This window comes from Ectopseudomonas toyotomiensis (genome assembly GCF_900115695.1).
Classification (GTDB): domain Bacteria; phylum Pseudomonadota; class Gammaproteobacteria; order Pseudomonadales; family Pseudomonadaceae; genus Aquipseudomonas; species Aquipseudomonas toyotomiensis.
The window spans coordinates 396,639-444,280 of the sequence record NZ_FOXK01000005.1 but is presented as its reverse complement, the minus strand read 5'-3'; the positions used below and the strand labels follow the sequence as shown (position 1 = coordinate 444,280).

At 61.8% G+C, this 47,642-nt stretch carries 41 protein-coding genes and 2 pseudogenes (1 of these 43 only partly in view); 27 read left to right on the top strand and 16 right to left on the bottom strand.

Annotation, left to right across the window (positions count from 1 at the left end; genetic code table 11):
- Positions 1 to 356: pseudogene (locus tag BM186_RS26300) on the bottom strand (hypothetical protein); the annotation flags it as partial.
- A 288-nt stretch (positions 357 to 644) separates the two neighbouring features.
- Positions 645 to 2,246 (bottom strand): recombinase family protein, encoded by a 1,602-nt coding sequence (locus tag BM186_RS13030; RefSeq protein WP_074915767.1) that lies wholly within the window; start codon positions 2,244 to 2,246, stop codon positions 645 to 647.
- 38 nt (positions 2,247 to 2,284) lie between these two features.
- On the opposite strand from BM186_RS13030, the pseudogene BM186_RS13025 reads away from it, so the two are divergent.
- The 10 genes and pseudogenes from BM186_RS13025 to BM186_RS12980 all read left to right on the top strand — a co-directional run.
- A pseudogene (locus BM186_RS13025) lies at positions 2,285 to 3,121 on the top strand (PA0069 family radical SAM protein); the annotation flags it as partial.
- 61 nt (positions 3,122 to 3,182) lie between these two features.
- The gene (locus tag BM186_RS13020; RefSeq protein ID WP_072425267.1) at positions 3,183 to 4,088 is read left to right on the top strand and encodes an AraC family transcriptional regulator; all 906 of its coding nucleotides are present in this window, start codon (positions 3,183 to 3,185) and stop codon (positions 4,086 to 4,088) included.
- A 227-nt stretch (positions 4,089 to 4,315) separates the two neighbouring features.
- The gene (locus BM186_RS13015; RefSeq protein ID WP_074915765.1) at positions 4,316 to 5,626 is read left to right on the top strand and encodes an ABC transporter substrate-binding protein; all 1,311 of its coding nucleotides are present in this window, start codon (positions 4,316 to 4,318) and stop codon (positions 5,624 to 5,626) included.
- A 169-nt stretch (positions 5,627 to 5,795) separates the two neighbouring features.
- The gene (locus BM186_RS13010; RefSeq protein ID WP_074915764.1) at positions 5,796 to 6,728 is read left to right on the top strand and encodes a carbohydrate ABC transporter permease; all 933 of its coding nucleotides are present in this window, start codon (positions 5,796 to 5,798) and stop codon (positions 6,726 to 6,728) included.
- A 10-nt stretch (positions 6,729 to 6,738) separates the two neighbouring features.
- Complete coding sequence (locus tag BM186_RS13005) at positions 6,739 to 7,572, top strand: carbohydrate ABC transporter permease (protein WP_017676150.1); 834 nt, start codon at positions 6,739 to 6,741, stop codon at positions 7,570 to 7,572.
- Between the two features lie 15 nt (positions 7,573 to 7,587).
- On the top strand, positions 7,588 to 8,691 hold the full coding sequence (locus BM186_RS13000; protein WP_072425264.1) for an ABC transporter ATP-binding protein: 1,104 nt from the start codon (positions 7,588 to 7,590) through the stop codon (positions 8,689 to 8,691).
- A 26-nt stretch (positions 8,692 to 8,717) separates the two neighbouring features.
- Positions 8,718 to 10,193, top strand: a complete 1,476-nt coding sequence (locus BM186_RS12995) for a mannitol dehydrogenase family protein (RefSeq protein WP_074915762.1) — start codon at positions 8,718 to 8,720, stop codon at positions 10,191 to 10,193.
- 3 nt (positions 10,194 to 10,196) lie between these two features.
- Positions 10,197 to 11,699 carry a xylulokinase gene (gene xylB / locus BM186_RS12990; RefSeq protein ID WP_074915760.1) on the top strand — a complete coding sequence of 501 codons (1,503 nt, stop codon included), beginning with the start codon at positions 10,197 to 10,199 and terminating at the stop codon, positions 11,697 to 11,699.
- A gap of 172 nt (positions 11,700 to 11,871) precedes the next feature.
- The gene (locus tag BM186_RS12985; RefSeq protein WP_074915758.1) at positions 11,872 to 12,819 is read left to right on the top strand and encodes a carbohydrate kinase family protein; all 948 of its coding nucleotides are present in this window, start codon (positions 11,872 to 11,874) and stop codon (positions 12,817 to 12,819) included.
- A gap of 160 nt (positions 12,820 to 12,979) precedes the next feature.
- On the top strand, positions 12,980 to 13,708 hold the full coding sequence (locus BM186_RS12980; protein ID WP_003464702.1) for a carbonic anhydrase: 729 nt from the start codon (positions 12,980 to 12,982) through the stop codon (positions 13,706 to 13,708).
- Positions 13,709 to 13,827: 119 nt separating this feature from the next.
- Here the strand turns inward: BM186_RS12980 and BM186_RS12975 are convergent, their stop codons facing one another.
- From BM186_RS12975 to BM186_RS12960, 4 genes are all read right to left on the bottom strand, one after another.
- On the bottom strand, positions 13,828 to 14,130 hold the full coding sequence (locus tag BM186_RS12975) for a P-II family nitrogen regulator (protein ID WP_072425261.1): 303 nt from the start codon (positions 14,128 to 14,130) through the stop codon (positions 13,828 to 13,830).
- 1 nt (position 14,131) lies between these two features.
- Positions 14,132 to 15,073: a sodium-dependent bicarbonate transport family permease gene (locus BM186_RS12970; protein ID WP_074915756.1), complete on the bottom strand. Its 942-nt coding sequence runs from the start codon at positions 15,071 to 15,073 to the stop codon at positions 14,132 to 14,134.
- A gap of 406 nt (positions 15,074 to 15,479) precedes the next feature.
- On the bottom strand, positions 15,480 to 17,291 hold the full coding sequence (gene oadA / locus BM186_RS12965; protein WP_074915754.1) for a sodium-extruding oxaloacetate decarboxylase subunit alpha: 1,812 nt from the start codon (positions 17,289 to 17,291) through the stop codon (positions 15,480 to 15,482).
- A gap of 8 nt (positions 17,292 to 17,299) precedes the next feature.
- On the bottom strand, positions 17,300 to 18,715 hold the full coding sequence (locus tag BM186_RS12960; RefSeq protein WP_072425310.1) for an acetyl-CoA carboxylase biotin carboxylase subunit: 1,416 nt from the start codon (positions 18,713 to 18,715) through the stop codon (positions 17,300 to 17,302).
- Positions 18,716 to 18,869: 154 nt separating this feature from the next.
- On the opposite strand from BM186_RS12960, the gene BM186_RS12955 reads away from it, so the two are divergent.
- Positions 18,870 to 19,844: a LysR family transcriptional regulator gene (locus BM186_RS12955; protein WP_074915752.1), complete on the top strand. Its 975-nt coding sequence runs from the start codon at positions 18,870 to 18,872 to the stop codon at positions 19,842 to 19,844.
- A gap of 71 nt (positions 19,845 to 19,915) precedes the next feature.
- Positions 19,916 to 21,103, top strand: coding sequence for an XdhC family protein (locus tag BM186_RS12950; RefSeq protein WP_074915750.1), 1,188 nt, complete (start codon positions 19,916 to 19,918; stop codon positions 21,101 to 21,103).
- Positions 21,104 to 21,373: 270 nt separating this feature from the next.
- Here BM186_RS12950 and BM186_RS12945 read toward each other — a convergent pair whose 3' ends face one another.
- The 4 genes from BM186_RS12945 to hexR form a co-directional block, all read right to left on the bottom strand.
- Positions 21,374 to 23,611 carry a xanthine dehydrogenase family protein molybdopterin-binding subunit gene (locus tag BM186_RS12945; RefSeq protein WP_074915749.1) on the bottom strand — a complete coding sequence of 746 codons (2,238 nt, stop codon included), beginning with the start codon at positions 23,609 to 23,611 and terminating at the stop codon, positions 21,374 to 21,376.
- 14 nt (positions 23,612 to 23,625) lie between these two features.
- Positions 23,626 to 24,084 (bottom strand): (2Fe-2S)-binding protein, encoded by a 459-nt coding sequence (locus BM186_RS12940; protein WP_017676163.1) that lies wholly within the window; start codon positions 24,082 to 24,084, stop codon positions 23,626 to 23,628.
- Positions 24,085 to 24,295: 211 nt separating this feature from the next.
- Entirely contained in the window at positions 24,296 to 24,508 is a 213-nt protein-coding gene (locus BM186_RS12935) for a PA3496 family putative envelope integrity protein (protein WP_074915747.1), read from the bottom strand.
- A 96-nt stretch (positions 24,509 to 24,604) separates the two neighbouring features.
- Positions 24,605 to 25,471 carry a transcriptional regulator HexR gene (gene hexR / locus BM186_RS12930; protein WP_017676165.1) on the bottom strand — a complete coding sequence of 289 codons (867 nt, stop codon included), beginning with the start codon at positions 25,469 to 25,471 and terminating at the stop codon, positions 24,605 to 24,607.
- A 250-nt stretch (positions 25,472 to 25,721) separates the two neighbouring features.
- Between hexR and zwf the strand changes: the two genes are divergently transcribed.
- From zwf to BM186_RS12905, 5 genes are all read left to right on the top strand, one after another.
- Positions 25,722 to 27,164 carry a glucose-6-phosphate dehydrogenase gene (zwf, locus tag BM186_RS12925; protein ID WP_074915745.1) on the top strand — a complete coding sequence of 481 codons (1,443 nt, stop codon included), beginning with the start codon at positions 25,722 to 25,724 and terminating at the stop codon, positions 27,162 to 27,164.
- A gap of 283 nt (positions 27,165 to 27,447) precedes the next feature.
- Positions 27,448 to 27,966 (top strand): Hcp family type VI secretion system effector, encoded by a 519-nt coding sequence (locus tag BM186_RS12920; RefSeq protein WP_003241180.1) that lies wholly within the window; start codon positions 27,448 to 27,450, stop codon positions 27,964 to 27,966.
- A 186-nt stretch (positions 27,967 to 28,152) separates the two neighbouring features.
- Positions 28,153 to 30,261, top strand: a complete 2,109-nt coding sequence (tssI, locus tag BM186_RS12915) for a type VI secretion system Vgr family protein (RefSeq protein WP_074915743.1) — start codon at positions 28,153 to 28,155, stop codon at positions 30,259 to 30,261.
- Between the two features lie 5 nt (positions 30,262 to 30,266).
- Positions 30,267 to 31,103, top strand: coding sequence for a DUF4123 domain-containing protein (locus tag BM186_RS12910; RefSeq protein WP_241519853.1), 837 nt, complete (start codon positions 30,267 to 30,269; stop codon positions 31,101 to 31,103).
- An 11-nt stretch (positions 31,104 to 31,114) separates the two neighbouring features.
- Positions 31,115 to 33,670: a LysM peptidoglycan-binding domain-containing protein gene (locus BM186_RS12905; RefSeq protein WP_074915739.1), complete on the top strand. Its 2,556-nt coding sequence runs from the start codon at positions 31,115 to 31,117 to the stop codon at positions 33,668 to 33,670.
- Between the two features lie 33 nt (positions 33,671 to 33,703).
- Here the strand turns inward: BM186_RS12905 and BM186_RS12900 are convergent, their stop codons facing one another.
- The 4 genes from BM186_RS12900 to znuA form a co-directional block, all read right to left on the bottom strand.
- Complete coding sequence (locus BM186_RS12900; protein ID WP_074915737.1) at positions 33,704 to 34,699, bottom strand: formylglycine-generating enzyme family protein; 996 nt, start codon at positions 34,697 to 34,699, stop codon at positions 33,704 to 33,706.
- Between the two features lie 28 nt (positions 34,700 to 34,727).
- Complete coding sequence (locus BM186_RS12895; RefSeq protein ID WP_074915736.1) at positions 34,728 to 35,720, bottom strand: formylglycine-generating enzyme family protein; 993 nt, start codon at positions 35,718 to 35,720, stop codon at positions 34,728 to 34,730.
- Positions 35,721 to 35,899: 179 nt separating this feature from the next.
- Positions 35,900 to 37,153, bottom strand: a complete 1,254-nt coding sequence (locus BM186_RS12890) for an MFS transporter (RefSeq protein WP_074915734.1) — start codon at positions 37,151 to 37,153, stop codon at positions 35,900 to 35,902.
- 173 nt (positions 37,154 to 37,326) lie between these two features.
- The gene (znuA, locus tag BM186_RS12885; RefSeq protein WP_072425249.1) at positions 37,327 to 38,271 is read right to left on the bottom strand and encodes a zinc ABC transporter substrate-binding protein ZnuA; all 945 of its coding nucleotides are present in this window, start codon (positions 38,269 to 38,271) and stop codon (positions 37,327 to 37,329) included.
- Positions 38,272 to 38,337: 66 nt separating this feature from the next.
- Between znuA and zur the strand changes: the two genes are divergently transcribed.
- The 7 genes from zur (at position 38,338) to BM186_RS12850 (ending at position 44,125) form a co-directional block, all read left to right on the top strand.
- Positions 38,338 to 38,823 (top strand): zinc uptake transcriptional repressor Zur, encoded by a 486-nt coding sequence (zur, locus tag BM186_RS12880; RefSeq protein WP_072425248.1) that lies wholly within the window; start codon positions 38,338 to 38,340, stop codon positions 38,821 to 38,823.
- Positions 38,820 to 39,608 (top strand): zinc ABC transporter ATP-binding protein ZnuC, encoded by a 789-nt coding sequence (gene znuC / locus BM186_RS12875; protein WP_074915732.1) that lies wholly within the window; start codon positions 38,820 to 38,822, stop codon positions 39,606 to 39,608. The genes zur and znuC overlap by 4 nt, the downstream gene beginning before the upstream one ends.
- Complete coding sequence (gene znuB, locus BM186_RS12870) at positions 39,608 to 40,396, top strand: zinc ABC transporter permease subunit ZnuB (RefSeq protein WP_021487357.1); 789 nt, start codon at positions 39,608 to 39,610, stop codon at positions 40,394 to 40,396. The genes znuC and znuB overlap by 1 nt, the downstream gene beginning before the upstream one ends.
- Before the next feature lie 200 nt (positions 40,397 to 40,596).
- Complete coding sequence (locus BM186_RS12865; protein ID WP_074915722.1) at positions 40,597 to 41,442, top strand: PA5502 family lipoprotein; 846 nt, start codon at positions 40,597 to 40,599, stop codon at positions 41,440 to 41,442.
- A gap of 172 nt (positions 41,443 to 41,614) precedes the next feature.
- Complete coding sequence (locus tag BM186_RS12860; RefSeq protein ID WP_074915720.1) at positions 41,615 to 42,622, top strand: methionine ABC transporter ATP-binding protein; 1,008 nt, start codon at positions 41,615 to 41,617, stop codon at positions 42,620 to 42,622.
- Positions 42,622 to 43,290, top strand: a complete 669-nt coding sequence (locus BM186_RS12855; RefSeq protein ID WP_012020239.1) for a methionine ABC transporter permease — start codon at positions 42,622 to 42,624, stop codon at positions 43,288 to 43,290. Before BM186_RS12860 ends, BM186_RS12855 begins: the two co-directional genes overlap by 1 nt.
- A 64-nt stretch (positions 43,291 to 43,354) precedes the next feature.
- On the top strand, positions 43,355 to 44,125 hold the full coding sequence (locus tag BM186_RS12850; RefSeq protein ID WP_074915718.1) for a MetQ/NlpA family ABC transporter substrate-binding protein: 771 nt from the start codon (positions 43,355 to 43,357) through the stop codon (positions 44,123 to 44,125).
- 177 nt (positions 44,126 to 44,302) lie between these two features.
- Here BM186_RS12850 and BM186_RS12845 read toward each other — a convergent pair whose 3' ends face one another.
- Positions 44,303 to 44,701 (bottom strand): YbaN family protein, encoded by a 399-nt coding sequence (locus BM186_RS12845; protein WP_074915716.1) that lies wholly within the window; start codon positions 44,699 to 44,701, stop codon positions 44,303 to 44,305.
- Positions 44,694 to 45,284 (bottom strand): biliverdin-producing heme oxygenase, encoded by a 591-nt coding sequence (locus BM186_RS12840; protein ID WP_074915715.1) that lies wholly within the window; start codon positions 45,282 to 45,284, stop codon positions 44,694 to 44,696. Before BM186_RS12840 ends, BM186_RS12845 begins: the two co-directional genes overlap by 8 nt.
- A gap of 236 nt (positions 45,285 to 45,520) precedes the next feature.
- Here BM186_RS12840 and BM186_RS12835 point away from each other — a divergent pair, with 236 nt between their 5' ends.
- The 3 genes from BM186_RS12835 to BM186_RS12825 all read left to right on the top strand — a co-directional run.
- Positions 45,521 to 46,042, top strand: coding sequence for an RNA polymerase sigma factor (locus tag BM186_RS12835; protein ID WP_074915714.1), 522 nt, complete (start codon positions 45,521 to 45,523; stop codon positions 46,040 to 46,042).
- A gap of 62 nt (positions 46,043 to 46,104) precedes the next feature.
- The gene (locus tag BM186_RS12830; RefSeq protein ID WP_074915712.1) at positions 46,105 to 47,055 is read left to right on the top strand and encodes a FecR family protein; all 951 of its coding nucleotides are present in this window, start codon (positions 46,105 to 46,107) and stop codon (positions 47,053 to 47,055) included.
- Between the two features lie 105 nt (positions 47,056 to 47,160).
- Positions 47,161 to 47,642, top strand: the 5' portion of a protein-coding gene (locus tag BM186_RS12825; RefSeq protein ID WP_074915711.1) for a TonB-dependent receptor. The gene runs 2,122 nt beyond the window's last position; only the first 482 of its 2,604 coding nucleotides appear in the window; the start codon lies at positions 47,161 to 47,163; the stop codon falls past the right edge of the window.

Sequence of the window (47,642 nt, the reverse complement as noted above, 5' to 3'; positions counted from 1 at the left end):
TATGTATTTATTTTTTTGAATGTTGTGTCAATCGACTCTAATGTTTGCCAATTTTTTTCTGGGATGGATTCATTGCTATTAAGATGCTTGGCTATTTGATTAAGATTATTGTATGGCTCTGATATTTTCTTTTCGAATGCCTCATATATCTTTTTTAAAGATTCGCTATTGATTTCAATAATCAAACCAAATCCATCTGTAATTATTTTTTCAATCAACTGCTCATAGGTTAAGCCGGTTTTAATTTTTAATTCTTGAAATGCAAGTGCAGTCTTTTCTGTTGTTCTAATTGTTATGGTAGAACCTTTACTTCTGTTTGCTTTTTTCTTCTCCTTATCTGGAAATATATCACTCATGTAATCACCTTAAATTGTTATCTTAATTGTGGCAGTCTTTCCGCTTTTCCATTTTCTAAACGAAGTGAAGAAAATCGAGCAACAATGGAAGTCCACGAAGTGGCACTCCATTGTTATTGCTCGCATATAGTTAGAATGCCATATAAATGTTGTACCATATATTTTAATGTTTTCAAGTGGCGTGGACTGCCATTTAAATTGATAACAAAATAATGGAAACAAAAGGCGTATATCAGGGAACAAAAAGGCCACTATTTAGTGGCCTTGGATAACTGAAATTAAAACTGGTTAATTAGTTTTTTGGGCAATAGATTTGACTACGCTAGCCCAAGAATTTTCAATTTCATCTTTGTTGTATTCATTTGCCAATTCATCATTGAGGATGTGGCGATTAACACCATTGGAAAACTCTACATGTAAAATGTCATTCAAGTAATCAATCTGGATTTTCTTGATGATGTTTTTTAGTTCATTGTTATATTGAACTCGTTTTTCAATTGCTTCTTGTGATTTGTCATAGATGATTTTTTCAATATCAATTCCTTGTAAATCATAGAATGACCTAAATGAAGAAATAATCTTGTCGAGTTCTTTGTTTTTGATTTCAATTTCAGCATCATATTTTATGATGCTATTTTCTAAATCAACAATAATCTCATTGTATGTTTCTGGAATGGTTTCACCTTCCATAACCATCTTTTTGATTTGAGATTTAAAATCATCAAGACGATTAGAAATTTTGTTTTTTTGGTTCTCCAATTTCATCAATTCATTTTTGATTTCATCGGCATTGGTATTTTCTTCTAATAGAGTTCCAATATTGATGCCGTTAGTGAATTTAAAGAAACGGCCAAATACTTTTTTACCGCGAATTGATTGCTGTCCTTTTAACCCGCATTTGCCTGTCATCGAGTTTGTACAAATAAAATAATCTCTTTCGCCTTTGTTCATATAGCGAATAGTTCCGCCACAAAAACGGCAAAAAATTAAATCACGGAAAACATTATATCTTTGGGCTGAATATCTACCTGAAAATGGTTTTCTTGATGTGATGACTGATTGAACCTTTAAAAACAAATCTTCATCTATTACCTGTGGGTAATAATTTGGAATCGGATTTCCTTCATCTTTTCTAATGAGCCGACCATTTTCGTTGTAATGAATTTTTTGGGGCTGATGCTCACCGATTAACTTTCTATTACCTAATAGGTATTGGGCTTGATGAATAGCCAATTTTTCACCGTATAAGGTGTTATATTCCTTGGTTGCTTCTTGTAGACCTTTGGAAAGTGAAAGTCTGAAAAGTGTTCTTATTCTGTCAATTTTCACTTCATCAATGATGAATGTGTTGTTTTCTACTTTTAGCCAAGTAGGAACTTTTTTAGTGACGATTTCACCATTGTGCATCTTATCTCTATTGAGTTTCCAAGCCTTGCTTGAAAAATCACTTTTACGCTGACTTTCTGCGTTAGCCCTTTCAAATTCAACAAGAGCAGTAATCCAATCACCAAAATCTAAATTATCGGCATCATAAATTTTATTCTTATCAAGAATGACTATCTTGATGCCTGAAAATAAAAGGTCAGTAAAAATCTTATTACTACGAACAATTTTATCCCGTGATAATCGGTCAAAGTTCTCTATAAGTAGATAAGAACCTTTTTCAATTTCTCCTTTCCTTACCTCTTTGAGAAACTGACCAAGCACACCATCGGAACCAGCGTGTTTACCGTGAAAAGCAGACGTTCCGGCGTCTTCAAGGTGTCGATCTACCTCCAAGCCGTGCTTGGCCACAAACGCCTCTATAAGCTCATTTTGGCGTGTTCTCGTTGATCCATCTTCCTGGCGGGTAGATGAGAAACGAACATAAGGAAAGCACTTTTTGGTCATTTTTTAACCAATCTTGGAGAGTGGAACCAATAACATAGCACGTCTGCATCTACTGCTTCGCCCGGCCGACTCACGCTTACTGGGATATGTCGCCGGGCATCGACTTCGAAACCCGCCTGATCGCCAAGACCAACCTGGCCGAACGCCTCGAAGAGCAACTGCAGAAGCCCGGCTACGTGCCGCAACCGATCGCCCTGGGCATCAACACCGACGCCTACCAGCCCATCGAGCGCGAACAGCGCCTGACCCGCCAGGCCCTGGAAATCCTGCTGCGCTACAAGCACCCGCTGCACATCATCACCAAGGGTTCGCTGATCCTGCGTGACCTTGATCTGCTCAGCGAGCTGGCCAGACACAACCTGGTCAGCGTGGCCTTCAGCCTGACCACCCTGGATGACGAACTCAAACGCATCATGGAGCCGCGTACCGCCGCCCCAGCGGCGCGCCTGCGCGCCATGCGAACCTTGCACGAAGCGGGTGTCCCGGTCAGCGCCATCTGCGCGCCGATGATTCCGCAGATCAACGACATGGAGCTGGAGGCACTGCTCGAAGCCGCCCGTGATGCCGGCGCTCGCTCGGCCGGCTACGTGCTGCTGCGCCTGCCGCTGGAGATCGCCGGGTTGTTCGAGGAATGGCTGCAGGTGCACTTTCCGGATCGCGCCACCCACGTGATGAGCCTGATTCGCCAGAGCCGTGGCGGCAAGAATTACGACAGCCGCTTCGGCAGCCGCATGCGTGGTGAGGGCCAGTTTGCCGATCTGCTGGAGCAGCGTTTTCGCCTGGCACGGCGCAAGCTCGGCCTGGATCGGCGCGGCAGCGTGGTGCTGGACTGTTCGCAGTTCTGCCCGCCGGGTGCGCAATTGAGCCTGCTCTGACTTGGCAGCCCACCTCGATATGTTAAAACGTGGTGACTCGAGGTATTGACCGACGACGACCATGACCCGCACATCCCGCGTAGCCGACCCGTCCTACGAACTGATGGACGACCATGAAGGCCATTCGCTGATCTACCGCCAGCACGGCTTTCCCTCGCCACTGGTGCGCTGGCACTTCCACAAGGAATACGAGCTACACCTGATCATCGCCAGCTCTGGCAAGGTGTTCATCGGCGACTACATCGGCAATTTCTCCCCCTATACCCTGTTCCTCACCGGCCCCGGCCTGCCGCACAACTGGATCAGCCAGGTCGAGGAAGGCGAGGTGGTGGAAACCCGCGACATGCTGGTCAACTTCACCGATGAAGTGCTGGAGAGCGGTACTGCGGTGTTTGCCGAGTTGAAGACCCTGCAGCCGTTGCTCGCCCGTGCGCAGTTCGGTATCGAGTTCCGCGACCCGCAGTTGATACGCGAAGCCGGCGTACTGATGGGCAAGATCGCCAACAGCCGCGGCATTACCCGCCTGGGGTACTTCTTCATCCTCATGGAGCTGCTCGCCGGCAGCGAGGATTACCAGTTGCTCTCGGCCGTGACCTCTTCGGAGCTGGGCGACGAGCAGCACGTCGAGCGCATCAACCGGGCGGTGGACTACATCTTCCAGCACTACGCCCAGGGCATCAGCCAGGAGGAGGTCGCCGAGCACCTGGGCATGACCACCACCTACTTTTCGCGCTTCTTCAAGCAGGCCACCGGGCGTGGCTTCGTCGAATTCGTCAATCGCCTGCGAGTGAGCAAATCCTGCGAACTGCTGAGCAAGAGCGACAAACCAGTGACCGACGTGTGCTTCGAGTCCGGCTTCAGCAACATTTCCAACTTCAACCGCCGTTTCCAGCAGCTCAAGGGCATGACCCCCTCGGGTTATCGCAAGCTGGCGGTGCAGCGCCTGACCGAGCAAAACCTGTACTGAATCTGCAGTCGTCCTCTACCCCGACCTTCTCTACACCCCTCATGCCAGACAGTTACCCCCCTTACCGTGGCGGTTTCTCACTGCCCCAGCAGTGCAAAAAAGTATCGATCACTGTGCGCTCAAGGATTTGTTCGTGCAGGCCTGCGGGGGTGTAATCCGGGCCGAGCCAAACAAAAACAATAACGTTCTTCCGTAGCCGCACCGGCGCGGGAGAGGAGTTCACAAGCATGAACAACTCGATCAAAGCCCTCGTTGCAGCCTCTTGCCTGTCCCTCACTCTGGTCGCCCAGGGCGCCGAGACCCTGACCATCGCCACGGTCAACAACAGCGACATGATCCGCATGCAGCGGCTGGCCAAGACCTTCGAAGAACAGAATCCTGACATCCGCCTGAAGTGGGTGGTGCTCGAGGAGAACGTGCTGCGCCAGCGCCTGACCACCGATATCGCCACCCAGGGTGGCCAGTTCGACGTGCTCACCATCGGCATGTACGAAGCGGCGCTGTGGGGCGAGAAAGGCTGGCTGGAGCCGATGACCGAACTGCCGGCCGACTACGACCTCGACGACGTCTTCCCCTCGGTGCGCGAAGGCCTGTCCGCCAAGGGCACGCTGTACGCCCTGCCGTTCTATGCCGAAGCCTCGATCACCTATTACCGCAAGGACCTGTTCGAGCAGGCCGGCCTGGTAATGCCCGAGCAACCGACCTGGGAGCAGATGGCCGAATTCGCCGGCAAGCTGCACCAGCCGGACAAGGGCCAGTACGGCCTGTGCCTGCGCGGCAAGGCCGGCTGGGGCGAGAACATGGCGCTGATCACCACTCTGGCCAACGCCTTCGGCGCACGCTGGTTCGACGAGCAGTGGCAGCCGGAATTCACCGGCAGCGAGTGGCAGAACGCCCTCAATTTCTACGTCGACAACATGAAGAAGTACGGCCCGCCCGGCGCCTCCAGCAACGGCTTCAACGAGAACCTGGCGCTGTTCAACAGCGGCAAGTGCGCGTTGTGGGTCGATGCCAGCGTTGCCGGTTCCTTCGTTACCGACACCTCGCAGAGCAAGGTCGCCGATGCCGTCGGCTTCACCTTCGCGCCGACCCAGGTCACCGACAAGGGCGCCTCCTGGCTGTATTCCTGGGCGCTGGCGATTCCTACCAGTTCCAAGTCCAAGGACGCCGCCAAGACCTTCAGCGCCTGGGCCACCTCCAAGGCCTATGCCAAACTGGTCGCCGAGCGCGATGGCGTGGCCAACGTGCCGCCGGGCACTCGCGCCTCGACCTACAGCGATGCCTACATGCAGGCCGCGCCGTTCGCCAAGGTCACCCTGGACTCGCTGCAGAAGGCCGACCCAGCCAACCCCAGCGCCAAACCGGTGCCCTACGTGGGTATCCAGCTGGTGACCATCCCCGAGTTCCAGGCCATCGGCACCAGCGTCGGCAAGCTGTTCACCGCCGCCATGACCGGGCAGATGCAACCGCAGCAGGCACTGCAGGCCGCCCAGCAGAGCACCGAGCGGGAAATGAAGCGCGCTGGCTATCCGAAATAGCCATCTTGCGGTCCCGTAGGGTGGGCCGGGCGGCATTCCGCTTTAGACCACCACGAACTCACGGTGAACCGGTGGGCTGAAGCCCACCCAACGGGGCGAAACGCCGCCCGACCCACCCTACCGGCCGCACACTTGCGTTACGCCCCCCAATTCCGCCCTCGGAGGCATGATGAATTCTCCGGCCATCGATACCCCCGCCACGCAGGCCAGTACGCCGGCGGCGCGCAAGCCCCGGCGCCTGGCGCCCGGCTGGTTTCTGGTCAGCCCCTCGGTGGCCCTGCTGCTGATCTGGATGATCGTGCCGCTGGGCATGACCGTCTATTTCTCGCTGATCCGCTACAACCTGCTGTACCCCGGCGAAAACGATTTCGTCGGCCTGGAGAACTTCGAGTACTTCGTCACCGACGCCGCTTTCCTCTCCGGCGCCGGCAATACCGTATTGCTGGTGGGCAGCGTGCTGCTGATCAGCGTGGTGTTCGGCGTACTGATCTCGGCGCTGCTGGAGGCCAGCGAGTTCTTCGGCCGCGGCATCGTTCGGGTGCTGCTGATCTCGCCGTTCTTCATCATGCCCACGGTCAGTGCGCTGCTGTGGAAGAACCTGATCTTCCATCCGGTGTCGGGAATCCTCGCCGCCGTGTGGCAGTTTTTCGGCGCGCAGCCGGTGGACTGGCTGGCGCACCACCCGCTGTTCTCGATCATCATGATCGTGTCCTGGCAGTGGCTGCCGTTCGCCATCCTCATCCTGATGACCGCCATGCAGTCCCTCGATCAGGAGCAGAAGGAAGCCGCACGCCTCGACGGCGCCGGCCCCATCGCCATCTTCTGGCACCTGACCCTGCCGCACCTGGCCCGGCCGATTGCGGTGGTGGTGATGATCGAGACCATCTTCCTGCTCTCGGTATTCGCCGAGATCTACACCACCACCAGCGGCGGCCCCGGCTACGAGTCAACCAACCTCGCCTACCTGATCTACACCCAGGCCCTGCTGCAGTTCGACGTCGGCATGGCTTCGGCCGGTGGGCTGATCGCGGTGGTGATCGCCAACATCGCCGCCATCGTGCTGATCCGCATGATCGGCAAGAACCTGACCGACAAGCAGTGAGGGCCCTGAGATGCTGACGCTGAAACAATCCCGTCGCCTGCAGAGCCTGATCATCGGTGCCCTGGCTTGGGCGATCGCCGCGGTGATCTTCTTCCCGATCTTCTGGATGGTGCTGACCAGCCTGAAGACCGAGATCGACGCCTTCGCCACGCCGCCGCAGTTCATCTTTACGCCGACGCTGGAGAACTACCTGCACATCAACGAGCGCAGCGACTACTTCGCCTTCGCCTGGAACTCGGTGCTGATCTCCCTCTCGGCGACGCTGCTGTGCATGCTCCTGGCCGTGCCGGCCGCCTACTCCATGGCCTTCTTCGAAACCCGCCACACCAAGCGCACGCTGCTGTGGATGCTGTCGACCAAGATGCTGCCACCGGTCGGCGTGCTGGTGCCGATCTACCTGCTGGCCAAGCAGTTCGGCCTGCTCGACTCGCGCCTGGCGCTAATCATCATCTACACCCTGATCAACCTGCCGATCATCGTGTGGATGGTGTACACCTACTTCAAGGACATCCCCGTGGACATCCTCGAAGCGGCGCGCCTGGATGGCGCCACCACCTGGCAGGAGATCGTCCGCGTACTGCTACCGATCGCTCGCGGCGGCCTGGCCTCGACCATGTTGCTGTCGCTGATCCTGTGCTGGAACGAGGCGTTCTGGTCGCTCAACCTGACCAGCTCCGCCGCCGCGCCGCTCACCGCCCTGGTGGCCTCCTACTCCAGCCCCGAAGGCCTGTTCTGGGCCAAGCTCTCCGCCGTTTCGACCCTGGCCTGCGCGCCCATCCTGATCTTCGGCTGGATCAGCCAAAAACAACTTGTACGCGGCCTGTCCTTCGGCGCGGTGAAATAACGGGAGACCTTCCACATGGCTGATCTGAAGATCCGCAACCTGCAAAAAGGCTTCGACGGCACGGCGATCATTCAGGGCGTCGATCTGGACATCCGCGACCGCGAGTTCGTGGTATTCGTCGGCCCCTCCGGCTGTGGCAAATCCACCCTGCTGCGCCTGATCGCCGGGCTAGAGGAGGTCAGCAGCGGCCATATCGAACTCGATGGCCAGGACATCACCGACACTGCGCCGGCCAAACGCGACCTGGCCATGGTGTTCCAGACCTACGCGCTGTACCCGCACATGACCGTGCGCAAGAACCTGTCCTTCGCCCTCGACCTGGCCCGAGTGGGCAAGCAGGAGATAGAAGCCAAGGTCGCCAACGCCGCGCGCATCCTGCAACTCGAGGCGCTGCTAGAACGCAAGCCCAAGCAGCTATCCGGTGGCCAGCGCCAGCGCGTGGCCATCGGCCGCGCCATCGTGCGCAACCCGAAGATCTTCCTGTTCGACGAGCCGTTGTCCAACCTCGACGCCGCCCTGCGCGTACAAACCCGCCTGGAGCTGGCGCGGCTGCACAAAGACCTGCAGGCGACCATGATCTATGTGACCCACGATCAGGTCGAAGCCATGACCCTGGCCGACAAGGTCGTGGTGCTCAATGGCGGCCGTGTCGAGCAGGTCGGCTCGCCGCTGGAGCTGTACCACCACCCGGCCAACCTGTTCGTCGCCGGCTTTCTCGGCACGCCGAAGATGGGCTTTCTGCGCGGCACCCTGAACAGGGTCGAGGCCGGCAGCTGCGACCTGCAGCTGGAATGTGGCACGCACCTGACGCTGCCGCAGTCCGCCGCCGGCCTCAGCGTCGGCAGCACGGTGACCCTGGGCGTACGCCCGGAACACCTCAACGTGGTCAGCACCGGCGCGGGCCGCATGCAGGTGACCGCCGACGTCAGCGAGCGCCTGGGCAGCGACACCTTCTGCCATGTGCGCTGCGCCTCGGGCGAGATGCTCACGGTGCGCGTACGCGGCGACTTCGCGCCGCGTTATGGCGAAGCCCTGACCCTGGATTTCGACACGGCGCACTGCCACCTCTTCGACGCCGATGGCCAAGCCGTCGCCAAACCACTGCAGCAGGCCGCCTGACGCCGCTCCATCACGGGATGTTCCAGATGAAACTCAATCGCCAGCAGCTTTCCCGGCTTGGCGGCGCCGTCGCGCTGCCAAGCTACACCCCAGAGATGATCCGCACCGGCATCGCCCATTTTGGCGTCGGTGGTTTTCACCGCGCCCACCAGGCGGTCTACACCGACGCCCTGATGAACCAGGGCCTGGCACTGGACTGGGGTATCTGCGGGATCGGCGTGCGCAGTGAAGACCGTGCCATGCGCGATGCCCTGGCCAGCCAGGATTACCTCTACACCCTGGTCGAACTGGGCGACGAACCGGACCTGCCGGTGCGGGTGATCGGCGCGATCACCGACATGCTGCTGGCCGAGGAGTCGCCACAGGCGCTGATCGACAAATTGGCCGACCCGGCGATTCGTATCGTCTCGCTGACCATCACCGAGGGTGGCTACTGCATCGACGACAGCACCGGCGAATTTCTCGCCGAACTGCCAGCCATTGCCCACGACCTGCGCCACCCCGAATCGCCGCAAAGCGTGTTCGGCTTTCTCTGCGCGGCCCTGGCCAAACGTCGCGCCGCCGGCATTCCGGCCTTCACCCTGATGTCCTGCGATAACCTGCCGCACAACGGCGACGTCACGCGCAAGGCACTGCTGGCCTTCGCCCACCTGGCCGACCACGAGCTGGCGACCTGGATCGACCATCACGTGAGCTTTCCCAATGCCATGGTCGACCGCATCACGCCGATGACCAGCGCCGCCCATCGCCAGCAACTGGCCGAGCAGCACGGCGTCGACGACGCCTGGCCGGTTGTCTGCGAGCCCTTCGTGCAATGGGTGCTGGAGGACAAGTTCGTCAGCGGCCGCCCGGCCTGGGAAGAGGTCGGCGTGCAGTTCACCGACGATGTCACGCCCTATGAGGAGATGAAGATCAAGCTGCTCAATGGCAGCCACCTGGCGCTGACCTACCTGGGCTTTCTCAAGGGCTATCGCTTCGTCCACGAGACCCTGAACGACCCATTGCTGCGCCGCTACGTGCGCGCCTTCATGGATCTGGACGTGACCCCGCAACTGGCGCCAGTGCCGGGCATCGACCTGAGCAGCTACAAGGACACACTGATCGAACGCTTCTCCAACCAGGCCATCGCCGACCAACTGGAGCGGGTCTGCTCGGATGGTTCGTCGAAGTTTCCCAAATTCATCGTGCCCACCCTCAACCGCCTGATCGAGGACGGCCGGCCGCTGGAGCGCGTGGCGCTGGTGGTCGCGGCCTGGGCGCTTTACCTCAAGGGCGTCGACGAGAACGGCACGCGCTATCGCATCCCCGATCCACGCGCCGAGTTCTGTCAGGCGCTGGTGGCCGATGACGACAAGGTGCGCGAGCGGGTACTGGGCGTCGAGGCGATCTTCGGCACGGCGATCCCGCAGTCAGAAGCCTTCATCGCAGCCTTCGAGCTCTGTTACGACAGCCTGCGCAAGCTCGGTGTGACCCGTACGCTGCAGACCCTGCTGGGCGACTAAGCCATGTACCTCGGTATCGACTGCGGCACCCAGGGCACCAAGGCGCTGGTGCTGGACGCTGATAGCGGCCAGGTGCTCGGCGCCGGCAGCGCCAGCCATACCCTGCAGAGCGGCGCCAATGGCCGCCGCGAGCAGCAGCCGCAGCAGTGGCTGGAGGCCTTCGAGCAGGCGACCCGACAGGCGCTGGCGGCTGCCGGTGTCAGCGGCGAGCAAATCCTCGGCATCGGTGTTTCCGGCCAGCAGCACGGCCTGGTGCTGCTCGACGAACAGGGCGCGGTGCTGCGCCCGGCCAAACTCTGGTGCGACACCGAGTCGACCCCGGAGAACCAGCGCCTGCTCGATCATCTCGGTGGCGAGGCCGGCTCGCTGCAACGCCTGGGCGTGGCCATCGCGCCGGGTTACACGGTATCCAAACTGCTCTGGACCAAGGAGCAACACCCCGATGTATTCGCCCGCATCGCGCATATCCTGCTGCCGCACGACTACCTCAATTACTGGCTTACCAGCCGTGCCTGCAGCGAATACGGCGACGCCTCCGGCACGGGTTATTTCAACGTACGCACGCGCAGCTGGGACCGCGAGCTGCTGAACTTCATCGACTCCAGCGGGCGCCTTTGCGACGCGCTGCCAGAGCTGACCGATTCGGATCAGCCAGTGGGCCGCCTGCGCCCGCAGATCGCCCGGCAATTGGGCCTGAACCCGGATGCCGTGGTGGCCAGCGGCGGTGGCGACAACATGATGGGCGCCATCGGCACCGGCAATATCCGTCCGGGCGCGATCACCATGAGCCTGGGCACCTCCGGCACGCTCTACGCCTACAGCGACCAACCGACGGTGAGCCCACACGCGCAGGTGGCGACCTTCTGCTCGTCATCCGGCGGCTGGCTACCGCTGATCTGCACCATGAACCTGACCAACGCCACCGGGCTGATCCAGCAGTTGCTGGAGTTGGATATCCACAGCTTCGGCGATCTGGTCGGGCAATCGCCCATCGGCGCCGAGGGCCTGTTGCTGCTGCCGTTCTTCAACGGTGAGCGGGTGCCGGCCCTGCCCCGCTCACGCGCCAGCCTGCTGGGTATGGACAGCGATAACCTGACCCGCGCCAACCTGTGCCGGGCGGTGGTCGAGGGCACCAGTTTCGGCCTGCGCTACGGCCTCGACCTGCTGCGCGCCAGCGGTCTGCAGAGCCAGACCATCTGCCTGATCGGCGGCGCGGCGAAGAGCCCGGTGTGGCGCCAGGTGATCGCCGACATCATGGGCACACCACTGGTCTGCCCGCAGCACACCGAAGCCGCCGCGCTGGGCGCCGCGATCCAGGCCGCCTGGTGCCTGACGCCCGCAGCGGATCGCCAGGCGCAACTGGCCGAACTGTGCGAGCGCTGCGTGAAGCTCGATGCCAGCACCCAGACGCAGCCAGACCCGGCGCGCACGGCGCGGTACGAAGAGGTCTATCAACGCTACCGCGAGCAGGTCAGTCTGCTGGCCGAGAGCACGCCACGGCTGTAGCAGGCCGTTGAAAAACGTAGGCGAGGCTGGCTGGCCTAGGCAAAAACAGCCGAAAAAGCGCAGTTTACGAGTTGCAAATGAGCATTTTGACTGGGCTCGCACGCGAGGCTGTTTTTAACAACGTCCAGGCAACGCAGGTAGTTTTTCAACAGCCTGCTAGAGGGAGACACATATGTATTTGGTCTGTGGCGAAGCACTGTTCGACGTGTTCATCCAGAGCGACGGTGGGCGTGGCAATGAGCTGGCCTTCAAGGCCATCGCCGGTGGCTCGCCGTTCAACGTGGCGCTAGGCCTGCGCCGTATGGGTGCCGACTCGGCGCTGTTCACCGGGATCTCCTCGGACAGCCTCGGCCAGCGCCTGCGCCAGGTGCTGCGCGACGAAGGCGTGAGCGATGCCTACCTGATCGCCAGCGATGCGCCGACCACCCTGGCGATGGTTGGCCTGGACGCTGCCGGCTCGCCGCAGTACTCCTTCCGTGGCGAAGGCTGTGCCGACCGCCAACTGCTCGCCGAGCACCTGCCGACACTGGATGCAGGGGTGCGCGGCCTGCACGTCGGTTCCTTCTCTTTGGTGGTGGAGCCGGTGGCCGAGACGCTGCTGCAGCTGGTGCAACGCGAACACCGGCAGCGCCTGATCAGCCTCGACCCCAACGTGCGTCTCGGTCCGGCGCCGGATATCGCCCACTGGCGCGAGCGCGTCGAGACCTTCGCCGGCTACGCGCACCTGATCAAGGTCAGCGAAGAGGATCTGCAGCTGTTGTACCCCGAGTGCGACCCGCAGCAGGTCGCATCGAGCTGGCTCAACCAGCGCTGCCAACTGGTGTTTCTCACCCACGGTAGCAAAGGCGCCAGCGTCCATTGCCGCCACGGGCACTGGTCGGCCCCGGCAGTGGAGGTGCACACCCGTGACACCGTTGGCGCTGGCGATACCTTCCAGGCCGCGCTGCTCAGTTACCTGGCACGGCACGATCTGGATAGCCCCGAGGCGCTGGCGAACCTGAACCGCGAGCAAATCAACGACATGCTGCGCCTGGCCATCGAGGCTGCCGCACTGACCTGCGCCCGGGTTGGCCCCGACCTGCCCTATCTGCACGAGCTGGAGCGACAGAGCGCGCGCTGACCAGGCCCACCCTCGCAGCACCACCTGTGCGCCGAGGCGAATTGCCCGAAACCGCCGGTTGTCGCTCAGCTCGCTGGAGGCGACACTTGGCGTGTGACTCGCACGGCGCAATGACTGTCGTTCTAGCAGCGTATTTTCAGATAACCCAGAGGTTCAGGGCATGCCTTACAAACATCAGGTGATTCCGCTTCAGGCCCACGAGGGCAACGAAACCGCCGAGCAGGCGCTGCACAGCATCGTCGATGGCTTCAAGCGCTTTCGCAACGAGGTCTTCCCGCAGCAGGAAGAACTGTTCAAGAAGCTCGCCACCGCCCAGAACCCACGCGCCATGTTCATCACCTGCGCCGACTCACGCGTGGTGCCAGAGCTGATCACCCAGAGCTCGCCCGGCGACCTGTTCGTCAACCGCAACGTCGGTAACGTGGTGCCGGCCTACGGGCAGATGATGGGCGGCGTCTCCACTGCCATCGAGTACGCGGTGATGGCCCTGGGTGTGCAACACATCGTCATCTGCGGCCACTCCGACTGCGGCGCGATGAAAGCGGTGCTCAATCCGGCCTCGCTGGAAACCATGCCCACGGTAAAAGCCTGGCTGCGTCATGCCGAGGTAGCGCGCAGTGTGGTGGCAGAGAACTGCAACTGCAGCGACGACAAGGAAGCCCTGGCCGTGCTGACCGAAGAGAATGTGGTGGCGCAGCTCAACCACCTGTGCACCCATCCGTCGGTGGCAGCCAAGCTGGCGCGCGGCCAGTTGTTCATCCATGGCTGGGTGTATGACATCGAGACCAGCCAGATCAAGGCCTACGACGCCGAGCTGGGCAGCTTCCTGCCGCTCGACGGCGACAAGATTCCAATGGCGACGCCACGCGCACGTTTCCCACAGAGCTGATACGCAGGCTCGCGGCTAAAGCCCCTCCCACAAAACGCACCGTGACCGTGGGAGGGGCTTTAGACGCGATGCTCCTCCCAGAGCTCCACAGCCCAGGCGGCTCCGCCCCCTGATGTGCCTTAGAACTTCTCCCCGCGCAGCACTTCCACCTGCGCCAGGTAGCAGACCATGGCGAAGTGGTCGTAGTAGCGCACCTGCAAATGCTCGGCGATGCGCTCGGCCAATTCGCGGTTGCAGATGATTTCCAGGCGGATATTGCCTTCGGTGTCCCAGCCGGCGCTGCGCACGCCACGGTGTCCACGGCCACGGGCGTCGGAAATGGTCCAGCCGGGTGCGCCGAGCGCTTCCAGATCGGCCAGCAGGCGCTTCTCCAGCGCCGACTCGCAGATCACGGTGAGCAGAGTGCGGCTATGTGCGTTCATCTCAGAACCCCCAGGCGATCAGTCGTTCGGCCAGCGCCAGGTACAGCGGAATGCCGATCAGGATATTGAATGGGAAGGTGATGCCCAGCGAGGCGGTCAGCGACAGCGACGGGTTGGCCTCGGGCAAGGCCAGGCGCATCGCCGCCGGTACCGCGATATAGGACGCCGAGGCCGCAAGCGTGGCAAGCATCGCCGTGCCGCCCAGGCTCAGGCCCATGAAGCGGGCCAGCAGGGCGCCGATCAGCGCACCGAGCAGCGGCATCAGCAGGGCGAAGGCCGCCAGGCGCACACCGAACTGCTTCAGCGCACCGAGCTGGCCGGAGGCGATCAGGCCCATCTCCAGCAGGAAGAACGCCAGCACCGGCTTGAACATGCTGGTGTACAGCGGCTCCAGCGGCTTGATCGCCTCCTTGCCGGCGATCGCGCCGATCACCAGACCGCCGAGCAGCAGCATGATGCTCTTGCCGAGGAAGATCTCGCGGCCCAGTTCGCCCCAGTGGGTCTCGCGCGAAATGCCCTTGGCCAGGACGATACCGACCAGGATCGCCGGAATCTCCAGAATGGCCACGAACAGCGGCATGTAACTCTCGAACTCGACGCCCTTGGCCAGCATGTAGGCCACCACTACGGCGAAGGTACCGGCGCTGACCGAACCGTAGTGCGCCGCCACCGCGGCGGCGTTGACGCGGTCGAAGCGCAGGCCGCGCAGCAGCACGAATGCCAGGATCGGCAGCAGCACCCCCAGTGCCAGCACCAATGCCGACTGACCGAGCAGCTGCAGACTGGCCTGCTGCGCCAGTTCCACCCCGCCGTGCAGACCGATGGCCAGCAGGAGGATGATCGACAGCGTCTCGTACAGCGCCGCCGGCAGCTTCAGCTCACTCTTGAGCAGGCCCGCGACCAAGCCGAAGACGAAGAACAGCACCACCGGATCCAGACCCACTTGGACTTACCTCCATCTGTTGCGTTAGCACGCGGTATACGGAACCCTCAGATTGACGCGCGATTCCATGGTTTAGCCACTACTGCACGAGCGAAGGGAAAGGGCCATGCCCCGGCACAAGGCGGTGCTGATCGCCCTGCTTTGCCTCGCCGAGGAGGCGAAGCGCCGGGGCATGACCGGAAAGCTTGGCCGGCACACCAGGCTTGGCCCCCGCTGGGGAGTCGCAAAAACGCCGTTAGCGTTTTGCGCAAGGCCACCGAAAGGGTGACGCACATGGATGTGCCGTGCAAAAAAAGGGAGCCTTGCGGCCCCCGGGACAAACCTGCGCCGTGGCGCTGAATAAAAAAAGGAGCCCGGGTTACGCCCCGTCAAACTTGCCCATCCAACAGGCCGGGCTCCATAGAGGTTAACCTTCGATTTCCACCAGTACTTCGCCCGGATTGACGCGGTCGCCCTTGGCCACGTGAACGGCCTTGACGGTGCCGGCAATCGGCGCCTGCACTTCGGTTTCCATCTTCATTGCTTCGGTGATCAGCACCGCTTGACCGGCCTTGACCCTGTCACCTTCCTTGACCAGCACATCGACGATGTTGCCTGGCATGGTGGTGGACACGTCGCCCGGTGCGCGGGCCTGCTTGCGCTTGCCGCCAGCACCTGCGACGTATTCATTGAGCGCCTCGAACACCACTTCTTCCGGCATGCCGTCGATGGACAGGTAGAAGTGGCGCTTGCCATCACCCTTGACGCCGACACCGGTGATGTCGACGCGGTAGCTTTCGCCGTGCACGTCGACCACGAACTCGGTCGGCACGCCCTCGCCACCCACCGGCGCGGCCTTGCCCTGACCATTGGGCATGGGCAGCAGCTCTTCCGGCTTGAGGGTGCCGGCCGCGCGCTCTTCGAGGAATTTGCGCCCGATGTCGGGGAACATGGCGAAGGTCAGCACGTCCTCTTCGGACTTGGCCAGGCTGCCGATCTCTTCACGCAGGCGTGCCAGCTCGGGCTTGAGCAGGTCGGCCGGGCGCACGTCGATCACTTCTTCGCTGCCGATCGCCTGCTTGCGCAGTTGCTCGTCGACCTTGCCCGGCGCCTTGCCGTAGCGGCCCTGCAGGTACAGCTTCACTTCGTTGGTGATGGTCTTGTAGCGCTCGCCGGCCAGCACGTTGAAGAACGCCTGGGTGCCGACGATCTGCGACGTCGGCGTTACCAGGGGCGGGAAGCCGAGGTCGGCACGCACGCGCGGAATCTCTTCCAGCACTTCGTTCATGCGGTTCAGCGCGCCCTGCTCCTTGAGCTGGTTGGCCAGGTTGGAAATCATCCCGCCCGGCACCTGGTTGACCTGCACGCGGGTATCCACGCCGGTGAATTCGCTCTCGAACTGGTGGTACTTCTTGCGCACGGCATGGAAGTACATGCCGATTTCCTGGATCAGTTCCAGATCCAGGCCTGTGTCGAATTCGCTGCCCTTGAGCGCGGCGACCATCGACTCGGTGCCCGGATGACTGGTACCCCAAGCCAGGCTGGAGATGGCGGTGTCGATATGGTCGGCACCGGCTTCGATGGCCTTGAGCTGGCACATCGAACCCAGACCCGCCGTGTCGTGGCTGTGGATGAATACCGGCAGATCGACTTCGCTCTTCAGTGCCTTGACCAGCGCGAAGGTGGCGTAAGGTGTGAGCAGGCCAGCCATGTCCTTTATGGCGACAGAGTCGATACCCATCGCCTGCATGGCCTTGGCCTGGGCAACGAACGCCTCGGTGGTGTGCACCGGGCTGGTGGTGTAGGCGATGGTGCCCTGAGCATGCTTGCCGGCAGCCTTGACCGCCTCGATGGCCACGCGCAGGTTACGCACGTCGTTCATCGCATCGAAGATGCGGAACACGTCGATGCCGTTGACCGCCGCCTTGGCGACGAAGGCTTTTACAACGTCATCACTGTAGTGGCGGTAGCCGAGCAGGTTCTGCCCGCGCAGGAGCATCTGCAGGCGGGTATTGGGCAGCGCCGCCTTGAGCTGGCGCAGGCGCTCCCAGGGGTCTTCCTTGAGGAAGCGCACGCAGGCGTCGAAGGTGGCGCCACCCCAGACTTCCAGCGACCAGTAGCCGACGCGGTCGAGCTTGTCGCAGATCGGCAGCATGTCCTCGGTGCGCATGCGCGTGGCCAGCAGCGACTGGTGGGCATCGCGCAGGACGGTATCGGTAACGGTGATCTTCTTGCTCATGATGTCCCCTACAGGCCCGCGTGGGCGGCGATGGCGGTGGCGATGGCGATGGCCAGGTGCGACGGGTTGCGCTTGATCGAGTACTGGGTCAGTTCCGGGTGGCTTTCGACGAAGCTGGTATTGAACTGGCCGCTACGGAATTCCGGGTTACGCAGGATTTCCTGGTAATAGGGCGCGGTGGTGCGCACGCCCTGCACGCGCATGTCGTCCAGCGCGCGCAGGCCACGGTCCATCGCCTCTTCCCAGGTCAGCGCCCAGACGATCAGCTTCAGGCACATCGAGTCGTAATAGGGCGGAATGGTGTAACCGGTGTAGATCGCCGTGTCGGTACGCACGCCGGGCCCGCCGGGCGCGTAGTAGCGGGTGATCTTGCCGAACGAGGGCAGGAAGTTGTTCTTCGGGTCCTCGGCGTTGATACGGAACTGCAGGGCATAACCGCGGTGGATGATGTCTTCCTGCTTGACCGACAACGGCAGGCCGCTGGCGATGCGGATCTGCTCACGAACAACGTCGATGCCGGTGATTTCCTCGGTGATGGTGTGCTCCACCTGCACCCGGGTGTTCATCTCCATGAAGTACACCTCGCCCTCGGCGAGCAGGAACTCCACGGTACCGGCGTTCTCATAGCCCACGGCCTGCGCGGCACGCACGGCCAGATCGCCGATATAGGCGCGCTGCTCGGGGGTGAGCTGCGGGCTCGGGGCGATTTCGATCAGTTTCTGGTTACGGCGCTGGATCGAGCAATCGCGCTCGTACAGGTGCACGGTATTGCCGAAGCTGTCGGCGAGAATCTGCGCCTCGATGTGCTTCGGGTTGACGATGCATTTTTCCAGGAACACTTCGGCGCTACCGAAGGCCTTGGTCGCCTCGGAAATGACCCGCGGGTAAGCCTGCTCCAGCTCCTCGCGGCTGTTGCAGCGGCGAATGCCACGGCCGCCACCACCGGAAGTGGCCTTGAGCATCACCGGGTAACCGATGCGCTCGGCTTCACGCAGGGCCTCGGCCAGGTCGGCAACGTTGCCTTCGGTGCCAGGGGTGCAGGGCACGCCAGCGGCCATCATGCTGCGGCGGGCTTCGGTCTTGTCGCCCATGCGGCGGATGACTTCCGCACTTGGGCCTATGAACTTGATCCCGCGTTCGGCGCAGATCTCTGCAAGTTCGGCATTTTCGGACAGAAAACCGTAGCCGGGGTGGAGGGCGTCGCAACCAGTTTCCACTGCCAGATTGACCAGCTTGCGCGGGTTCAGATAGCCGGCCAGCGGATCTTCGCCAATGCTGTGCGCTTCATCGGCACGCTTGACGTGCAGGGCATGACGGTCCGCATCGGAGTAGATCGCCACCGAGCGGATGCCCATCTCGGCGCAGGCCCGCACGATGCGGACGGCAATCTCACCACGGTTGGCGATCAGTATTTTTCTTATCACGATCCAATCCTCAGCGCAGAGCTGCAAGGGCCGCCGCAACAGTTGGTTGCAAACGTGGTGAAACCCTATCCGGCTATACGAATTAACAAAAATGAATAATTATTTGATCGTGCATAAGTAATTACTTATGCATTGACCGAACGAGGACGAAACCGTGCGTAAAACCCTGCTGCGCATGACCTTGCGCCAGCTCCAGGTGTTCCGTGCCGTGTGCGAGCACGGCTCCTACAGCCGCGCGGCCGAAGAAATGGCGCTGACCCAGCCCGCTGTCAGCCTGCAGATTCGTCAGTTGGAGGAGCTGGTCGGCCAGCCGCTGTTCGAGTACGTTGGCAAGAAGCTCTACCTGACCGAAGCCGCCGAGGCACTCAAACGCGCCAGCAGCGATATCTTCGGCCGCCTGGAGAGCCTGGACATGCAGCTGTCCGACCTGCAGGGCTCACTGCAGGGGCAGCTCAACCTGTGCGTGGAATCCAGCGCAAAATATTTCATTCCCCACCTGTTCGCCGAATTTCGCCGCCAATACCCGGAAGTCAGCCTGAATCTCACGGTGGTCAATCACGCCTTGGTGGTGCGCCGCCTGACCCAGAGCCGCGACGACCTGATGATCATGAGCCAGGTGCCGCAGGACATGGCGCTGGACTTCATGCCCTTTCTCGAGAATCCGATCATCGCCGTGGCGCCGCCGGATCACCCTCTGTGCGAGGCGGACAGCCTGCAACTGCAGGACCTGACCACCTATCCCCTGCTGATCCGCGAAAGCGGCTCAGGCACTCGGCGCGCTTGCGAAGAGTACTGCCACCAGAAACGTGCGCACTTCCCCAACACCCTGGAGATCGGCTCGCTGGAGTCGCAGCGCGAGGCAGTGCTCGCCGACCTCGGTATTGCCTTGCTACCACGTCATGCCGTGCGCCTGGAGCTGCAACACGGCCTGCTGCGCGAGCTGCCGGTGGCCGAGCTACCACTGCAGCGCAGCTGGTGCGTGGTGAATATCCGCGGCCGGCGCCTGTCGCCGGTGGCGCAGGCCTTTGTCGACTTCATCCGCACCGAGCGCGCGCAAATCGTCAAACTGGCCGAGCGCTTCCAGCCCAGCCACGCAGGATCGGGCAAGAATCTCGCAGGATCGGCCTAACCCTTCTTCACTTAGATACGGGACATTGCCACCTTGGGGTCGCCTCACCAAAACCTGCCTGGGAGAAACCTATGCTGTCGGGAATCAGCGCCCTGCTCGATGCCGTCCGCACGCTCGAACGCGATAACGGCCAGGCCGTGCTCGCCACCGTGGTCAAGGTCGAAGGCTCGGCCTACCGCCGCCCCGGCGCGCGCATGCTGATCCCGCTCTACGGCGGCACTGTGGGCACCATCAGCGGTGGCTGTCTGGAATCCGAAGTGGCGAAGAAGGCCTGGTGGCTGACCGATGGCGGCGAAGCGGTGATCCGTCGTTACAGCACCGCCACGCATGACGACGATGATGACCAGGACGCCGCGCTGACCTTCGGCCTCGGCTGCAACGGCACCGTGCACGTGCTGCTCGAGCGCCACAGCGCGGAAAAGCCGCTGGCGGTGCTCGAGCTGCTGCGCCAGGTACGCGAAAGCGGCCAGGCCGGGGCGGTCGCCACGGTGATCGGCAGCTATCGCAACGCCCGCGTGCGCGTGGGTGAGCGCCTGTTCCTGCATCCATCGCTGACCGACAGCGGCCGCCTGCTTGACCCGGCACTCGACGCCGAAGTGCATGCCGATCTGCAGCGAACCCTGACCGATGGCCACTCCTCACTGCGCAGCTACCGCGATGCGCGCGGCGAGATCGAGGTGTTCTGCGAATACCTGGCGCCGCAGCGACGCCTGGTGATCTTTGGCGCCGGGCATGATGCCCAACCGCTGACGCATATGGCCAAGCTGCTGGACTGGCACGTCACCGTGGTCGATGGCCGCGCGCATTTCGCCCGCGCCGAACGCTTTCCCGACGCAGACACGGTGCTGCAGGTCAATGCACGTCCACCCTATGAGCTGCGCGCGCTCACCGACGGCGCCATGGTGGCGATCATGAGCCACAGCTACAGCCAGGATCGCCATTGGCTGGGCAGCGTGCTGCAGGGTACGCCGGCCTATATCGGCCAACTGGGGCCACGTGATCGCACCGAGCGCCTGCTGGACGAGATCCGCCAACACAGCCCGCACTTGCCGGCGCTGGAGCGCCTGCACTACCCCATCGGCCTGGACATCGGCGGCGACACGCCGGAAAGCGTGGCCACGGCGATTCTCGCCGAGATGACCGCCGCCATTAACCTCCGTGCAGGCGGTATGCTCAAGCATCGCCAGGCGGCGATCCACACGCCAACGCCGCTGGACTGCAGCGAGATCGAGCCGGCGACCAGACTAAGTGCGTCCTGATCCCCGGATTGCATCGAGGCCACAGATTCGTAGGGTGGGCTAAAGCCACCCTACGGCTTCTTGCCCGCCACCTCCGTAGGAGCGGCTTCAGCCGCGATCATCTGGCTCGCCGCTAAAGCGGCTCCTACACAGAGCGATACCGCGAGTGGCCTCAGATCTACCCCTGGCGCAATTCTGTGGCAGGGGCTTTGGCCGCGAACGCCCCCAACTGCCCCATAAACGCAAACGCCCGGGATTACCCCCGGGCGTTCGTGTTTCCAGTATCGGACGTCAGGCCTTGATCTGCGCCGGGAACGGCAGCTTGCGCAGGCGCACGCCGGTCGCTGCAAACAGCGCGTTGGCAAGAGCTGGCGCCAGTGGCGGCACGCCCGGCTCACCGACACCGGTCGGATTCGCCGCGGACGGTACGATATGCACCTCGACCTTGGGCATCTCGTTCATGCGCAGCACCTGGAAGTCGTGAAAGTTCGATTGCTCGACCCGCCCTTCCTTCAGGGTGATCGCACTGTGCCGAGCAGCCGCCAGGGCGAAGCCGATGCCCCCTTCCATCTGCGCTTTGATCACATCCGGGTTGATGGCGATGCCACAGTCCACGGCGCACACCACGCGATCCAGGCGATAACTGCCATCGGCCTTCACCGTGACTTCGGCGACCTGCGCCACGAACGAGCCGAACGACTCATGCACGGCAATGCCACGCCCGCGCTTCTCGCCCTCGGCGCCCGCCTCCAGCGGCTTGTCCCAGCCAGCCTGCTTGGCGGCCAGCTCCAGCGCACCGCGGTGACGCGGATGACTGTCCAGCAACGCATGACGGAAGGCGTAAGGGTCCTGCCCTGCAGCGACGGCGGCCTCATCGATCATGGTTTCGGCGACGTAACCGGTGTGGGTATGACCGACCGAACGCCACCACAGGACCGGCACCTTGATATTGGTCGGCGTGCTCAGCTCCACCTGCAGGTTGGGCACCGCGTAAGACAGGTTGGAAATCCCCTCCACCGAGGTGTGGTCGATCCCGTCCTTGACCAGGAACGGCTCCATCGAGGTACCGGCAATGATCGACTGACCGACGATACGGTTGTGCCAGGCCTGCAGCTTGCCGGCCTCATCCAGGCCGATGCGCACGCGGTGCAGGTACAGCGGCCGGAAATAACCGCCACGGGTATCATCCTCGCGCGTCCAGACCATCTTCACCGGCGCATCCACGCCCTTGTCACGCGCAGCCTTGGTGATGGCCACCGCCTCCAGCAGGTAGTCCGACACCGAACCGGCGCGACGACCAAAGCTGCCGCCGGCATACAGCTGGGTCAGCGAAACCTGCTCGGGCGTCAGGCCCAGATAACTGCTGATGATGGCCTGGTCGACAGTCTGGAACTGCTCGCCGTTCCAGATTTCGCAGCGGTCGCTGGAGAGTTTCACCAGGCAGTTCATCGGCTCCATCGCCGCGTGCGCCAGATAAGGAAACTCGTACTCGGCCTCGACGGTTTTAGCCGCCTGGGCCAGCGCCGCATCAGCGTCGCCCTTGTTCGCTGCCGGTAGACCCGGCTTGCCCGCGCTCTCGCGGTACTGCGCGAGAATTTCCTCGCTGCCCAGGGTGAAGGCCTGGCTCTCGTCCCATTCGATCACCAGCGCATCACGCCCCTGGCGCGCCGCCCAGGTGTTCTTCGCCAACACGGCGACACCGGAGCGACCGTGGGGCAGATCGCGAAACTCCACCACCTCGACCACATCGCGCACGGCCTTGGCCTTGCTGCTGTCGACCGAGCGCGGCACGCCGCCGAAACGCGGCGGGTAGGCAACCATGGCCACCAGCATGCCGGGCAGCTTGAAGTCCTGGGTGAAGATGGCGCTGCCATCGGTCTTACCCGGGCTGTCCTTGCGGCGCAGCTCGCGTTTGCCGATCAGCTTGAAGTCCTTGGGGTCCTTGAGTTGCACCTGCTCCGGCACCGGCAGTGACGCCGCCGCCTCGACCAGCTCACCGAAGCCGGCGCTGCGGCCTGAGCCGGCGTGACTGACCACACCCTGGCTGACGCTGATTTCACTGGCCGGCACGCCCCAGCGCTGTGCGGCCGCAGCCACCAGCATGGCCTTGGCGGTCGCGCCAGCGTTGCGCATCTGCTCCCAGGAGTTGGCCATGGCAGTGCTGCCGCCCGTACCCTGCATCGGGCCGAAGGCGAGGTTGTTGTAGCGCTTGGCGTCGGCGGGCGCGCCTTCGACGCGCACCTTGTCCCAGTCGGCATCCAGCTCTTCGGCAAGCAAGGTGGCCAGGCCAGTGTAGCTGCCCTGGCCCATTTCCAGGTGTTTGGCCAGCACGGTCACCGTGCCGTCGAGGTCGATACGGACGAAGGCGTTCGGCTCCAGCGGGCCACCTGCCGCCAGCGCATCCATGCCGCGCATCAGCGGCGCGAAGAAGATGCCCAGCGCCAAGCCACCGGCGCCCTTGAGCAGGGTGCGACGGCTGACATTGAGGATGCCGCGAGTGGCGCTATCGGGGGTTTCGATCTTGCCCATGTCTATGCGCCTCCTCAGGCCAGTTTGCCGGCAGCTTCGTGAATGGCGGCGCGAATCCGCACATAGGTGGCGCAGCGGCAGATGTTGCTGCTCATGGCCGCGTCGATATCGGCATCGCTCGGCGCCTTGTTGCTGCTCAGCAGCGCCGTCGCCGCCATGATCTGCCCGGACTGGCAGTAGCCACACTGCACCACGTCGAGCTGGCGCCAGGCGTCCTGAACCACCTTGCCCACGGCGTCTTCGCCGACCGCCTCGATGGTGCTGATGCGCTTGCCAACCACTGCCGATACCGGGGTGACGCAGGAGCGGGTCGGCTGGCCTTCGACGTTCACCGTGCAGGCGCCGCACAGGGCCATGCCACAGCCGTACTTGGTGCCAGTGAGATTGGCGACGTCGCGCAATGCCCAAAGCAGCGGCATGTCGTCGGCCACGTCCAGCTCATGGTCCTTGCCATTGAGATTCAGGGTAATCATGGTCTGCCCACCTTGTTCTGATGGTGTCTGATGGTTCCGGCATGGCGTGCCGGTGGTCACGGTCAACCCCGCACACAGGGGGCCAGATCATCACTGTAGTGGGCGCAAAACCTGCTGTCGCCGCCGATCAGTGAGAACGGCAGAACCGGGCAATAAGTTCGTAGAATCGGGCAAGCTCACTGCCCTGCCCGCAGGCAGGGCAACAAGAAAGTCAGGCGGCGCGGCGCGAATCAGATTCGGCATGCTGGAGGTAGCTGGCGGAAACCAGCTCAGGGAAGTCGGCAAGCTCGCGTTGCAGCTGGCACTGCTCGGCATAGTGCTCGATGGCCCGGCGATAGGCCATGCGGCGCTGGTCTTGCAGTTTGCGCCGGGTCTTGGCATCAGGTTGGTCGAGCAGTTGCGCGTCATCGAAGATACGAGGCATCTCGGTTCTCCCGGAACGAGGACTGGAGTACCCAGCTTCGCCCGGGGAGATGACGCTTTGACGGCGTGAAGATGAACAGGCGATGAACCCCTTATCTCAATCCTCGGTGTTACGCAGCGACTTCGGCGACAGGCGCAGGCTGCGCAGGCTGCGCTTGACGCTCTTGAGGTGGTTGACCAGGCTCGGCCCGCGCGCCATGGCCACGCCCATGGCCAGGACGTCGATCACCACCAGGTGGGCGATGCGCGAGGTCAGCGGGGTGTAGATCTCGGTGTCTTCCTGCACGTCGATGGCCAGATTGACGGTCGACAGCTCCGCCAGCGGCGTCTGGCTCGGGCACAGGGTGATCAGGCTGGCGCCGGACTCGCGCACCAGGTTGGCAGTGATCAGCAGGTCCTTGGAACGGCCGGACTGGGAGATGCACACCGCCACGTCGCCCGGCTGCAGGGTTACCGCACTCATCGCCTGCATGTGCGGGTCGGAATAAGCGGCCGCGTTGAGCAGCAGGCGGAAGAATTTGTGCTGGGCATCGGCCGCCACCGCACCGGATGCGCCGAAGCCATAGAACTCCACGCGCTGCGCCTTGGAGCAGGCAGCGATGGCGCGCTGCAGCGCCTCGGGGTCGAGCTTCTCGCGCACTTCCATCAGCGTATGCAGGGTGGTGTCGAAGATCTTCAGGCTGAAGTCGGCGACCGAGTCATCCTCGTGAATCGCGAACTGACCGAAACTGGCCCCGGCAGCCAGGCTCTGCGCCAATTTCAGCTTGAGGTCCTGGAAGCCGCTGCAACCAATGGCACGACAAAAGCGCACGATGGTCGGCTCGCTGATGCCAACACTATGCGCCAGCTCGGCCATGGAGCTGTGCATCACCGATGCAGGATCGAGCAAGACGTGATCGGCCACCTTGAGCTCGGACTTGCGCAGCAGGTGACGCGACTGGGCGATGTGTTGCAACAGATTCACTGAGATAGGCTCTATGCAGAAAAGGGTCTACCGCGGCACTCGGCGGGTCATAGCTCGGTTATGATCGGCGGCCGGCGGTTGTAGTGACCTTGTAGTTATACTACATAGCTCGCGCCCGCGCACAGCCAAGCGGCTGCCAATTCGCTGAACGAACTTTCCGGCAGAGGGGCGCAGCCGATCTTTTCACTGCCTCTTTGCTGCAAACGCAGGTAGTTTGCAACGGCCTGCCACAACGAGTCGGAGTCTTCCCTTGAGCATCCCCTGCGACATGCTGGTCTTCGGTGGTACGGGCGATCTGGCCCTGCACAAATTGCTGCCAGCGCTCTATCACCTGCACCGCGAAGGACGCCTGCACGCCGATGTGCGCATCCTCGCCCTGGCCCGCAGCAGCCACACCCGCGAGGCCTACCAGGCCCTGGCCGAGCGTCACTGCCGTGCTCAGGTGGCGCGCGCCGATTTCGCCAACGAGACCTGGGCCAGCTTCGCCGCGCGCCTCGACTACTTCGCCATGGACGCTGCGCAGAGCGCCGATTTCGGCCGCCTGGCCAAGCGCCTGGGGCGTGATGACGAGCGCGTACGGGTCTACTACCTGGCCACCGCACCGAGTCTGTTCGAAGCCATCGCAGCGCACCTGGCCAACGCCGGCCTGGCTGGTCCTGCAGCGCGCATCGTGCTGGAAAAACCCATCGGCCACTCGCTGGAATCAGCCCGCGCGATCAACGCCGCCATCGGCGCCGTGTTCGACGAGGCACGGGTGTTTCGCATCGACCATTATCTGGGTAAGGAAACCGTGCAGAACCTCATGGCGCTGCGCTTCGCCAACGCCTTGTTCGAGCCGGTGTGGCGCGCCGGGCATATCGATCACGTACAGATCAGCGTCTGCGAAACCCTTGGCGTGGAAAACCGCGGCGGCTACTACGACCAGGCCGGCGCCATGCGCGACATGATCCAGAACCACCTGCTGCAGCTGCTGTGCCTGGTGGCCATGGAGGCACCAGTGCGCTTCGACGCCGAGGCGGTGCGCAACGAGAAGGTCAAGATCCTCGAAGCGCTGAAACCCATCTCCGGGCTCGACGTGCAGGACAAGACCGTGCGCGGCCAGTACACCACCGGCAAGATCGGCGGCCATGATGTGCCCGCCTACTACTTCGAGAAAAACGTCGACAACGACAGCGACACCGAAACCTTCGTCGCCGTGCAGGTAGAGATCGACAACTGGCGCTGGGCAGGCGTGCCCTTCTACCTGCGTACCGGCAAGCGCCTGGCGAAGAAAACCTCGGAAATCCTCATCCAGTTCAAGCCGGTGCCGCATCGTCTGTTCCACGAGGGCGAAGCCAACCAGCTGCTGATCCGCCTACAGCCGGAAGAGCGCATCAGCCTGCAGCTGATGGCCAAGAACCCCGGCAAGGGCATGCACCTGAAACCGGTGGAGCTGGACCTCAACCTGGCCAATGCCTTCAACCAGCAGCGCCGCTGGGATGCCTATGAGCGCCTGCTGCTCGACGTGATCGAAGGCGACTCGACGCTGTTCATGCGCCGCGACGAGGTGGAGGCCGCCTGGCAGTGGGTCGACCCGATCCTGCAGGGCTGGCTCCAGCACTACCAGAGCCCGCGCCCCTACCCGGCCGGCAGCGATGGACCGGAGCAACTGCAAAACCTGCTGGAGCGTCACGGGCGCCATTGGGCCGAATGACCAACCTGGCAGCTTCTTGCGCAGCGTGCTGTGGATAAATCTGCACTGCAACTGGTGCAGGCCAGTGAATACAGGCTGTTCAGCAGACTGCGCAATAACCTGCACAGCATTGCGCAACTTGTTGCGCAATATAGCGTGACGAAACACTCATCGTGACCAATAACAACCAACAGGTCATGCTAAATCTATGTTTATAAAGGATTTTATATTTATGGCATGCCGCTCGCTTTAGCCATGGCTCCCGGATCGATCACGATCCATGACCCAGGCAAGGAGAGCACTCATGCCAACACCCGCGTATCTGTCCCTCGAAGGCACCAAACAAGGTCTGATCACCGCTGGCACCTTCACCGAGGACTCGGTCGGCAACATTTTCCAGGAAGGTCATGAAGACCAGATTCTGGTGCAAGCCTACAACCACCAGGTCATCATCCCGCGCGACCCGCAGTCCGGCCAACCGACCGGCCAGCGCGTGCACAAGCCGCTGATGATCACCAAGGTCTTCGACAAGTCCTCGCCGCTGATCTTCAACGCCCTGACCTCCGGCGAGCGTCTGAACAAGTGCCGCCTGGAGTGGTACCGCACCTCCTCCACCGGTACCCAGGAGCACTACTTCACCATCGAGCTGGAAGACGCCGTGATCGTCGACGTACAGTCGCGCATGCCGAACTGCCAGGACCCGAACATGGCGCACTTCACCCACCTGGAAGACGTCTACTTCACCTACCGCAAGATCGTCTGGACCCACGAAGTTTCCGGTACTTCCGGCTCCGACGACTGGCGTACCCCGATCTCTGCCTAAGGCGGGATCGCGTCCGCGTCACCGTAGCGGCCAGGCATCGTCCTGGCCGTTGCGTTTCGGCAGGCTGCGCACAAAGCGCTGGCCAATCGCCGAAAACCTCGACCGTTGCCAGCGCGCGGCGGCCGATTCGGTTACAACCTGGAGCGCGCCACGCGCCCATCATGGAATGATCGAGAGGAACAACGAATGTTCGCCCAGGCCAACCAGACCCATTTCAGCCTCAGCATCGACGGTGTCGAACACGACCTGCAGGTGCTCGAATTCAAAGGGCGCGAGGCGGTCAGCCAGCCTTACGCCTTCGACGTGGAACTGATCAGCGAACGCCCCGACCTCGATCTGGAGAGCCTGCTGCACCAGCGCGCCTTCCTCGCCTTCGACCAGAACGGCGCCGGCATCCACGGCCTGATCCACCGCATAGCCCAGGGCGAATCCGGCAAGCGCATGACGCGTTACCGCCTGACCCTGGTGCCGCAATTGGCCTACCTGGCACACCGCACCAATCAGCGCATCTTCCAGCACCTGACGGTGGAGAAGATCATCGGCCAGGTGCTCGAAGAGCACGGCATCCAGGCCGACGCTTACCAATTCCAACTCGGCTCGCTCTACCCCGAGCGCGAATACTGCGTGCAGTACGACGAGAGCGACCTGCACTTCGTCCAGCGCCTGTGCGAGGAGGAAGGTATCCACTACCACTTCCAGCACAGCAGCGCAGGCCATGTACTGACCTTCGGCGACGACCAGACCGTATTCCCGCGCCTGGCGCCGCTGGCCTACCAGCAGGACAGCGGCCTGGTGGCCGACGACCCGGTGATCAAGCATTTCGGCGTACGCGTGGAAACCCGCACCAGCCAGGTGACGCGCCGCGACTACGATTTCGAGAAACCGCGCCTGCAGCTGGAGGCCAAGGCCGACGGCGATGCCCAGCCCAAGCTGGAAGATTACGACTATCCCGGCCGCTACACCGACCGCGAACGCGGCAAGCAACTGGCCAATCGCGCTCTGGAACGGCACCGCCACGACTTCGAACTGGCCCAGGGCGACGGCGACTCGCCGACCCTGGTCAGCGGCCACTTCCTCGACCTGACCGACCATCCGCGCGAGACCTGGAACCAGCTCTGGCTGCTCACCGAAGTGCTGCACGAAGGTAAACAGCCGCAGGTGCTGGAAGAGTCGATCACTAGCGATCTGACACGACGCATATTGGCCCCCTCGCCCCTTCGGGGAGAGGGCTGGGGAGAGGGGGAAAAGGACGACACCGACTTCCACCAAGGCTACCGCAACCGCTTCACCGCCACGCCCTGGAACGTACCCTTCCGCCCTCAGTTGGCCCACCCCAAGCCGCGTATCCTCGGCAGCCAGAGTGCCGTCGTCACCGGCCCGACCGGCGAAGAAATCCACTGCGACCAATATGGCCGGGTGAAGGTGCAATTCTTCTGGGACCGCGAAGGCCAGGCCGACGAGAAAACCAGTTGCTGGCTACGCGTCAGCTCCAGTTGGGCCGGTGATCGCTACGGCGCCATCACCATCCCGCGCATCGGCATGGAAGTGCTGGTCACCTTCCTCGAAGGCGACCCCGACCAGCCGCTGGTCACCGGTTGCCTGTACCACGCCGAACACGTGGTCCCCTACGACCTGCCGGCGAACAAGACCCGCAGCGTGTTCAAGACCCTGAGCAGCCCCGGCGGTGGCGGCTACAACGAACTGCGCATCGAGGATCGCAAGGGCGCCGAGCAGATCTACGTCCATGCCCAGCGCGACTGGGACGAGAATATCGAGCACGACCAGAAGATCCGTGTCGGCAACGAACGCCACGACACGGTCGAGGCCAACGCCTACAGCCACTTCAAGGCCGAAGAACATCGCACTACCCATGCCGACCGCAAAACCGAGATCAAGGCCAACGACCACCTCACCGTTGGCGACAGCCAGCACATCAAGCTCGGCAACGGCCAGCTCGTCCAGGCCGGCCAGGAAATTCACCTCAGCAGCGGCCTCAAGGTCGTGCTCGAAGCCGGCAGCGAACTGACCCTCAAGGGCGGCGGCAGCTTCATCAAACTCGACGGCGGCGGCGTCACCCTGGTGGGGCCGGTGATCAAGATCAACTCCGGTGGTGCAGCGGGCAATGGCTCGGGGGCAGCGCCGATCTTGCCGGGCGCGGCGAAGCCGGCGGATGTGGATAAGGCGGGTATGGTTACTCAAAACTACCGCGCGCAAGCACTAGCAGGGCATCTATTGCCAGCTTTGGGCTGCATATTTGACGCCAGTGGCAAATGCATGATTCACAATCACGGATGAGTGACATGGAAAAGCCGATTCAATCCCCATTTGAGCAGGCCCCCAACCCTCACCTGCGCTGTGTGATTCTTGAGGCCACTGCCGACCCGGATTTGCATCGATGGCTCTACCAGCTCGCACCGGATGGCATTCCGCAATGGGCTCCACTGTTCCTTGATACGCCCTACCATTCGCTGGCCGATCAAGGGCCAGCGCTGGTCATGAGCAACACCTCGGATCAATGGAGTGACTACGCCAACGCTTTGCTGTCCCAGAGTGATGCCGGCTGCATCCTTTATCTCGAGAGCGCTCAGCACTGGCAAGCGGCGATAGAACATTGCCAGAGCCTGCTTTCCGTTCGTACGGAAGAACGCCCAGACCAGTTGATGCGCTTCTTTGAGCCGCGCTGGCTTGAACCGCTACTCATGGCCCTGAGCGAAGGAGAGAAACAGGCATTCCTGGGTCCGTTCTCCGGATTGGCCTGGCGCAACGAGCTGGGATGGCGCTACACCGAGCGTAACCAACCTTGGGACGGAACAGTGCAAGAACCAGGTTGGCTGTGGCTGGGGCAGCAGCGCCGCCAGGAAATGGAAAAAGCACGCCTCAGACTGTTGGCAGCCGAGATGACCGAGGGCTATCGCAGTGTAATCGATAGCTCGCCCGCCGAAGAGTTCGTCTTCACTCAGCTATCGAACGCGTATGCAGCGGGCGTTACCCAGAAAGCCCAGTACGAACGCTGGTTACGATTGACGCTGAGCCAAGGCACGCAGTTCTGGCAGTCAAAACCTGTCAACAGCATCCTGGCGCGCCAGGATCTCGCGATCAGCACAAAACTGGATGAGCTGGAAAGTCTTTCAAGCTAAGGGCAAGGGACATGTCGAATACCAAGATCCACACCGTTCAAAACGGCGACACCTTGGGTGCAATCGCTCAACAACATGCGACCACAACAAGTGAGCTGCAGCGGCTCAATCCTATCATTCGTGACCCGAACGTCATTCATACCGGTTGGAAACTCAAAGTTCCAGATCAAGCGGCAGCCAATGAGGCTAGAGCGCCAGCCCCCAGCCAACCGAAGCCTCAATCCCTGCCGCCAGCCCAACACAGCACGGATGAAAGCAGCAGCCAGACGCAATGCACGAGCCAATGCCAGGATGAACTGGTGGATGTGGCGCACATCACGGGCGACTCTCACTATTACGTATTGAACGAGCGACAAGCGCAGGCACTAAAGCGTGAAATTCAACGCGTACAGACCTTGATGGATGAGCTGCAGCAAAAGCTCGCGCAGGCCGCAGAGCGTGTCGAATGCCTGAAAGAGCGCACCCAGGGCAACGAATGCAATTGCAGCCGCTGCATCAAGCAGGCCTGGAACGAAAAGGCCGAACAAGCAGGCCTGGTGCTTCTCTCGCCACCGCCGCAGGAACAAGAAACCGCCGTTCCGACCACAGAAGAAGATATCCAGGGCCAACTGCGCACATTGCAGGATGCGCGCATCTGGTATGAATCCTATACACCAGTGTTCAGCCCCTCTCATGCCACCGGCAACCTGCTCGAAAGCAACTGGCGCCTGCTACGCCAGAAAAAGCTAGCCGAACTGGATGCGGAGATCGCAACCCTGAGGGGTAGATTGAGATCAGAGCCGGGAGACAGCGGCACACTGGCCAGCGGTACCAGGCCGGATCTGGCTCATGGCCGTGGCCGCAGCACGGAACGAGAACGTGGCACTAGACGCCGCAGCGGCGTCACCGTGGTAGAGGTCGTGCTGTTCAGCCAGCCAGATCGGCGCTATTACATCAGCACTCGCTTCCGTGAGCAGGAGGATTGGAAACTCAAGGTGCGCAGCACCGTACTGGCAGGCAAACCTTTCGGCCGTCAACTGGCCAAGGACCTGCTCGACGACATCCGCAAGGGGATCGGCGAAGGTCGCAAATCCAGCCCGATAGGCGCGCTGGAGGCCAAGCTGGTCGGCTGGACGAGCAAGGAAGACAACCTGCTCAACGCCCTGCACAAGGAGACCAACTGGACCAGCAATCCAGATGATTCTGCACCTTACGCCACCTCAGCCGAGGCTCACGCTCTGCGCTTCGCGGCCAGCGCCAGCGCGGGTGTGAACAATTGGAACCCGGCCGAGGGCAACATTGAGGTGGGTGCCAAGGCCAGTGCCGCGTTCTCATTAGCTGAAGGTTCAGTTTCACTCACCAGCTTCTTCCCCTCTCAGGGTGGACACCCGCTACGTCTGCGTTATCGCAACGCAGCAGGGCAGCAAGTCGACTGCCCGCTGGGTGTCATACGCTTGCAAGGCAAGGTCGAGCTTTCCTGCTTCGTCGGCGCCCATGCCCAGGCATCGGCGGGCGTTAGCGTACGCTACAAACCCAGTGACGAAGGCGCGGGGGGCGCCACGGCATTGCTGGGCTCACCGCATATCGAGCCGAGCCGTGGCGGCAATATAGGGCTGAAAGGCGACGCCTTCGCTGGCGCTCAGGCCGGTGGAGCACTGAGCGGCGCATTGCAGTGGGTAGAACCATCGAACCAAGGCCGAGGGACCGTCGTCAGAGGCCAGTCCAATGCCAGCAGCAACTGGAGTAGCCTCGCAGAAATCAAGGCCGAGGCCAGTGCTGCATTCGGAGCGGGTATCGGCGGCGAATTCGGCATCACCATCGCCAGCGACCGGCTCGCCGTGAACTGCAAAGGCCGCCTGGTATTCGGCCCCGGCGCCAGCGGCGGCTTTTCGACCGTGGTGGATCTGGAGAAGACCTACGCACTGCTTAAGCTAGTGTGTGAAGCACTGGCCGATGTGGATTATCGATATCTGCTGGGGGTTTCTCAGGAGGCGTTTAACTATATGGCTTGGGGTATTTATCAAATTGCGTCAGCCCCGAAGGATGCTCTAGTTAAGGCCTTTGAGGATGGGAGCAGAGATATGAGGCTTTGGTGGCAAAACCGTCAAGCCTCTATGGTGGAAGCAGAAAATTTAGCCCGCTATCTTCTAACTAATCACGCCGTACTGATAAATGGAAAACGCCTACCTCTAGATAAACTCCCACCGCAAACCGTCGGCCCGATGCTGTATGTACTCAGCGAGAGCTATGTGGAAAGCTTTCAGGAGTACCAAGAAAAAGCCATCGTCCTGCTACTCAGCCACCTTTATCGCCGCTGGCGTCAATTCATAGAGGCCATGGAACACTGCTCGCCGAATGGCGCCAAGGTCAATGCAATGGAAAGCCTCAATCGTCTAAACCGCCTACTCGATGGACGGCAGCAGCAGGAGTTCAATCAATTTATCGAGCGACTGGCCGTACGCGGTCTACCGGGCGCCGTGGATGCCAGCTCGAATGTGATGCTGGCTTGGACACCCACCGACGCGTGGCGCAAGCGCGACGTTCTGATCGCAGCAAGATCCAGTGGCCAATTCGATGGCCTAGCCTAACAAGTAAGGGGGGTCCAACGAGTGCCCCCTTTTTTATTTAAGGGCTTGGTCAGACTGAATGGCGCAGCGAAAGCTGGTACTTGAATAATGATTCTTCTGGACTGGATTATCAGGCCAACGCCGAACAGTATTTGCAGACTGCCAGTTTGACTCTGAAAAATCAGAGCCACGCCTAACCTTCTGAGTACCTGTTTTGGGCCCTAGCGGATTATCAGCAGGCGAATTCCTGTAATAATCAGGGTCATACCAGTCATTGACCCAGTCGGTGGCGTTACCCGCCATATCATATAAACCCAATGGGTTCGGAGCATACTGCCCAACGGGATGTATGTCGGTGTCTTCATCACGTGGGATATTACGCCCATAGTCCAGGCTTCCCGTATCCGTAGGAAACTGTACGTACTGCCCACGATTACGGGCGGCATATTCCCATTGTGCCTCGGTCGGCAAGTCAACTGGATAGTCACTGAGCTGCCCCAGCCACAGACAATAATCCTTAGCCTCTTGCCAATCCTTGAGCGGTGCGGGATTATTTCCTCTATAACGAAACTGCAAATCTTCTCGATCACGATACTCCGCATCGAAAAAGGGTAAGCCCTGGCTGGTACGGAACAAATCAAAATCCCCCAGCCGAGTCTGGTAACTCGCCAGGTAGTAACTACTCAAACGCACCTGATGCAGATAGTCATCGTGGAACTTGGGGGTAATTGGGCAAAGCTCATCCGGCTCGTAACCATAGGGCCAGGTGCCCATATTGGTCTGGTCGAAATCGCAGGGCGCGCCGAAATCACCCATCTCGAACTCACCACCCTCGATAAACACCATCTCATCCAGCGAGCGCACCACCGTATTGAGTATCTGGCTGCGCAGCTCAGACGAGAGCTTGGAATACTGTGAGTCGATACGTTCGGCGATAGCGGCAACCTTTTCCGGGTTTAGCCTTTCGCTTTTCGGCAAAGGCTGCGACTGTGCCTGACAGCCAACGACCATAAGAGGAGCAAACAGAGAAAGTATTACTCGACGATACATGGCAATATCCCTATAAAACAGCTAGAAATTAAAGCGCTTTATCAGATTGAATGGCACAGCGAAAACCATTACCGAAAAAATACCCATTCAGGACTGGATTATCGGCCCAGCGTCGAACAGTATTCGCAGACTGCCAATTCTGCTCCGAAAAATTAGATCCCCGATGGATTTTTTGCGTTCCCGTTTCAGGCCCTTGTGGATTATCTACAGGCGAATCCCTGTAATAATCAGGGTCATACCAGTCATTGACCCAGTCGGTGGCGTTACCAGCCATATCATATAGGCCCAATGGATTCGGAGCGAACTGCCCAACGGGATGTATGTCGGTATCTTCATCACGAGGGATATTACGCCCATAGTCCAGGCTTCCCGTATCCGTAGGAAATTGTACATACTGCCCGCGATTACGGGCGGCATATTCCCATTGCGCTTCGGTCGGCAAGTCAACTGGATAACCACTGAGCTGACCCAACCACAGACAATAGTCTTTGGCCTCCTGCCATTCTTTGGGTGGGGCAGGCTTGTTCGGATCAAATTCACCAGCTAAATCTTTCCTATCTCGATACTCCGCGTCGAACAAAGGTAAGCCCTGGCTGGTACGGAACAAATCAAAATCCCCCAGCCGAGTCTGGTAACTCGCTAGGTAGTAATTACTCAAACGCACCTGATGCAGATAGTCATCGTGGAACTTGGGGGTAATTGGGCAAAGCTCATCCGGCTCGTAGCCATAGGGCCAGGTGCCCATATTGGTCTGGTCGAAATCGCAGGGCGCGCCGAAGTCACCCATCTCGAACTCACCACCCTCGATAAACACCATCTCATCCAGCGAGCGCACCACAGTATTGAGCATCTGGCTGCGCAGTGCAGACGAGAGCTTGGGATACTGCGAATCGATACGCTCGGCGATGGCGGCAACCTTTTCCGGGTCTAGCCTTTCGCTTTTCGGCAGAGGCTGCGACTGTGCCTGACAGCCGGCCACCAGCAGCGGCGTGAGAAAAAAAGATAACAATCGGTTATTCATCGGCAACGTCCCTATTCAATCCGCTCAGCGGCTCTGGCTCAGAGGCTTGCCAGAGAAAAATCTCAACAACAGTCCGCGACCATACCTAGAACTCAGGCTTGGGCGCCAGGATTGGATCAGTGCATTGTGCGTCCTGTCATGGCAAAACTCTGGTGAGTGACTGACTGCGTCTTCGACAGCTAGTTCTGTGCAAGCTGAGTCACCACGCGTGCATGCAGAAAAACCACCACCAACACCAGCATCCCCAACACCCCCGCCCCGACGAACAAGCCCTCATAGCCCAATGCCTTGGCCAGCACCCCGCTGCTGGCCCCGAAGAAGCCGGACAGCAGCAACTGTGCCGAGGCCTGCAAGGTGAAGTCGGCGCCTTCGTGTTCGGGGCGGCACATGCGCATCATGGCGGCGAACAGGGCGACGGTGGACATGCCGTCGGCCACCTGCTCGAACAGGGTCACGGCGTAGACCAATCCGGTGTCGGCACCTTGCCCCACCAGCAAGGCCAGGGCGGCGATGCCGATGGCCTGCAGAGCGCCGAACAGGATCAGGGCACGCAGCACGCCGATGCGCGCGTAGAGCAGGCCGCCGAGCAAGGCACCGCCGATGCCGGCCAGGCTGCTGATCAGGGTCAGTTGGCCGAGCGCTGCGGTGCTCCAACCCTGATCTACCAGCATCGGCTTGATCATCGGCGAGCCGAGCGAGTCGCCCAATTTGAAGGTCAGCACCACCGCCAGCCACAGCAGCATGCCGGGCTGCGCCAGCAGGCCGCGATAGTGGTTCAGCAACAAGCGTGGGCCAAGGGCGGTTTCGGCCAGGGCGGGCTGGAAGGGCAGGGCGCGGCGCTCGGGGAACAGCCAAATAGGCACGGTCATCAGCAGGATCAGGCCAGCCAGCAGGCCAAGCGCCAGGTTCCAGCCCAGCGGGTCGATCACCAGCAGCAGGCCACTGCCACTAATGATCATGCCGACCTTGTAGCCACCCACTTGCAGGCTGTTGCCCAGACCGCGCCAGCGCTCGGGTAGCAAGCGCACGGTAAGGCCATCGGTGGCGATGTCCTGGGTCGAGGCCAGCAGATTGATCAGCAGCAGCAAGCCGAGCAGCAACCACAGGCCGGAGCCGAACAGCGTCTGCGGGGCGAGCAGCGCCAGTGCCGCGACACAAGCGATGACGCCGCTTTGTAGCGGCAGTATCCAGCCACGGTGGTGGCCCAGTCGGGGCGAGGCCAGGCGGTCGATCCAGGGCGCCCACAAGACTTTGAGTAGCCAGGGCAGCGCCAGCAGCTTGAGCAGGCCGATCAGCGCCAGGTCGACGCCATGTTGACGCAGCAACACCGGCAACGAATGAGCGATCAGCCCGGAGGGCAGGCCCTGCGCACAATAAAGAGAAGCCAGCAGCACCAGCGTGGCGTTGGACGGACGAGGTGCGGTTGGCGACATGGCGGGTGCTCGCGGCAAAAGCGCAAGCCTAGTGGTTTGCGCCTGCAAGCGGCAATGTGAGGGTGGTTACAGTTCGTAGCTCGGCGGGTCGCGGCTGAAGCCCCTCCCACGGGGCAGGATGTTCGATTAGTTGTATCCGGGCTACGTGAAAAACGCTCACGACGCCAAAGGTCTTACAGGCTATTCAGGCACTCGCTCAGGCCACCGGCCAGGTTTTCCAGCAATTGTTCATAGCCAGTGGCATTGACGGGCAGAGTGCCGCCGAGCGCATCGAGCTCGGCCAGTTTCACCGGCAAACCGGCACTGAGTGTTTCGGCCAGGCGCGGGCGCAGCGGCGGCTCGCTGAACACGCAGCTCGGACCGGTCTGTTGCAGCGTCTTGCGCATGGCAGCGACATGGCGCGCACCGGGCTGTACTTCGGTCAGTACGCTGAACACGCCGGCGTGCTTGAGGCCGTAGGCGGCCTCAAAATAGTCGAATGCTTCGTGGAAGACGAAATACGGCTTGCCCTGCAAAGCGGCCAGCTGCGGGCGAATGCGGCCATCGAGCACATCCAGGCGCGCCTCGAAGGCTTGCAGATTGGCGGCGTAACGAGCGGCGTTGGCGGCATCCAGCTTGGCCAGGTCTGCCGCCATGCGCGCGGCGATCACCTTGGCGTTGTCCGCTGCCAGCCAAAGATGCGCATCCAGACTGCCCGGACGATGATCATGATCATGGCCAAGGTCATCGCTGGCATGTTCGTGGCCATGATCATGCTCGTCGTGCTCGTGCTCGTCATGACTATGGCTATCGCCGAAGTGGCGCAGGGTCATGCCGGGCAGATCCTGCACCGCCACCTGGGGCTTGTCGCGGCTGCCCAGCACCCGTGGCAGGAAGGCTTCCATATCCGGTCCGATCCAGTACAGCAGGTCGGCATCGCGCACCCGGCGCACGTCTGACGGACGCAACGCGTAATGGTGCGGCGAGGCGCCTGGAGGCAGCAGCACGTCAGGCGAACCGATGCCGTCCTGCACCGCCGCGGCGATCAGTTGCAGCGGTTTGATACTGGTCAGCACACGCACCTCGGCCTGGGCACTGGCGACGAAAAGCAGGGTAAAGAGACAGAAAAGACGCAACACGGGGCATACTCGGATGGAATTGAACGGGTAATATAATAACGTCTCTTACCAGCGCCGTCCTTGCCCATGACCGACACACCCCTGGCTGCACGCCCTCACGACCACTCCCGCTGCGTCAGCCATGCCCTGGCCGAGGCTGAGGCCATCTGCGCGCGCCAAGGCCTGCGCCTGACCGCCCTGCGCAAACGCGTGCTGGAGCTGGTCTGGGCCAGCCACAAGCCGCTCGGCGCCTACGACATTCTCGGCGTATTGAGCGACGAAGACGGTCGCCGCGCCGCACCACCGACGGTTTACCGCGCGCTGGATTTCCTGCTGGAAAACGGCCTGGTACACCGCATCGCCTCGCTCAACGCCTTCGTCGGTTGCAGCCACCCTGAGCATGCGCATCAGGGCCAGTTTCTGATCTGCCGCGCGTGCCATGCGGCGACCGAACTGGAGCAACCGGCGATCAGTCAGGCCATCGTCGACAGTGCAGCCGGCGTCGGTTTCGTCGTCGAAAGCCAGACCGTGGAAGTGGTTGGCCTGTGCGCAGGCTGCAAGGGCACGGCATGAGCGACGCGCTGATCCGTCTCGATGGGGTTGCTGTCAGCTTCAACGGCCAGCCTGTGCTGGACGACGTGCAGCTGAGCGTACAGCCCGGCGAAATCGTCACCCTGATCGGCCCCAATGGCGCCGGCAAGACCACCCTGGTGCGCGTGGTGCTCGGCCTGCTGCAACCAGAACGTGGCAACGTGCGCCGGGCCCCACGCCTGCGCATTGGCTACATGCCGCAGAAGCTGCATGTCGATGCCACCCTGCCGCTGTCGGTGCTGCGTTTCCTGCGTCTGGTGCCGGGTGTGGATCGCACTCGCGCTCAGGCAGCGCTGGCCGAGGTCGGTGCCGAACAGGTGACCGACAGCCCGCTGCAGAGCATTTCCGGGGGCGAGATGCAGCGCGTGCTGCTGGCCCGCGCCCTGCTGCGCGAGCCGCAACTGCTGGTGCTCGACGAGCCGGTGCAGGGCGTCGATGTCGCCGGCCAGGCCGAGCTGTACCGGCTGATCTCGCGGCTGCGCGAGCGCCACGGTTGCGGCGTGCTGATGGTGTCGCACGATCTGCACCTGGTGATGAGCGCCACCGACCAGGTGGTCTGCCTCAACCGCCACGTGTGCTGCTCCGGCCACCCGGAACAGGTCAGTGGCGACCCGGCTTTTATCGAACTGTTCGGCCAGGACGCCAAGAGCCTGGCCGTCTACCACCACCATCATGACCACGCTCACGACCTGCATGGCGGCGTGGTTCAGCCAGGCCTGACCATCCACGGCCCGGCTCACGTTCACGGCCCTGGTTGCAAACACTGATGCCCGATTTCCTGCTCAACGCCCTGCTCGCCGGCCTGACCCTGGCCCTGGTGGCCGGCCCGCTCGGCTCCTTCGTGGTGTGGCGGCGCATGGCCTATTTTGGCGACACCCTGTCCCATGCTGCCCTGCTTGGCGTGGCATTGGGGCTGATGCTGGACGTCAGCCCGACCCTGACGGTGACCGTCGGCTGCGTGCTGCTCGCCGTGCTGCTGGTGACCCTGCAGCAGCGCCAGCCGCTGGCCTCCGACACCCTGCTGGGCATCCTCGCCCACAGCACCCTGTCGCTGGGCCTAGTGGCGCTGAGTTTCATGCATGACGTGCGCATCGACCTGATGAGCTACCTGTTCGGCGACCTGCTCGCCGTCAGCCCCACCGACCTGGCCTGGATCATCGGCGGCAGCGCGCTGGTGCTGGCGCTACTGGCCTGGCTGTGGCGGCCGCTGCTGGCGATCACGGTGCACGAGGAACTGGCGCGGGTCGAAGGCCTGCCGGTGGCGGCGATTCGCCTGGCCCTGATGCTGCTGATTGCCGTAGTGATCGCCGTGGCGATGAAGATCGTCGGCGTATTGCTGATCACCTCGCTGCTGATCATCCCCGCCGCCGCTGCCCAGCGCCACGCACGTACACCGGAGCAGATGGCCGTCGGCGCCAGCCTGCTCGGCCTGCTGGCGGTGTGCTGCGGCCTGGCGCTGTCCTGGTATCAGGACACCCCGGCCGGGCCGTCCATCGTGGTCAGTGCCGCTGCGTTGTTCCTGGCCAGTTTCGCATTACCCAAGCGCAGCGGTTGACGGCGCATCGCGCGTAGCCCGGATGCAATACGGGACAGCTGCGCCAGGTTGTTCCCGGATTGTATCCGGGCTACGGCTCATCTTTGTAACCTCCCCCCCAGCCCTTTCCCATGAATGGGCAAGGGCCCCCGAACAGCGTGAAATCGAGGCCGTAAACCGGTATGATTGCGCGTTTTTTGCACAATTCGAGACGCGTAGTTATGAAGTCGTTCGCTTTTCGTGGTCTTCCGCTTTTTCTGGTTCTACTTCTGGCCGGTTGCCAGAGCAGCCAGCAGCACAGTCTCCCGCCGGTCGACGATCTGGTCGTTGCCTTCCGTCAGCTCGACCTGAGCCTGGCCGAAGAACGCCTCGACGATGCGCGCAGCCAGCTCAGCACGCTGCAGCAACGTGCCAGCCGCGACACGCGCCTGGAGCAGTACCAGCGGCAGCTGGCTGAAGCCTATATGGAGCAGGGCCGCGAAGCGCTGCAGCAGGGCGATCTGGATCGCGCCGCGCAAGCACTGGGCCAGGCACGCAGCCTGATGCCGCAGGCGCCGGCCCTGAGTCACGATCTCAACCAGGCCATCGACAGCGCCCGTACGGCACGCCAGGTGGCTGCCGAGCAACAGGCACGCGATGCAACCGCCAAACTTGATGCCGAGCGCCAGGAGCAACTGCGCCAGCAGCGCCAGGCCAGTGAGCGCCAGGCAGCGGCCAAGGCAGCAGCCGCTCCGGTAGCCGCAAGCCAGCCAGCACCAGTGGTCGAGAGCAAGCCCACAGCGCGCCTGATCGATCCGAACGCCGCCACCAGCAGCGTGGCCATGCCTATGCTGGACAACCAGGACAACGAAAACCTGCGCCGCCTGCTCGACAGCGTGGCGGCGGATGTCGTGACCTTTCGCTGCGCCGTGCGCATCGAAGTACGCGAAGCCAAGGATTATCCCTGGGTCGCGGCGCTGCTCTCGGCACGCATCAAGAAGCTCGACCCGAGCTTTCGTCCGCAGCTGAGCCAGAAGATCGCTCCGCAACAGGTGCCACGCCTGCTGTTGAGCCCAAAGCGCAGCTGATGTCTGTTACTTATCGGTAATGCCATTTTGTAATAACCATAGGCCAACAAAGATTTTCTCGGCCTAAACACCGCCGGGTAAACTAGCGCCCTTTTGCGCCCCACCCGGCGCCCGATGGCCGGCCCCTTCCACCTTGAGGCCCGCCCTTGAACACACCCAAAAGGTCGTTCGCGTGATCCAGTTTCAATCCGTCCACAAAGCCTACCGCGTCGCCGGTCGCGAGATTCCGGCGCTGCAGCCCACCACGCTGCAGGTCGGCAGCGGCCAGGTTTTCGGCATCATCGGCCACTCCGGCGCCGGCAAGAGCACCCTGCTGCGCCTGATCAACCGTTTGGAGGAACCCTCGGGCGGTCGCATCGAGATCGACGGCGTCGACGTCACCGCCCTCGATGCCACCGGCCTGCGCCGCTTCCGCCAGCAGGTCGGGATGATCTTCCAGCACTTCAACCTGCTGTCGTCGAAGACCGTGGCCGACAACATCGCGATGCCGCTGCGCCTGGCCGGCGAGCTGAGCCGCGCCGAGATCGACGCCCGCGTCGCCGAACTACTGGCCCGCGTCGGCCTGCAGGATCATGCCAACAAATACCCGGCGCAGCTCTCCGGCGGGCAGAAGCAGCGCGTCGGCATCGCCCGTGCGCTGAGCACCCGGCCGAAGATCCTGTTGTGCGACGAGGCCACCAGTGCCCTCGACCCGCAGACCACCACCGCCGTGTTGCAACTGCTGGCCGAGATCAACCGTGAACTGGGCCTGACCATCGTGCTGATCACCCATGAGATGGACGTGATCCGCCGCGTCTGCGACCGCGTGGCGGTGATGGATGCTGGTGTCATTGTCGAGGAAGGCCCGGTGGCCGAGGTGTTCCTGCACCCGCAGCACCCGACCACGCGGCGCTTCGTGCAGGAGTCCGAGCATGTCGACGAGGCCGAGCAACGCGATGACTTTGCCCATGTCGAAGGCCGCATCCTGCGCCTGACCTTCCAGGGCGAAGCCACCTACGCCCCGCTGCTGGGCACCGTGGCCCGCGAGGCCGGTGTGGACTACAGCATCCTTGCCGGGCGCATCGACCGCATCAAGGACACCCCCTACGGCCAGCTCACCCTGGCCCTGACCGGTGGCGACATCGACGCCGCGCTGGCGCGCTTCGAAGCCGCCGACGTGCATCTGGAGGTACTGCGCTGATGCTCGAACAACTGCTACCCAACGTGTTCTGGCCGGAAATCTGGCAGGCCAGCCTCGACACTCTGAACATGCTGCTCGGCTCGATGCTGTTCACCGTGCTGCTCGGCCTGCCGCTCGGCGTGCTGCTGTTCCTCACCGGTCCGCGCCAGTTGTTCGAGCAGAAGGCCCTGTACGGCGCGCTGTCGCTGGTGGTGAACATCCTGCGCTCGGTGCCCTTCGTCATCCTCTTGATTCTGATGATCCCCTTCACCGAGCTGCTGGTCGGCACCTCGCTGGGCGTGGCCGGCGCCATCCCGCCGCTGGTGGTCGGCGCCACGCCGTTCTTCGCCCGCCTGGTGGAAACCGCCCTGCGCGAGGTCGAGCGCGGCATCATCGAAGCGACCCAGGCCATGGGTGCCACTACCTGGCAGATCATCACCCGCGCGCTGTTGCCCGAGGCGTTGCCCGGCCTGCTCGCGGCCACTACCGTCACCGCGATTACCCTGGTGTCCTACACCGCCATGAGCGGCCTGATCGGCGGCGGTGGCCTCGGCGACCTGGCCGTGCGCTATGGCTACCAGCGCTACCAGCCGGACGTGATGGCCGTGACCGTGATCCTGCTGCTGATTCTGGTGCAGGTGCTGCAGATGGTCGGTGATCGCCTCGTCGTACATTTTTCTCGCAAGTGATTATGAAAAGCGGCGACTCGCCACCCGCGAGAACCGCGCCAACCTTCCCAAAAGGAACCTTGAAATGAAGAAGCTGCTGACTGCCATCGCCGCCTGCGCGGCTTTCTCGGCCCAGGCCGAAACCCTCAACGTCGCCGCCACCCCGGTGCCGCACGCGGAGATCCTCGAATTCGTCAAACCGGCCCTGGCCAAAGAAGGCGTGGAGCTGAAGGTGCGCGTGTTCACCGATTACGTGCAGCCCAACCTGCAGGTGCAGCAGAAGAACCTCGACGCCAACTTCTTCCAGCACCAGCCGTATCTGGACGAGTTCAATGCCAGCCGCAAGACCGAGCTGGTCAGCGTTGCTGGTGTGCACGTCGAGCCCTTCGGCGCCTACTCCAGCAAGATCAAGAACCTGAACGAGCTGCCGCAAGGCGCCACCGTGGCCATCCCCAACGACGCCACCAACGGCGGCCGCGCTCTGCTGCTGCTGCAGAAGGCCGGCGTGATCACGCTCAAGCCGGAAGCCGGCATCCTCGCCACGCCGAAGGACATCGTCGAGAACCCCAAGGCGATCAAGGTGCGTGAACTGGAAGCGGCCACTCTGCCGCGCGTGCTGAGCCAGGTCGACCTCGCCCTGATCAACACCAACTACGCCCTGGAAGCCAAGCTGAACCCGACCCAGGACGCCCTGGCCATCGAAGGCAGCGACTCGCCGTACGTCAACATCCTGGTGACCCGCGCCGACAACAAGGACAGCGACGCCGTGCAGAAGCTGGTCAAGGCCCTGCATAGCGCCGAGGTCAAGCAGTTCATCGAAGAGAAGTACAAAGGCGCCGTCGTGCCGGCGTTCTGATCGCCGCTGACGCTGTACCCGATGCCGCGCCGCTGCAAAGCTGCGCGGCATTTTTATGCGTGGAATGTGTCGGCCAACCCGTGGGGTGCGCCGTGCGCACCGGGGCGCAACGCAGCCACCGCCCCGGATTGCATCCGGACTACGATCGTCCGAAATCGTCGGTGCGCACGGCGCACCCTACCTGGCTCTGGGTTTTTCCGGCCGCGTCCAGATAAACAACGCGCCGCAACTCATGCCGGCAGCAGCGAACAGCACGGAAGGCAGATGATTGACGGTCAGCAGCAGGATGGTCAGCGCCAGCAGCATGCTGCCACTGGCCACCCACTTGGTGCGCCGGGCGATCAGGCCGCCGTTTTTCCAGTCACGCAGCAGCGGGCCGAACACCCGATGATTCTCCAGCCAGGCGGCCAGGCGCGGCGAACTGCGCGACGCCGCCCATGCCGCCAGCAGGACGAACTCGGTGGTGGGCAGGCCCGGCAGTATCACCCCGAGCATGGCCATGCCGATGCTCAGGTAAGCCAGCAGCAGCCATAGCCAGCGCTGCCAGGCCGAACGCGCCAGGGTGGCTTCAGGCAAAGCAGCGTTCCAGGTGTACGGTAAAGCGCTCGAAGGCCGCGATGGCCGCCGCCTCGGCCAGACGCTCCTGCTCGGCATCCAGCTCGACGCTGTCGAGCACGGCGGTAAAGGCCTTCCAGCCCTGCGCACGACCACCTTCCGGCTCGCCCAGGTGACGCGCGCCAAAGGTTTCACTGAGGCCCAGCGCCGGCATGCGTTTGAGCAGGAAGGCGGCGCCCAGCTTGGAACCTTCGGAAACGAACAACCAGGCCAGCGCCTCGCCGATGCCCATGGCCTTGTTGCGGATGCTGTCATCGCCCTCAGGCAGCGCGCGCTGTAGATCGGCCAGGTCCAGCACAGCCTGCTGGACGCGGCAGCGCTGCGGCAGATCAGGCACCAGCTTGATCAACTCCGGGTCGTTATAGAGTTTTTCCAGGTCACGCTGGAACAGATACTGGGCGGCCACGAAATGGGAAAATCGCTCAGGGCTAGCGAAAGGATCATGGCTCTTGACCAGGTTGTCGAGGTGACTGTGCGGCTCGTGGGTGATCTGGTTCAGGCGCTGCGAACGCAGCGGATGGGACAGTTGCGAAGAGGCGGTCATGGAAAGCTCGCTGATTACTGGCATGAAGTAAGGCAGCCCGTCTCTGCACCGCTCGATGAAGCGCGCAGGACGTTCGACCGCCACTGCCTTATAAAGACGAACGAACCTGCCAAGCTCCGTAAAAATAAAGCGAAACGGGGATATGGCGCTGCAGAAGGGCTTCCTGCTGCGCTCGCTAGCCGGCCTTATTAAAAGTGATTATTATTCACATCGTAGTCGGCGAACCAGGCTTGCCAGTGACCATCCCCAATCTAGACAGCGTATTCATCAGCCAGCGCACCCCGCTGTTGCGCACGCTGGTGAAAATCGTCAAGAACGCCAGCATCGCCGAGGAGCTGGTGCAGGAAACCTACCTGCGGGTCGCCCGTAGCCTGCGCGACAAACCGGTCGATCACCTCGAGCCCTTTCTCTTCCAGACGGGTCGCAATCTGGCGCTCGACCACTTGCGCCGCGAGCGCATGCAGTCGCGCACCATGCTCGACGACGTGCCGGACGAAATCATGCAGGCTGTTCCCGCTCCGGGTTCATCCAGCGAAGACAGTCTGCACGCCGAACGCCTGCTGCAACGACTGGGCAACACACTGGAGCAGTTGAGCGAACGCCAGCAACGCATCTTCATCCTCAGCCGTCTGCATGGCCAGGGTTACGCGGAGATCGCTGCAGAGCTCGGTGTATCGACCAGCACGGTGCAGAAAGAACTGAAACTGATCATGACCCTGTGCATGACACTGATCGAGCGCCTCGCGCCTCCGACATGAGCGACTATCGTTCCCCCGCACCTTCGGCCAGAATATTGCCCCCCGGTTTCGAGAGCAGCCCGATGCACCAGCAGCAGGGAACCCCCACCGACAGCGACGAATCGCTGAGCCAGGCGCTGGACTGGCTGCTTCTGCTGGAAAATGCGGACGATGATTGCCGGGCGCGATTCGCCGAGTGGCTGGCCGCCTCCCCTGCCAATGCCGAGGCATTCGGGCGCGTGCAGCAGTGCTGGCAATCGCCCACACTGGTCAGCGCAGCCGCGCGCCTGCAGCAGCGCAGGCAACCGGCGCCCAAGCGCTCGCGGCGCATCAGGGGGGCACTGGCGATCGCCGCCTCGCTGCTGCTGGTGGTCGGCATCACCCTTCAAAGTGATCTGCTGCTGCGCCTGCGCGCCGATCATGTCACGGCCGTTGGCCAGCGCCAGAGTCTGGATCTGGCCGATGGCTCGCACGTACTGCTCAACACCGGCAGTGCATTCTCCAGCCAGATCGACGCGAGTCAGCGCGTCACGCAACTGCTCAGAGGCGAAGCCTATTTCGATGTCACCAAGGACAGCAGTCGTCCATTTCAGGTGACCGCTGGCCCCGTTCTGATATCGGTACGCGGCACCGCATTCTCCGTGCGCTATCTCGACGATGCCGCCGAAGTCAGCGTCGAACGCGGCGAGATCGAGGTGCATGCGCGCGGCAACGACACGCGCATCTACCTGGCAAGCGGCGACAGCATCCGCGTTGGCCCGGACGGTGTCGGCAAGCGCATCCACGGCGCCACAGCCCATCAGCTGGCGTGGGTTCACGGCCGTCTGATCTTCGATGACCGCCCTTTGCACGAAGTGCTGGCTGAACTGCGCCGCTACTACCCCGGCTGGATCATCAACCGCAACGCCGAACTGGATGATCTGCGCATCACCGGCAACTATCGCCTAAGCGACCCCGCCGACATCATGCGCTCGCTGGCGCAGGTGACCTCGGCGCAGCTACAAGAGTACCCATCGCTGCTGATTCTCAACTGAGAAAAAGAATTTTTACGCTCAGTAAGGGTTTCGTTCGTCCCGTCAGAACAATGCAAACAATTCGCATTAACTGACCTTCCGACGACACCCGCAGAGAGCACAACGATGCCCCTTCACACCAGGCGCCCGCATTTCCCGCGACTGTCCACCGCCAGCCTGTCGCTGCTGGCCCTCTCCATCGCCTGCGCCGGCCTGCCACTGGCCCATGCTGCCGAGCTGGCGCCAGCGGCCCAGCAGCAGAGCCAGAGCGGTTACCGCTTCGCCATCGAGCGCCAGCCACTGGTCTCTGCGCTGAACGCATTCAGCGACGTCACGGGGTGGCAGATCGGCCTGCCGGCACAATTGGCCGAGGGTATCGACTCGCCGGGAACCAGCGGCCGCCAATCACCGGAACTGGCCCTGGCGCGCCTGCTCGAAGGCACCGGTTTGAGCTACCGCAGCGTTGGGGAACGCAGCGTGGTGCTGGTGAAGAACCCTGCGCAATCGCTCGCACTGCAGCCGACGACGGTCACCGCTACACGTCACGAGCAAAGCGTGAATGACGTTCCCGTATCGGTAAGCGTGCTCGGTCGCGAGCAACTCGACCA

Excerpts from the sequence above, each read along its gene's own strand:
- BM186_RS13030 (WP_074915767.1), bottom strand. The coding sequence starts at position 2,246 with ATGACCAAAAAGTGCTTTCCTTATGTTCGTTTCTCATCTACCCGCCAG.
- BM186_RS13020 (WP_072425267.1), top strand. The coding sequence starts at position 3,183 with ATGACCCGCACATCCCGCGTAGCCGACCCGTCCTACGAACTGATGGAC.
- BM186_RS13015 (WP_074915765.1), top strand. The coding sequence starts at position 4,316 with ATGAACAACTCGATCAAAGCCCTCGTTGCAGCCTCTTGCCTGTCCCTC.
- BM186_RS13010 (WP_074915764.1), top strand. The coding sequence starts at position 5,796 with ATGAATTCTCCGGCCATCGATACCCCCGCCACGCAGGCCAGTACGCCG.
- BM186_RS13005 (WP_017676150.1), top strand. The coding sequence starts at position 6,739 with ATGCTGACGCTGAAACAATCCCGTCGCCTGCAGAGCCTGATCATCGGT.
- BM186_RS13000 (WP_072425264.1), top strand. The coding sequence starts at position 7,588 with ATGGCTGATCTGAAGATCCGCAACCTGCAAAAAGGCTTCGACGGCACG.
- BM186_RS12995 (WP_074915762.1), top strand. The coding sequence starts at position 8,718 with ATGAAACTCAATCGCCAGCAGCTTTCCCGGCTTGGCGGCGCCGTCGCG.
- xylB (WP_074915760.1), top strand. The coding sequence starts at position 10,197 with ATGTACCTCGGTATCGACTGCGGCACCCAGGGCACCAAGGCGCTGGTG.
- BM186_RS12985 (WP_074915758.1), top strand. The coding sequence starts at position 11,872 with ATGTATTTGGTCTGTGGCGAAGCACTGTTCGACGTGTTCATCCAGAGC.
- BM186_RS12980 (WP_003464702.1), top strand. The coding sequence starts at position 12,980 with ATGCCTTACAAACATCAGGTGATTCCGCTTCAGGCCCACGAGGGCAAC.
- BM186_RS12975 (WP_072425261.1), bottom strand. The coding sequence starts at position 14,130 with ATGAACGCACATAGCCGCACTCTGCTCACCGTGATCTGCGAGTCGGCG.
- oadA (WP_074915754.1), bottom strand. The coding sequence starts at position 17,291 with ATGAGCAAGAAGATCACCGTTACCGATACCGTCCTGCGCGATGCCCAC.
- BM186_RS12950 (WP_074915750.1), top strand. The coding sequence starts at position 19,916 with ATGCTGTCGGGAATCAGCGCCCTGCTCGATGCCGTCCGCACGCTCGAA.
- BM186_RS12945 (WP_074915749.1), bottom strand. The coding sequence starts at position 23,611 with ATGGGCAAGATCGAAACCCCCGATAGCGCCACTCGCGGCATCCTCAAT.
- BM186_RS12940 (WP_017676163.1), bottom strand. The coding sequence starts at position 24,084 with ATGATTACCCTGAATCTCAATGGCAAGGACCATGAGCTGGACGTGGCC.
- BM186_RS12935 (WP_074915747.1), bottom strand. The coding sequence starts at position 24,508 with ATGCCTCGTATCTTCGATGACGCGCAACTGCTCGACCAACCTGATGCC.
- BM186_RS12920 (WP_003241180.1), top strand. The coding sequence starts at position 27,448 with ATGCCAACACCCGCGTATCTGTCCCTCGAAGGCACCAAACAAGGTCTG.
- tssI (WP_074915743.1), top strand. The coding sequence starts at position 28,153 with ATGTTCGCCCAGGCCAACCAGACCCATTTCAGCCTCAGCATCGACGGT.
- BM186_RS12910 (WP_241519853.1), top strand. The coding sequence starts at position 30,267 with ATGGAAAAGCCGATTCAATCCCCATTTGAGCAGGCCCCCAACCCTCAC.
- BM186_RS12905 (WP_074915739.1), top strand. The coding sequence starts at position 31,115 with ATGTCGAATACCAAGATCCACACCGTTCAAAACGGCGACACCTTGGGT.
- BM186_RS12900 (WP_074915737.1), bottom strand. The coding sequence starts at position 34,699 with ATGTATCGTCGAGTAATACTTTCTCTGTTTGCTCCTCTTATGGTCGTT.
- BM186_RS12895 (WP_074915736.1), bottom strand. The coding sequence starts at position 35,720 with ATGAATAACCGATTGTTATCTTTTTTTCTCACGCCGCTGCTGGTGGCC.
- BM186_RS12890 (WP_074915734.1), bottom strand. The coding sequence starts at position 37,153 with ATGTCGCCAACCGCACCTCGTCCGTCCAACGCCACGCTGGTGCTGCTG.
- zur (WP_072425248.1), top strand. The coding sequence starts at position 38,338 with ATGACCGACACACCCCTGGCTGCACGCCCTCACGACCACTCCCGCTGC.
- znuC (WP_074915732.1), top strand. The coding sequence starts at position 38,820 with ATGAGCGACGCGCTGATCCGTCTCGATGGGGTTGCTGTCAGCTTCAAC.
- znuB (WP_021487357.1), top strand. The coding sequence starts at position 39,608 with ATGCCCGATTTCCTGCTCAACGCCCTGCTCGCCGGCCTGACCCTGGCC.
- BM186_RS12865 (WP_074915722.1), top strand. The coding sequence starts at position 40,597 with ATGAAGTCGTTCGCTTTTCGTGGTCTTCCGCTTTTTCTGGTTCTACTT.
- BM186_RS12855 (WP_012020239.1), top strand. The coding sequence starts at position 42,622 with ATGCTCGAACAACTGCTACCCAACGTGTTCTGGCCGGAAATCTGGCAG.
- BM186_RS12850 (WP_074915718.1), top strand. The coding sequence starts at position 43,355 with ATGAAGAAGCTGCTGACTGCCATCGCCGCCTGCGCGGCTTTCTCGGCC.
- BM186_RS12840 (WP_074915715.1), bottom strand. The coding sequence starts at position 45,284 with ATGACCGCCTCTTCGCAACTGTCCCATCCGCTGCGTTCGCAGCGCCTG.
- BM186_RS12830 (WP_074915712.1), top strand. The coding sequence starts at position 46,105 with ATGCACCAGCAGCAGGGAACCCCCACCGACAGCGACGAATCGCTGAGC.